This is a genomic window from Shewanella sp. P1-14-1, from assembly GCF_001401775.1.
GTDB classification, from domain to species: domain Bacteria; phylum Pseudomonadota; class Gammaproteobacteria; order Enterobacterales; family Shewanellaceae; genus Shewanella; species Shewanella japonica.
The window spans coordinates 1-57,671 of the sequence record NZ_LKTL01000011.1 but is presented as its reverse complement, the minus strand read 5'-3'; the positions used below and the strand labels follow the sequence as shown (position 1 = coordinate 57,671).

The following is a 57,671-nucleotide window of genomic DNA, read 5'->3' as shown; positions in this document are numbered from 1 at the left end:
CCAGGAATGATTTCTGGTGCAACCGGTGCAATGGCTGTTGTCATGGTATCACTAGTTGTTGAACATGGCGTTCAATACCTATTTGCGGCGGTCGTGCTGGCGGGGATAATTCAAATATCTGCAGGTATATTTAAACTCGGTAAATTTATCCGTATTGTACCGTACCCAGTGATGATCGGATTTGTTAATGGTCTCGCTATTGTGATTTTCTTAGCACAACTTGGTCAATTCCAAGTTAAAGATGCTGCAGGCAACATGGTATGGCTAGGTCAAGAGCCGTTAATGATAATGCTTGGCTTAGTTGCTTTGACCATGGCAATTATTCATTTTTTACCAAAAATAACCACAGCTATCCCCTCTTCATTGGTGGCAATTTTAACAGTAACCGCATTAGTTGTTGGACTAGACTTAGATACACGCAATGTACTCGACTTCTTGAAAACAATGAGTGGTGATGAGCAAGCCACTATTGCTGGCAGCTTACCAAGCTTCTCAATTCCGAGTGTGCCGTTTACCTTAGAAACCCTTTATATCATTTTACCTTATGCCTGTATTTTAGCGGCAGTTGGCTTAATCGAATCGTTACTAACCTTAACGGTAATCGATGAAATGACAAACAGCCGTGGTCGTGGTAACAAAGAATGTGTTGGTCAAGGTGTGGGTAACATTACCAGTGGCTTCTTTGGCGCAATGGGCGGTTGTGCGATGATTGGTCAATCAATGATTAACATCAACTCTGGTGGTCGTGGCCGTTTATCTGGTATCACAGCTGCACTAGCTTTACTTGCGTTTATTCTGTTTGGTGCTGCGTTCATCGAAATCATTCCACTTGCCGCATTGGTCGGTGTAATGTTCATCGTGGTATTAGGCACGTTTGAGTGGGCAAGTTTTAAAGTCATGCGTAAAGTACCTAAGCATGATGCTTTTGTTATTGTGTTAGTGACAACGGTAACCGTATTTACTGACTTAGCCTTTGCTGTGTTTGTTGGTGTTATTGTGTCTGCACTTGTATTTGCATGGGAGCACGCTAAACACATCAACGTTGAAACCAGTACCGATGCTAACGATTGGAAAGTCTATAAACTGAATGGCCCGCTGTTTTTCGGCTCAGTTTCAAACTTCCTAGAGTTATTTGATGCTGCTGGCGATCCTGAAGATGTGATTGTGGATTTCCAAAACTCACGTGTTGCTGACCACTCAGCATTAGATGCTATTGATACCTTGGCAGAACGTTATGTTGCTGCGGGTAAACGACTGCATTTAAGACATCTAAGCCCTGACTGTAAAGAGTTACTACATAAAGCACGTGACTTAGTTGAGATTAATGTTATCGAAGATCCACACTACAAAGTCGCAGATGATGCACTTGACTCATAAAATACGTTAGCCATTTAAAGCTAATTTATACATAAAAAAGGCGAACTATTCAGTTCGCCTTTTTTATGTTAATACGTTATTGATATCTTAAAAACTGGCATCTTTACTCACTTTTTTAATATAGCCTCAAACTGTTTCATCGCTTGTTCGAACTTAGGCTTAATTAAAATTTGGCAATACGGCTGCTCTGCATTATTGGCAAAATAATTTTCATGAAAACTCTCTGCTTGATAAAACGCTTCAAACATTGTTACTTCTGTCACAATAGGTTTAGGCCAAATACCTTGCTGAATCAGTTTACTGATAGCAATAGTCGCAGCATCAACTTGTTTGGCATCATGAGTAAAAATAACCGAACGATATTGAGGGCCTTTATCATTGCCTTGACGGTTTAATGTCGTCGGATCATGAATCGCAAAAAATACCGCAAGTAATGTTTGATAACTTATCACGTTAGGATCATAAGTCACTTGAACAACTTCTGCGTGGCCAGTAGTTCCACTGGTGACCGCTTCGTAATGCGCATCTTCAGTTCCACCGCCGCTATAGCCAGAAATTACAGATTCAACACCGTCTAGACGTTGGAATATCGCTTCGATACACCAAAAACAGCCAGCACCGAAAGTTGCTAGCTCCATCGACTTTGCTTTTGCTGAACGTTCATTTTCAATTTCTTCTTTGCTTTTAAACACCATCGAAGTTGAATTGACACAATGACGTGTATTTTTACCCGTTAACATTTCGCCTTTAAAAACATGGCCAAGATGGCCACCGCATTCGTGGCAGGTAATTTCTGTGCGTTGACCATCAGCATCCAGCGTTCTATCTATAGCACCGTGAATTTCGTCATCAAATGCTGGCCATCCACAGTAAGCATTAAATTTAAATTCGCTTTTATATAATGGGTTTAAGCATTTTTTACATAAGTACAAGCCTTCTGCATCATGATTGACGTACTCTCCACTAAATGGACGTTCAGTTCCTTTTTGCTCAATGACATACTTTTCAAACTCAGTTAATTCGTTCATTTGCATCGTCCTAACTTCAATCTAGACCTTCATACTTTAAAGCAATTTTTCAGATATGGCAGTATGCCGAATAAAGATCACTAATTCGACTTATTAGACCTGTTTTTACTTCAAAAAATTGCGACAAAGTGTGACCAAGGTTAAAATCAGCATGGGTCAAATAAAACAATAAGTAGAAAATATGAAATTAGAAACCATTGATTACCGCTCAGAAGATTGCGCAAAGCAATTTGTTGAGTCATTACGTGAGACCGGATTTGGTGTTTTATCAAATCACCCTATTAGCAAAGAGCTCGTAGAAACCATCTATAAAGAATGGTATGAGTTTTTTCAATCAGAACAAAAACAGGATTTTCTGTTTAAACCTGAAACCCAAGATGGCTTTTTCCCAGCATCAATATCTGAAACGGCAAAAGGACATACAGTAAAAGATATCAAAGAATATTTTCACGTATACCCTTGGGGTCGTATTCCTGAATCATTAAAACAGAATATTCTTGCTTACTATAAACATGCAAATCAACTCGCCGCTGAACTACTCGGCTGGATTGAACAGTATGCACCCGAGGACGTCGCCAAGCACTTCTCTATTCCTTTACCTAAAATGATTGAAGATAGTCAAAAGACATTATTAAGAGTGTTGCACTATCCACCAATGTTAGGTGATGAAGAACTGGGTGCAATCCGAGCAGCTGCCCATGAAGATATTAACCTTATCACTGTCTTACCAGCAGCGAATGAACCAGGGTTGCAGGTTCAAACCAAGGACGATACTTGGATTGATGTCCCAAGTGACTTTGGTAATATCATTATTAATATCGGCGACATGCTACAAGAAGCCTCTGGTGGTTATTACCCTTCGACATCGCATCGTGTGATCAATCCAGAAGGCACAGATAAAACTAAATCAAGGATCTCTTTGCCACTATTTTTACATCCTAACCCTGAAGTTGTGCTTTCTGAACGCTATACTGCAGACAGTTATTTAATGGAAAGATTAAGAGAACTTGGTGTAATTTAAGTTTGTTAACGTTTCCAAGCAGTTTAAAGCGTCTTTTGGCGCTTTTTTTTATCTTTTAGAGGCATAACAAGGTAGAATATGCCCCCCTTGTAAGTAGTGGTTTAAAAAAGGCAAACTCATGGCAATTCAATGGTACCCAGGACACATGCACAAAGCTCGTAAAGAGATTGAAGAGGCAATGCCTCAAGTCGATCTTGTCATCGAGGTTTTAGATGCACGTATTCCATACAGTAGCGAAAACCCTATGGTGTCAACGTTAAGGGGCGATAAGCCATGTATCAAATTACTCAATAAATCTGACTTAGCCGATCCTGAAGTCACTGCACGCTGGATTGAATACCTTGAACAAGAGCAAGGCGTTAAAGCAACAGCCATTACCACGCTTCAACCTGGGCAAGTTAAGAGCATTCCTGATATTTGTCGTAAATTAGTACCAGCTCGAGACAAAGTAGAAAAAGATATACGTACGATGATTATGGGGATCCCAAACGTCGGAAAATCAACCATTATCAACACACTGGCTGGCAGAACTATCGCTAAAACTGGTAATGAGCCAGCTGTGACTAAGCGTCAACAGCGTATTAATCTCAAAAATGGCATTGTTCTATCAGACACGCCAGGCATCTTATGGCCAAAAGTTGACAATGAATCAAGTAGTTACCGCTTGGCAGTAACCGGTGCCATTAAAGATACCGCAATGGAATACGAAGATGTTGCTATGTTTGCGGCAGAATATTTCTTACAAGCTTATCCTAAAGCGATTTGCGAGCGATACAAGCTCGCAGAGCTTCCGGAAACTGATATAGAATTACTCGAAGCGATTGGCCGTAAACGTGGTGCACTTAGACCTGGTGGCCGTATCGATTTACATAAGGCGTCTGAATTATTACTGCATGAATTCCGCTCAGGAAAAACAGGTTTACTAACACTAGAAACGCCTGAAATGGCAGAAGTTGAAAAAGCCGAAGTCGCTAGACTGTTAGCTGAAAAAGAGGCTTTAAAGCAACAAAAACTTGAACAAGAAAAGCTAAAACGCTCAGGCAAGCGACACCAACAAGGTTAACGAACAAAAAAGGCTTACCACTCGGTAAGCCTTTATTTTAAGACAGTTTGTTTACGATATTTTCTTTGCCAACTGACTTAAACTCGCTTCAAGCAAATCAAGAACTAATTCAAAACCTTGCTCGCCACCATAGTAAGGATCAGGCACTTCCCTTGCTTCCCCTTCCGTATCTGTAAAAGATAATATCAACCGCAGTTTATGTTGATATTGAGCAGGACAACGCCTCAGCAAGTCATTAAGATTATTCTTGTCTGCCGCAAGTATTAAATCAAAGTGTTCAAAGTCGCTATCGAGTACTTGCCGCGCCTGCATATTGGTAAAATCTAATCCTCTCTTCTCACCTGCTGCTATAGAGCGAGGATCTGGTGGATTGCCTTGATGATATGCAGCTGTCCCCGCCGAATCAATTTCTACCGCTAATGAAAATGATTTGGCTTGTGAACGAAACACCGCTTCAGCGCTGGGTGAGCGGCAAATATTACCTAAGCAGACAAACAATACCGATTTTATCTTACTGAAATCCACTTTACTGGTAACGTTACGTGTATTAGTCAAGCTCACTAAATTCCTCCTCACCGTGTTAACGGCTCAATTCTATATAAACCTAGACATAAACTCTATTGCTCATACTTATTCATTATTCATTATTCTTGTTATTGTTATTGCGACTCTCTAACACGCAGAAAATGAGCGAACCGTGGAATGCCATTTTTAGTGAGCCCTAAATATTGATAAGTAATAATAGCGCCCAAAGGAGGCGGATTACGTCGTAGCTCATTAGAAAAACCAGAACCTAGATTGAACTGTTTTCCATTTGGCATTTCAACCTTAAGTGACCCCATCAAGCCTTCGAACTTTCCTTTGCCTTCATTAAAACCAATAACTCGCGCTTCAGCATCATATTTAGGTTTTAACTTTACAATATTCTGACTGCGGCCAATTTGATAATACCCAGATTTAAGATGAAGCATTAACCCTTCACCATTGTTTTCAATAACATAATCAAGTTGAGCCATTAATTGCGCTGTAGAGACAAGCTCCTGTTGCTCTATCGCCTCAATATATCTACTTTCTAAGGCTATTTGTTGCATTGCTTTTACGCGCTCAACAAACATCCCCCCATGCTCTGGCAAGTCAAAAATCATATATTTTACCAACTTCCACTCAGCATGATGTGAATGTGAACTGCGAGCTAACGCTGATACCGCATCAAACTCACCTTGCTTAATCCAAAGTTCTCCATCTAATGCTGTTTTGGGGAAATCTGCAGTAAACCAATCGGGTAAAATCATGACTCTTCCCGAACGCGACAGCATTTGATTTCCATCCCAATAGCCTCTTACTCCATCAAGCTTTTCACTGATCAAGTATTGAGTAACATCGGTGTCGGTTTGGTAACGCATAGCGAGTTGGAGCGCGGGCTTATTATTAGCATCTACGGCATCTGAAATCAGCAAAGCCATAAACACAATTAAGACTGACAATATAAATCGAAACATAGTAGCATCCTTGCTAATTTGAGTGATGGTGGTGGCAATATCCTATCGTACTTATTTACGGTTCTTTATTTATTGAACTCATTGATTATACTAACCATTTTAAAAACCAATATTTAAAATGATTAATGATTCAAATACAGTTTAGTCAAATATGGCTGATTTGCTTATTTAGCTTACAATGCTAAAGGTTTAGGACATATCATCAATAATTAGGTCACCTATGAAACCCACTAATAATCACGGTATTAAACGCATCATACGAGCAACAGGTTTTTCATTTAAAGGGTTAACCAGCGCTTGGAGAAATGAAGCTGCTTTTAGACAAGAACTAATATTATGTCTTTGCCTTGTTCCCATCGCTTTAATAGTCGATGTCAGTGTGATTGAAAAAATCCTCATGATCATGACACTATTTATTGTACTGATAACTGAACTACTTAACTCAGCGATAGAAGCCGTGGTCGATCGCATTAGCGATGAAATTCACCCACTAAGCGGCCAAGCAAAAGATGTTGCCTCTGCAGCAGTATTTCTCAGTTTATTATTATGTGGACTGACTTGGATAGGGATTTTAACTCATGCTTACCTGCTTTAACCTATTCACAATTTAGCGGTTCAGCCATAATGTGTTCAGGCTTTCATGCAATACGGTTTAATAAACCAATAACTTTTTCAATTTCATTCATTCGCTCACTTGTTAGCGCATAGGATGCATAAACGTGGCGCCGGATTTCTTTCACATCACAAACTCGATGCAATTTGCCGCAGGCAATATCCTCTGTCACCATAACTTCAGGTAAAAATGCACACCCTTTATTTTGGATAATAAAGTCATGGGCAATTTGCGCTGAACTCGTATGCAAAACGGGTAATGGAAGTGCTGTTAACTCTTGTGCATGAGTAATATTAAAAGCAGTGCCCCAATCCACTTTGACATAGTGCGAAAGAGCCAAATCAGAGATATGCAAATTAGCTTGAGTGGAAACAAGTAATAAATTTACTTGGCTTAAGGTAATTGTATCAATGCCATCAATATGGAAAGGATCGAAGCTTAATGCGATGTCCAGTGTCGTTTCTGCCATCTTTTTTGCCATCACAGCTGAAGTAATCACATCAGTACGAAGCGACAGGCCGTGTTCAGTTTTATATAAAGGTTGTATTGCCCTTTTTAAATAACTTTCCCAAATATTATGGCCCATGCCTATCGACAACTGAACACTGTGCTGCTCTATTAAGGAAACATCTTGCTTGGCGCGTTCCAGAGCAGTTAATACGGCATTAGCATGGGCTAACATTCGCTCACCCGCAGGAGTTGGTTTGATATTATTGCGTTCACGATCAAATAAAATAACACCTAGCAATGATTCAAGCTGTTTTAGCCTAAAACTGACTGCACTGCGGGTGATATATAAGTTATCAGCAGCCTTGCCAAAGTGACGAGTACGATAAACTTCAAGAAACGTTTTTAATAAATCAGTATCCATAATGGATTTTTACTCAATGTCTAACAAAACATAAACAGTCTAATCGCGATTTATAGCAAAATTATGGCAGCGTGTAATCAAATTTAATTTACGCATATGACTTAAGTATAGGACTTAGTTGAAGCAGCTTTTCTTTAACCATTTGGGGTATATTTCTCCACACCTTACTCGTTACATATTTGTTAATGCACAGTCAAAAAGATGACATTTAAAGTTCTTCTGACACATTAAATAATGCTAATTTAAAGATGATTAAAACGTGCTAGCTAAATAAATAGTAATGAAAAAAAGCCGACAAGCAATAACCATAAACCATTGAAATAAAACAATTTAAAATAGACTTATAGTTCTATAGTTTTACCGCCAAATGTTTAATACGAATAAATCGTGATCTTAGTTCTCATTTTTACAATTTTGCAGCAACAAAAGCTTCACATTTAGTTACATAATGTTAGTATGACTACATAATAAGATATAACCCTGATTAACAATAACAATAAAAGCACAGTTTACTGATTTAAGTAATTTTAAAGTGCGGAGAATAAATGTTAAAGCAAGCCTTCGTAGGACTTTTAGCTGCAGCCAGTTTTTCTGGCCATGTTAATGCAGATGAGTATAAATTCACCATAGGTGCTTTTTATGCCAGTTCCGACTCCACCATGCTTGTTAAAAGCGCCAAAGATACTAATAGTTATTATTTATTAGATTTCGAAGATGATCTGCTACTTACTGAAGATCAATTCCTGCCTTTTTTTGAATTCACATATAGTTTTAACGACCGCCACAATATCTATCTTGACTGGAAGTCGCTGCACCGTAACGCTGATACACCTCAATTAGGATTTGATATCGAAATCCCTGAGTTTGGTGATAACGATGATAATTTTTTAATTGATGGTGAAGCCAAAATTTCGACAACCTTAAATATTGATATTCTTCGATTAGGCTATGGCTACGACATTTGGGAAGGTGATAATTATACAGTGGGTGCTTCAATCGGCTTACATACAATGTTTGTTGAAACCGTATTTGAAGGCAATATAGGCTTATGTGAAAGCCGAAGCGATCCAAATGCCTTGTGTGACACAGCAACTTTTACCCCTCGTATTGTTGATAATGCCCTTACCGCTCCGTTACCTGATGTAGGTGTTTACGGAAGTTATGAGTTTTACCCTGGCTGGGTATTTAATGCTCATGCACAATACTTTGCGATAAAATATGACAATGTAAAAGGTTCTTTAGTTGATATTCGAGCTGGGGTTCAAGCTATTATTTGTGAGAACTGGCATTTATCATTAGCCTATAATTATTATGATGTTGATGTTGATATTGAGCAATCTCGTAGTATCTTAGACACTGAATTTAGAACCTTTGATTATAATATTAATTACAGTTTCACTGGCCCAATGTTTGCGGTATCTTATTCTTTTTAATATAAATTGAGCATCCTATCTTATGGTGCTGAGTTTGACGTTATTTTTAAATCATTTAGCAAGTTGAACGCGTTCAAGAAAACTAAGCCCTCATTGGCCAAATTGTATTTAATTCAGCTTGGCCTAAAATTAGTACAACGTTTTAAACTCCTGCCTTAATTCGCTAAGTGATGTATCAGAGATGAGGGATTAAATGTCTAACGAGCTACTGAAAACAGCGGCATTAAATTTAAAAAAAGCTGTCCCATTGATGCTAAAACATAGCATCCCTACCACGCCAACCAATTATGCTCTCTGGTATGCTTACGTTTCAGAGTCTAATCCAAAATTAAACATTGCGCTTGATGCTACGATTGCACAAAACCAACAGTACTCTCCGACTTCGAGCGAGTTACTATATCGACAACATATTGCCGATCCTGTTGAATTAGACGTAAGAAGCATGCGCCAGAACCTAGATGCAATGGTTTGCGAACTGTCTCAATCTCTTAAAGACACCAACCACGATACAACCACTTTTCAAACAAAAATCCAAAAAGAATTCAGCAAATTAGCAGAACTGGAAAATCAAGGCTTTTCGTTGGAACAAGTGATAAAAGTTGTCAAAAATATCGTCAGCGAATCTGCAAACATTCATTCAAGTACAACCAGTTTTACCCAGCAGCTTGATAAAGCACAATCAGAAATCAATGCCTTAAAACAACGTCTAGCGGAAACCGAAAAAGATGTGCTTTATGACGCATTAACAGAAGCATTAAATCGGCGTGCATTTGATGATGACATTTCTGCGTTGGTCAATCAGTCGCCCAATGGAGCTTGTTTAATCCTAATTGATATTGATCACTTCAAGCAGTTTAATGACACTTACGGCCACCAGCTAGGGGATTTAGTACTTAAAGTGGTCGCTAAACGCTTACAAGAATCTTGTCGAGATGGTGTAAAACTCTATCGATTTGGCGGTGAAGAATTTGCAGTAATTATCCCCAATAGCCAACAACGCGTAGCAAGACAACTTGCAGAAGCAATGCGCCGATCAATAGAAAAACTCAGTGTAAAAGACCGCCGTAGTGAAACTCGCATTGATAATATTACTGCGTCTTTTGGGGTTAGCGAGTGGAAGCACCAGCAAACAAGTAGTCAACTGATTGAAAGTGCAGACACTCTACTATATGAAGCTAAAAGGCTAGGTAGAAACAGGGTCATGCCAATCTCAAATTAGGCGATGACTGCCGTTGACTTTTTTAGCCGTCACCACATAACGATAATCACTGTTGGCTGATAAATCTTCAAATGGATAGCATGTAATCAAGGTTAATTGATTATCCGTTGTCATATCTAACACCTCGGTTTGTGTTTCGTGAACAATATCGGTACTTACGATAAGGTATTGCTGTAACACGCCTTGGGATGTTTGTAGCTCAACAATGTCGCCTCTTTTGACATTTTGTAAAGGCAGAAAGTGGGTATCTCTATGCCCCGCAATGATGGTATTACCCTGCTCGCCAATCCCAGCTCCATTAAGCAATAAACTAGGACCAAAAGCGAGGTTTCTGCCAGAAGCACCTGCTAGTACAAACATAGGCTGACCAATTGGGTAAAAATCATGTTCTTTATCAGCAAAGAGTTTAAGCTTCCCAACTGGATGTGTGTCAGCCCAGCGCCAAGGTTTATGAGGACGCTGATCGGCTAAGGTTTTAGTCCACGCTTGTTCAATAAGAAATTGCGCAAAGTTTGCTTTAATTTGCATATACGCTCCATGTGATAAAAAACTCAGCCCAATCAAGGCTACACTGCAAGGAATAATCCATTTCATAGAAATCATAAGCAAGCCTCCTCATTAGGTTTCTTCGGTAATATCAATTTCTGACCTGGTAAATACCCTTTTAACCAACAAGCATTTAATAAGGCTATCAGTAACAGACTAAGCCCAATTAGCACATTCAAACGACTTGAGGTTGCGGTTTGTGGAAGCACTCCTACTGATTGATTTCTTCCTGCTGGCAGATGTCTCTTCACTTGTTTTTGCACGGCCATCTCTGCCATAGGTTTAACCGGTGTAGTATCAATGGCAACCAAACTCGTTTGTGAAGTCACTAAGTGATACTTCATACCAAGCGCTTCAACTTGTTTTTTAATCCGCTGCTGATTCGCTTGTGTGCGAGTTGCTTCAATAGCCTGAATTTGTGCATTAGCCCACAGCAAATCTAGCCCACTAGCATTGTGACTTGCAGAGGTATTGTCCTGACGTTTAATCTGTTTTTGCCAGTACTGACCTTGGGTATAACCCGATACAATAAAGTCTTGTTGATTGTAAGCTGGCGACTTAACACTGACCAATATGGGCTCATTTGTGTACAAATCAGGAATTTGTGCTGGCCAATAATCTGGTATTGTCCCATCGGCATACGTCAAAGAAACATTGGTGGCAACTGGTTTTTCAATTTTTGCCATTAACTTAGTTATTTTTTGGTTCACTTCTGATGTATTACCAATATAAGTAAACGTACCTCGACCAAATAAAGCCGCGCGCTCCATAAAGTAAGAATTTGGAGCAGCGCCAATACCGACTGTAAATAAACGGCTTTGTCCTAACTCCGCTTCAATCTGTTGAAAAATGCCATGTTCATTACTCACTGCGCCATCGGTAATAAAAATAACTTGTCTTAAAAAGTGGCTTATATCAGATACTGCTTGTGCTTGCTCAACCTGTAACGCCGCAGATAAGGCTTTGCCAATTTCAGTTCCGCCATTGGCTTGCAACCCTTTTACAAACTGATGCGCACGGCCAATATTACTACTTGTGCCAGCGAGAGACTGCTGAGATAGCCGATTAACATTATGATTAAACTCATAAATATTAAACTTATCTTGAGCCCTTAACCCAGCTAATGCATAGAGGATAGATTGCTTAGCTTGTGAAAGCGCAGCACCCTGCATCGAACCAGAGGTATCAATCACTAGAATTAACTCTCTGGGTGTATGTGAGGTATCTTCAGTATGCTTTTCACTTATCAGTGGCGGCGATAGCATCACAAGATCATATTGAACATCTTTCAGTCCAGATACATGAGGTGAATTATCATTTTTTGAGTTAGCCGAATCAGTCTTCTTCTGATGGGTTTGGCCCTGCTGAGAAAATACTGCAGCGATTGGTTGATAAGACTCTTGATGCTCTGCCCGCCATTGAAGCACAAAATCTTTATTCGCTTTTTCTGGCTTGGCAAACGAAACAAGCCATTGCTGATGATTCGAAAACGACTGAACTTGAGCTGCTTGTCGCACCTTAGCGATCTTGTGGTAGGGACTTGTTATCGCCTCTGCTTTCACATCAAAACCCGCATCTAAATTTACCGTCATATTCACCATTAATGCGTTATGATTTGACTCTTCCAGCCCCACATTCAAGTCTTGCTGCAAGTATGGGTCGGACAAGATTTCAGACTGAGTTTCGTCAATGAAATATTCAGGTAAGTAACGAGTGACGATATCAGGTAACTTGCTCGAAAGAGGTTGATAAGACAAATAAGAATGCTGTTTAATGTCCGCGTTACTTTTTTCGGCTGATGACGCCAAGCCTTGTTGGCTATCTTGTCGTTGTAAATGCGCCGGTGTATAACGGGGGGTAATCGTCATAGGAAAGCGTAAGCTAAACATGCCTTCTTTATAATTCAGCTTCTCTTGATAAGTGATCTCCACAATTGCAGTTTCGCTAGGGCCCAAATTCGCGATCTCAGTGGTAAAAATATTGGGCCGTTGCTGGCTCACTAAACTTGCTCTTTTACCTTGAGATTTTGCCTTTTCAAAATTAGCTTTTGCTTGCTTTTTAGGCTGAATAACACCTTCAATACTACGATCGCCAATAATTAAGCGCATACTGTCTACGGCACTGTTATGAGATAAAGGAAACACATAACTGCCATTTATCCACTCAGACGAATTATTCATAAAGGTTTGCTTAACACTCACCCTATTTGTCCAGCCAGAAACATTCATTGTTACATCCGTGCTTAACGGCAAGCTTTCATACTGTTGACCACCTTGCTGATAACGTAGTACTCCTTGGGTGACTTCTTGATACCGACTTTCAATCGGAATCACCGTTTCGAGATCAGTTGTAACCGATGTAGCCATGGCATAAACAGGAAACAATACACTTAAAACCATTAGTCCAAGTAACACAGATGCAGATACGCTGTAGCCGAGTATTGATTGACCACAGTTGTTACAACTTCTATCACTAGGAGTTGGCTTATTAGATTCATAACCTGACAGGCATGCCTTATCGGCAATGGCGTAGCAGTGTGCTTTTGAGTTGATACCTTTCATTTGCTCTCTCCATGAATTCAATATCGCCCTAAACCAATACCTAATGGCACCTTGCTCAAGGCGATAATGAAGTAGGTAAATTAGTTGGCAGCTAATGCTTCACCTACAGGCATAACTTTTAATGTCACTCTTCGGTCAAAAAAGTCATTTTCAAAGCTTTGTTGCTCATGTAATGGCGCTGAAGCACCATATGCTTGAGAATGTAATCGCTCTGCTGACACACCTTGACTCACTAAGTAACTTGTCACTTCTATTAATCGCTGCTCTGACAGAGCTTGATTAAATTTACTGTCTCCACGTCTATCGGCATATCCGGTTAAATCCAGTTTTAATTCCGGTGATAACGCCATCAAATACGCCACATCATCAAGTTGTTGCTCAAAATGAGGTTCAATGGTCGAAGAGCCCGTTTTAAACTGAACATTTAAGCCAATCGCTAACTCTTGTAATTGCTGCTGTTGCGCCGCTTTTAAATCAGAGAGCTGAGCTTGAACATGAAGGTATTCATCTGTCACCTCAGCAAGCGACTGCTGCTTTTCATGTAATGCAGTAAGCTCTGAGGTTTGCATTTCGATAGATAATTTCTGTTGAGCTAATAACTCTTTTTGCGACTGAATTTCGGTATCGTCACCGACAGTTTTACCAATTAACGTACCTGCGAATGCTCCAATGATGGCGCCAACGGGTCCACCAACGACAGCACCAAGTACAGCACCTGATGTGAGACCAACCAATTCTTCTGTGTGCTCTCTTTCCTCATCCTGTACTACCAACTCAGTATTAGCGTTATCATTGTCATAGGCGCTTGCATCGAAATGATTAACATCATCTGCTAGTGACACATTTGAAAAAGAAAGACTGCTGATGATAGCGATGGCGATTAGTTGTTTTTTCATGATATTTTCCTTTCAGTGTTTTAATGTGATTAATGAACTCAACAACTTGTTTACTGCATGTCGTTAAGTTGATGTCACTATTAAACACCTCAGAAATGGCAACCTCAGGGCATAAAAGTGGCAATGTGCAGATGAAATGTGGCAACAATATGGCAATGTGTCTGAGGCGATTTTTTTGCAGTTAAAATCATGTATAGTCAGCCTTATAAGCCAAAACCAAGATTAAATAGATGAAAAGAATCGCCATCGTTGAAGATGAAGTCGCTATTAGAGAAAACTACAAAGAGTTATTGCAGCAACAGGGCTACAGCGTACAGGGATATGCCAACCGACCTGCTGCGATGCTGGCATTTAATGCTCGATTACCAGATCTAGCCATCATTGATATTGGTCTAGAGAGTGAAATCGACGGTGGCTTTACTTTATGTCAGTCACTACGTTCAATGTCTAGCAGTTTACCGATCATTTTTTTAACCGCTAGAGACAGCGATTTTGATACTGTCTGTGGTTTACGTTTAGGCGCTGATGATTATTTATCAAAAGATGTTAGCTTCCCGCATTTAATCGCACGTATTGCTGCATTGTTTAGACGTTCAGAACTTATCGGCGCAGCCAACGTAGAAGATAATTTAATTGAACACGGCGCGTTAACCATTGATGGTAATCGTATTCAAGTGTATTGGAATCAACAACCGATTGAGCTCACGGTGACTGAATTTTGGATGGTACACGCCATGGCGAAACACCCTGGTCATGTCAGAAGTCGCCAAGATTTAATGCAAGAAGCTAAGATATTTGTAGATGACAGTACAATTACTTCTCACGTTAAACGGATCCGTAAAAAATTTATTAGTGCCGACAAAGACTTTGATTGTATTGATACGGTTTACGGCATGGGCTATCGCTGGGACAGTGTCAATTAATGTTTAATATTCCCATTGGACTAAGGGCCAAAGTTGTCATTTTATCGCTATTTTTGCTGTGCTTACCTTGGCTTGGGTACGAGTATGTATGGGAAATGGAAAAGTACTTACGTCACGGTCAGGAAAAAACCCTTGAAGGTACAACTCAAGCTTTAGCCACCGCCTTACATGAACGGCCAAAGCTGTTTAATCATCAAGCCAGCTTTTTAAGTCAGGTTGAAAAAGGTCGTGACTTATACGCCTACCCGCTTTCTGGTCCAATCCAATTAGATGGTAAGCTGCACGATTGGCAGCAATACCAACATCGAATGATTAACTACTCTAATGAGCACGTGATCTTTAATCGAAATGAAAACCAACCAGTCGATATTCACTTTACGCACATGGTGGGTAAATATGCTGGGTATTTATATGGCTTTTTTCAAGTCAATGACAAGCACGTGGTATTTCGTAATAAAAATAGTTTACGGGTCGACAAGAACGATCATTTAGTCATCGCCACACAAGCGCCAGATGGACAATTTCGTCGTTATATTATTGCCAACACAGAAGATGGTTGGTTAAGTGCGTTTGAGCTACCGCAAGATCCCACTTTATCCATGCCTGTTACTCCAGAGATCCGTATCCAAGGTCAATGGTTAAGTACTGCTGAAGGTTACAATGTCGAGTTTCGCTTGCCGTTATCTATGGTGGGAAGCAAGCTTGGTTTTGCAATATACAATGTCGATGATATTAAAACTCGCACAGTAAATACGATAATTGGTACCTCAGCCATCGATTCAGTTGCCCATCTTGGTACGGTACTGGTGCCATCACCAGAAATTGAAAATATCATTAAGGGGATGAGCCATAACAGCTCTCGGATTTGGGTCGTCGATAACCATGGCAGAGTGTTAGCAAAATCTGGAGATATCCGTGCCAATAACAATGTTTGGTCATCCAGTTTTGCTGAAACTAAAACCAGTAGTGCTTGGGGTCAGTTTAAAAAAGATTACTTATTACCACTTTATTATAAAATCCTTACCAAGCCGCCACAGGACTTTGTCGACTCGTTGCAAGACTCTACCGAACTAAGCGGTAGTCATATTCAACAGGCATTAAATGGCAAACGAGGCTCAACTTGGCGTTTAACGCCTGACAATAAAGCGGTGGTATTGGCTGCTGCGAGCCCTATTTGGATTGATGATAAAGTGATGGGTGCTGTCATTGCAGAAGAAACCACGCATGGCATTCGTACATTGCGTAACCGTGCATTAGAAAAGCTATTTAATGTCATCTTAACGATTATGAGCATGGGTACACTTGCCTTATTTATTTTCGCATCAAGTATTTCTAGCCGCATACGTAAGTTACGAGATCAGTCAGAGCAAGCCATCGATAGCCAAGGCAGAGTTAGACAGCAAATTGTGCCTTCTAAAACCCGTGATGAGATTGGGGATTTATCACGAAGTTTTGCCAATATTGTCGGACGATTAGGCCAATATACTCACTACCTTGAAAACATGTCATCTCGCTTATCTCATGAGCTTAGAACACCTGTTGCTGTTGTTCGATCTTCACTTGAGCATTTAAGCTTGCAGCCACTTGAACCAGCAAGTGAAAAATACGTTAATCGTGCTCAAGAAGGCGTTAACCGCCTACATTTAATCTTAAATAACTTAAGCGAAGCCACGCGGCTAGAAGCAAGTTTGTCCCACGCCGAGCGCAGTGAATTTCCGCTGCAACAGGTTGTCAGTGGTTGTATGCAAGGCTATCAATATACTTATCCAGACAACGAATTTGCAATCGACATTGCGACTAACCAAATGATGATGAATGGCGTGCCCGAGTACATAGCGCAATTGATGGATAAATTAATTAATAATGCTATTGAGTTTAGCACTCAAGATCCCATACAAGTATCGTTAACCTTATCTGGCAAAATCGCTACCTTAAAAGTAACCAATAAAGGACCGTTACTGCCAGTCAACATGAGTGAGCAAATTTTCGAATCAATGGTATCGATCCGTCCTCAAGGGGTGCAAAGTAAGCCACACTTAGGATTAGGCCTATACATTGGCAGACTAATTACTGAGTTCCATAAAGGGACAATAAAAGCTGAAAACCTTGCAGATGGAACGGGAGTTACTTTCACACTCACCTTCCCTGTAACTGAAGTAAAATAACTTTATTTTAGCCGTATAGATGTTAGGATGGCTAAAATATCAAATACGCCTATCACCTTGTAAAGATTGGGAATGCATTTATGAGTCACCAGCAAGATAAATTAGCCACTCAAATTGTCAGTGTTGGCCGAGACAAAAAGTACACTAAGGGCATTATTAATCCGCCTGTATTTCGAGCATCTACTGTCGTTTTTGACACGATGGATGACATGCGTTTTGCGATAAAAAACAAAACTAATGGTGAAATGTTTTATGGTAGACGTGGAACACCGACTCACTTCTCATTCCAGCAAGCAATAAGTGAGCTTGAAGGTGGTGTCGGCACTGCATTATACCCTTCTGGTTCAGGTGCTATTAGTGGTGCTTTATTATCATTTCTAAAAAGTGGCGATCACTTACTTATGGTCGACAGTGCTTATGAGCCAACACGAGACCTGTGTAATAAGTTACTGGCAGGCTTTGGAATTGAGACCACCTACTACGATCCATTAATTGGCGAAGGCATCAAAGAACTTATTCAGCCTAATACCAAAGTTTTGTTCTTAGAATCTCCAGGATCAATCACTATGGAGATTCAAGATGTACCGACATTAAGTCGTATAGCCCATGAACATGATATTGTGGTAATGCTTGATAATACTTGGGCATCGCCAATCAACTCACGTCCATTTGAGATGGGCGTCGATATTTCAATCCAAGCTGCAACCAAGTACATTGTTGGCCACTCTGATGTCATGATGGGAACAGCGACAGCTAATGAAGCACATTGGGAACAATTGCGTGAAAATAGCTATTTGATGGGACAAACCACCTCGCCAGATGATGTTTATATGGCTGCACGAGGATTACGTACTTTGGGCGTACGTATGGCTCAACATGATAAAAATGCACGCATAGTCGCTAATTGGTTAGCAAGCCGTCCAGAAGTGGATCACCTCCGTCATCCTGCCTTTGATACTTGTCCTGGCCATGAATTTTTTGAACGTGATTTTAGTGGTGGTAACGGTTTATTCTCGTTCGTATTAAAACAAGGTAACTTAGCTTCGGTCACTGCATTTGTAGAAAATATGCGCCACTTTAAAATGGGCTTTTCATGGGGGGGTTATGAAAGCCTCATCCTTGGTGTTTTTGGTATTAATAAACTGAGAACCGCCACTCAATGGGATAGCAGCAAACCACTTATCAGGTTGCATATTGGTTTAGAAGATCCTGAAGATTTAATTGCAGACTTAACCGCCGCTTTTGAGCGTTATGCAGAAGTGGAAGCCAAACGTTAATTCGTCAATTTAGTTTAAAAACGTTAGCGAAAATACAAAAAGGCCAAACATACTTTGTTTGGCCTTTTTATTAAATGAGAGAAGCTTTACCGGTTTCAACCATTATTCCACCGCAATATGGCAGCACTTCAACCAGCAAGTATCTTAGGAAATACTTTTATTAGCATCATAATCTAGTGCTTTCGCCTTTAATTGCTGTATATCTGATGCGCATAAATACCTTTTTAACGTTTCAAATTTTTCAGCAGGCCAATCATAAATGTTGAGTAGTGTCAGCTCTTCGATGATAACAGGCTCAAAACGATATTTAACTAATTTGGCAGGAGAACCACCAACAATACTATAAGGAGCAACATCTTTAGTTACTACGCTATTCGCAGCAACGACAGCACCTTCACCAATGGTGACACCTGGCATTATCATGGCTCGCATGCCGATCCATACACCATCATGAATATAAGTATCGCCTTTACCAATGTAAGCTTCATCGATGTAATCCATAAATGGGTACAAGCAAAACCAATCAGTTCGATGAGTGTGATTTCCTCCCATCAAAATGACGGCCTCAGCGCCAATACAAACGTAATCACCAATATGAAGCTTATCAATTTCCCATCTAGGTTCCCAATGACGACTGATTTCATCACCGTGTAAATACCTGACAACCGACTCTTCAAAACCATTATCCCAACTATCACTATAATAGCTATGTGTTCCCTTTATTGTGATATTGGAGTTAGTCACGACATCATGTAACAACTGAAATCTAGACCAGTGTTTTTCATGCATATATAACCTCAAGCTAATATTAAATAATAAAATGATTTACTTAACATTAAGCTCGTCAATGGATTCGAGGTTGATTTAATAACGGGATAAGTTGCATTGTGACACTCTACGATAGACACAGCTTACATAATACACCTGTATACTAACTTGTAAAATATATTTGTTATTCTAACTTTGACATCGTTTAACTTTGACATCGTTTTGGGTAAGTAACTGCCCGTACTAAACCTGATGAACATTGTGTAAATTAGACAAAGATCAATTTGGCTAATTTGCATTCACAACTGATTGCAGGACTTTACGTAACTCATCACTATTTTGTTTCGATAACCCAAGAATGATACTCGGTTTTTGGCCACGTGTTTCTATTTCAATTTTATCCCAGATGATCCCACTTCGATAATTGAATCCAGCAATCTTATTCCAAGGCACTTCGTCAGTATTATTCCAAAGACGAAATATCCCCGGTGAGTTAATGGTAATTTTATCTTCATCGGTAATGATTTCTTGCGGCAACAAACGGAAACGAAATAATAATGAAGCAAGCACTTCTGCAGTAAAATGCATGGATATTTGTGTCACATCAACACTTATTTGGCTAAAACGATAATGACAATACCCGCATACTTTTGCCCCTTCAGGCAAGGTATGGCTGCAGTCTGGGCACGTATGCCCTGATAAAAAAGATAAACAGGCAGCGCATTTTACTGCGCCGCTAGCAATGCTCGTTTTGCAATAGGGACAGTCCATATACCCTCACTCATGTATTTAACAGAAAACAGATTCATGCCTTAGGTTTGAGTATAGAATCTTCGCCTTAAGCATGTTATTTGATATTTACTCATTAGCGACTATCAGATAATGCTTATATAGCACATTGCTAGTCGTTAATGTTTATATCTAACAATTAGTGTCTAAAAGCCATCATCGATGGTTATTTATCTGAATGTTATTTTCAAATGTCGACACTAAATCGAGTCAATACAAGCAAGTTAATGCTATACAAAGCTAGACTAAATAGCAGGTTGTGCTTGCCTGTACGCTTTGGTTCCCCATAAAGGTACTGTAGATAGGCTGTGCTTATAACTACCTGATGTCTCTTTGGTTGAGTACGACACATACATTAACGTTTGGTTTTCTTTATCAAAGATACGACGTATTTTCATCGTCTTAAAAAAGATACTTTTCGACTTTTTAAATACAATTTCACCCGATGCTGACATATCAATACCGGCAATCATTTCCGGTGTAATTTCACCCGTTTGGCGGCATGAAATAGCTGAATCTGATGGGTCTGAAAAGCTTAAATCAGCTTCAATACTTGCCACATGACAAGTCACCCCTGTCACAATGGGATCAACCATCATATTGAGCTTAATATCTTTAGTGGTAAACACCCCTAAACTGACTTTTCCCACATCATCACTACAGCTCATTGTGAGGAAACTTGTTGCAACAATCAGTAAGGCTGACGATAGTTTTTTGTTTAAAAATAAGCTTGATTGAGAAAACATAAAGCGACTTTTCCTTAAGAGTTAAATTCTTTGCTTGCCCAGCGCACTAATCCACTGGTTACACTGCCAAAGTGATCGCCAACAACAATATCTGCACCAGTAAACTGATCAGCAATGCATTGATGTATCACCGGACTTTTTGCCGTCCCGCCTGTTACATAAACAACATCAGGTAACACACCAGCTTCATCTACCGCTTGCTTCATAATAGTGACTAACTTAGCAATGGGTTGCTCAACAGCGATTTCAAACTCATTTTGATCAACAGTGACGTCAAATTCTGGCTCTATAAATGTTAAGTCTGCAGCATACGTTGATGCTGAGGATAACCCAATTTTTGATTGCTCAGCTTGACGCACAAACTGATAACTCATTTGGTGCAACCTTAAGGATTTTAGTCGAGTCAGTAATTGTGGCTGTTGTGCATCCTTGATTAGTTCATCAATCAACTTAGCAGTAGACAATGCGCTAAATTCACGCTGCGCACTTATGTCATTCACAGCAACCCCATTCCAAAATGGTTGGCGAGGCACTGTTAAGTTATTTTTTAGTTTCGAGCCTAAACCAAGATGCGGCATAAAACAGTTCATGGCAACGGCAATATCTAAATCATTACCGCCAACACGTTGACCACTGTGACCAAGAACATCATCTGAGCGATCGGTTTTATGCTGACGCTCTGGTCCCATTTTCACCATAGAGCAATCAGTAGTACCGCCTCCCACATCCACAACTAACACGGTTTGATTGCTATCCATGGAGGCTTCATAATCCATCGCTGCTGCCATTGGCTCAAACAAAAAACGTACTTCGGTGAATCCAGCTCGTTTTGCGGCCGTTTCTAATATCGTTTGTGCTTGCTGATTACTTTGCTCACCACCAATACCTTGAAAGTTAACAGGTCGGCCAATAACTGCTTGCGTAATCGGTTCATTAATTAATTTGTTTGCACGGGACATAACCTCTAGCATCATCAATGTCACGATATCTTCAAACAAAGCAACTTGTTCTGGACGTAAACCACTGGCGCCAAGAAATGATTTTGGCGACCGGACATAAAAACCTTCATCAGGTAATTCCAAGTATGCGTCAATCGCTTCAGGCCCAACAAAAACCACTTGTTCGTCAGGGTAAATATCTAATTCATGGCGAACTTGGCGTGCACGGCTTAATTGTGATGAACGTAACTGAGCAAATTCTGGCTGAAGTTCTGGTGCAATGCGTTGATATACCGCTTCAGCAATCAACTCTCTATCCATTGCATATAAGGTAGAGGATAAAAAATGACTATCACCATTTATTGGAATTAAACTCACTTCACCATTTTTTTCTACGCCAACAGAACAGTTTGCACTGCCATAATCAAACCCAATAAACATTTCTTACCACTCAAAATTTCAAATCAATGCTAAAAATAACACAAGCTTTATTTCGGATCTTATAAAGTTTAGTGTTCACTGTTATTTAGCTGACAATTTCATCAATTGGTTTAATTTGCTTAATCAATTTGTTGCACTATTGAATTTACTGAAAACAGTGTTCGCCTCAATAACATCACAAAATTGTCATATTACTGCATTAAAATATCTTTTGAACTTTATTCATATTAAACAGTGAATTAGCTATTCCACCCTACCGTATTATTTTCGCACCATTCGATTATGGCTTTTATGAAAGTATTACCGCAATGCTTTGCAGGAGCAAAATGTGACTGAATCCCGTCATCTAAAATTCGTTGATAAAGAACTGTCTTGGTTGTCATTTAATGAACGTGTATTACAGGAAGCTTATGATGCTTCTGTACCACTCATTGAGCGAGTGAGATTCTTAGGGATTTTTTCAAGTAACATGGATGAGTTTTTTCAGGTCAGAGTCGCTGCAGTGAGACGAGCGATACTCGTTTCTGGTATCAGTTCTAAACAACTTAAGTACCAGCAATTAATGAACAAAATTCAGGAAAAAGTATTCGACTTACAAGAGAAATTTGATCAAATTTATCCTGTATTAATGAAAGAGTTAGCCCGCTGTAATATCTTTTTAATTAACGAGACTCAACTGAGTGAGTTTCACAGTGCCTGGCTTATGAAGTACTTTAAAAATCAATTAAAGCGTCATATAGCACCCCATATCGTCACCGATGAAAGTGATTTAGTGCAGCACTTAGTTGATGGGACTACTTACTTAGTCGCTAGCCTGCAATCGGGCGATAATAAAGAGTACGCTTTGGTAGAAGTGCCCAATAAGAATGTACCTCGATTTTTAGAACTACCAACTGAAAAAACATCAAAAATTAAACACTTAATATTGCTAGATAATATTATACGTCACTGTATTGATGATTTATTTAGACCTTTTTTTGAGTTCGATACCATTCAAGTTTTCTCAATGAAAATGACCCGAGATGCGGATTACAACATCAGTAATGAGCTTGAACAAACAACACTTGAACGAATGACAAAAGGGATTAAAAAACGTTTAAATGCCCAACCCGTGAGGCTAGTATATGACCGCAATATGCCTGTAGATATGCTAGAAATGCTAAAGTCACACTTGCATATCAGCTCTACAGAGTGTCTTGTGCCGGGAGGCCGATATCATAGCTTCAAAGACTTTATGGACTTCCCCAATCCAAGTCGAAAAAAACTGGTAAACGAGAAGCTTCACCCCATTGATAGCAGTCAGTTTTTAGCGTTTGACAACAGTTTTGATGCAATTAGGCATAAAGATATTATGCTTAATTACCCGTATCATAAGTTTTCTCATTTTACTGAATTAGTCAGACAAGCCGCTTATGATCCAGCAGTTAAATTTATTAAAATTAACCTTTATCGAGTGGCGAAGAAAAGCCACATTATGCAGTCACTGATTGATGCCGTTAAAAATGGTAAACAAGTGACCGCAATCATTGAGCTTAGAGCCCGTTTTGATGAGGAATCAAACATTAACTGGACTCGGCACTTAGCTGAAGCCGGAGTGACTGTGCATCATGGTATTCCGAGTTTAAAAGTCCATTCAAAACTATGCCTCATTGGCCGTAAAGAGCATGGTCAAACCCAGTATTATTGCCACATAGGTTCAGGTAACTTTAACGAAGGAACAGCCCGTTTTTATACTGACTTTTCGTTGTTTACCGCCAATCAAGATATTGCAGGCGAAGTCAAACAAGTTTTTGATTTAATTGAACGACCTTACCGTAAAGACGAATTTAATCATCTCATCGTCTCGCCTTATAACTCGCGAACACGCTTTTTAAACTTAATCGATGATGAAATTGCACAAGCTAAACAAAACAAGCCTGCCAGTATTCAGCTAAAACTGAATAATCTGGTGGATGAAATCATGATGAATAAGCTATATGAAGCCTCGAATGCTGGTGTCAAAATCACCATGCTTATCCGTGGCATGTGTAGCTTGATCCCGCAAATACCTGGGCAAAGCGACAACATTAAGGTTTATAGTATTATCGATCGTTATTTAGAGCATTCACGGGTGATGTTGTTCCATGCTGGCGGCGAACAAAAACTGTTTATTGGATCCTCTGACTGGATGACGCGTAATATTGACGAACGAATTGAAGTCTCAACCCCAGTATATGATAAGCAGTTAAAACAAATGGTTATTGCTATACTTTCATTGCAATTTAAAGATAATACTAAGTCTAGGGTGATTAATCAGCAGCATGATAATCGCTATAACCCTAGAGGAAATAAACGCAAACTTCGTAGCCAAGTTGCTATTCATCAATACCTTAATAACTATGAAAAGAAAGTAAAAACTGCATTAGCAGTCAAACATAACAATAAGAACCAAGCAGAATTACCACAAGAGGCTTAAATTGGCTGATGTTATTGCACAAGACTCACAACATTTTGTCGCTATCGACATGGGGTCAAATAGTTTTCACTTAGTAATTGCTCGTGAACAAGACGGGCTTTTGCAAGTGTTACACAAAGAAAAACGCCAAGTGCAGCTGGCAAAATACCTTGATAATCACAATGTATTAGCAGAAGTAGCAATTGAAAATGGCGTTCAGTGTCTTAAAGATTTCAGTCAGCGTTTTTCAAACTTAGCGAAAGCCCAAGTCAAAATTGTCGCCACGCACACCTTACGCGTAGCCAAGAATCGGCAATCTTTTTTAACCGCAGCTCGCAAAGTGCTGCCCTATCCAATTAATGTTGTTTCAGGTCATGAAGAAGCGCGGTTAATTTATACCGGTATCGCCCACAGCCAAGTGCTTGAACAAAAAAATATTGTTATCGATATTGGCGGTGGCTCAACAGAAGTAATTGTGGGTAATGAAAAACGCGCTAAACACTTAGCCAGTTTAAAATGTGGCTGCGTCAGCTATAACAAACGCTTTTTTGTGAATGGACACCTTACAAAAGAAGCGTTTAAACAAGCTATTCAAGCTGCAGATAAGCAATTTTCAGGCTTAAGCCAAGTTTACTTTAACCAAGATTGGTCACTCGTGTTAGGGAGTTCAGGCTCAGCAAAAGCTATCACTCTCGCCATCAGTGAAGTGACTGATAATGGCAAAGGTATAACCAGTAAAAACCTTTTAGCGTTAAAGAAGCACCTCATCAATGTCGGTAGTATCGACAAGCTAGAATTCGAGCTACTAGATGAAAGAAGAATCCCTCTTCTTGCTGCAGGTTTGGCAATCTTAATCAGTTTTTTTCGGCAATTGGGGATTGAACATTTGCAAGCTGCAAAAGGTGCCCTTCGAGAAGGTGTCCTCTATGAGCTTGCCAAGATTGAACAGCAAGATGATATTAGGCAACGCACATTATCGAGTTTGGCTCAGCTATATCATGCTGATGTTAACCAAGCATCTAAGGTGACTAAAACTGCGTTAACCTTATTTGAGCAAGTCAGTAATTCATGGCAATTAGCAGATTATCGTTGGTTACTGGAAGGCGCTTGTCAGCTCCACGAAATTGGCATTTCGATTAATTCAAAATCACACCATAAGCACGGAAGTTACATTCTCGAAAATAGTGACTTACCGGGTTTTAACCAGCAACAACAGCAAATGTTATCCTTGCTTGTAGGCAATCATCGAAAAAAACTAAACTATCCTGCAATAACGATAGCTGATGAGATTCAGCGCCAAGCTTTTACTCGCTTATTAACTCTTCTGCGTCTCGCTGTATTGTTTAATTTAGGCCGAACATCCAGCAGCAACCAACAAATAAAAGTTAAAGCGCAACAAGCTGATTTGACCATTAAGTTTTCGCAGCGCAAAGAGCAGGATAAAGAAGCAATTCAACGCAGCGAGTTATTAATACAAGACTTATATGCCGAACAAAAGAAGTTAGCCACTATAGGGATTAATTTGAGCTTTAAGTAAGTTAAACTTTAACTCATAAGAATGCCCAAAAAAAGTACACGCTATTATTCATAACGTGTACTTAAATAGTTCTTGAATCTAGTTAGGCCTAATTAAAGAGCGGTAACTTGTTGATGCTTAGTAAAAGCAAACTGATATAAAGAGCGCTTTAACTAGCTTTCGTTTTGCGCTTGTTTTTGGGTTTCTTTTTGTTTCCGGCGTTGTGCAATGACTTGTTTTACTTCACTACCAATATGCGCCTCACCACGTTGTTTTGCTAGTTGAACTTGGCGTTCACGTTCAATAAAGCGCTGACGTTGCTCATCTGAAATTTTATCTATACAGTGCGGGCAACTTACCCCTTGAACATATGCTTCTGTTTGCATTTCTTCTTGGGTGATTGGCATACGACACGCATTACATTGGTCATAAACCCCTTTTTCAAGCTGATGGTTAACTGCAACGCGGTTATCAAAAACAAAGCACTCACCTTCCCATAAACTTTGTTCAGGCTTTACTTCTTCTAGATATTTTAGGATGCCACCTTCAAGATGATAAACTTCATCAAAGCCTTGCTCTTTTAGATAAGCTGTCGATTTTTCGCAGCGGATACCACCGGTACAAAACATGGCGACTTTTTTGTGTTTATTTGGATCAAGGTTTTCTTTTACGTACTCAGGAAACTCTCTAAACGTCTCGGTAACCGGATTAACAGCATTTTTGAAGGTGCCAATTTGTACTTCATAGTCATTTCGGGTATCGACTAATAGCACTTCAGGATCAGATATAAGTTGATTCCAATCTTTTGGTTTAACGTAAGTGCCAACCACTTCACGGGGGTCAATACCTTCTACACCCATGGTGACAATTTCTTTTTTTAATTTCACTTTGGTGCGATAAAACGGCATGTTGTCATCAAAAGATAACTTGTAAACAATATCAGCTAACCCGTCTTGTGTTGCCAACCATTCAAGAAGCCCATCTATAGCTTGTTGCGAACCAGCTACGGTCCCGTTGATACCTTCTTTTGCCAGCAGTAAAGTACCTCGGATTTCAGAGGATTCCATTTTATCTAATAAAGGAGCACGAATCGCTTCATAATGGGGTAAGGCTACAAATTTATATAAGGCACATACGACAACTTGTGACATGTTTCTCTCCGCTAGCTGAAACTTAATTTCCAGTGCATGTTTAGTGAATAATTAACCGAATTATTGTTTCCAATACCGTCTGGCAACCGCAAGATGGTGATCGTCATCAAATAAAAGCGCAGAATTGTACCTTGCTCACGGCACCAAAGCCAAATAAATAAGACTTAGATCACAAATAAAAAATCGCCATCGCAGATTTTAACTAACAATTATCGCCATAAGGACTTAAAATACTGCCAAATGACTCAATACTATGCCCTATAAAGAAGTCTACCCTCATGATTTTATACAGTTTCAGACGTTGTCCTTATGCAATGAGAGCCAGACTAGGCTTGCATTTATCAGCACTCAACCCAGATGTAAGAGAAATTGAACTGCGTAATAAACCCGAAGCCATGCTGGCTGTTTCGCCTAAAGGAACAGTCCCTGTGTTGGTAATTAATGCCCATCACAATGTTTCAGCTGGGGAAAGTGAAGACAAAAGTTCTAATCGCGCTGAAAATATATTGGAAGAAAGTCTCGATATTGCCCGTTTTTCTTTATCAAACTACCCTGATAAGTGCTCTGAATACTTATGCGGCAATGCTTATATCTCGCTACTTGAATCATTAGATGATGAAAGTACTGAGAAACTGATTAGCAAAAATGACATTGAGTTCAAACCTTGGTTAGATAAATATAAATATGCTGACAGGCATCCAGAGTTTGATGAAATATATTATCGCGATCGGGCTTGCGAATTTATTCAGTGCCTAGAAGAACATTTAACTGATAAAAATCAATTAATGGCAGATACACCGACATTTGCTGATTTCGCTATTTTTCCATTTATTAGACAGTTTGCTCACGTCAATAAACCTTGGTTTGAGCAAAGTCCATATCAACATGTTAGACGTTGGCTGACTGCGCATATGGAAAGTGAGTTGTTTAAAGCTGTAATGGTGAAGTATCCATTATGGCTTGATGACACCAATAAACAGACAAGATTAAAATCAGATAGTTAGCTCCATTATTCCAAAAGCTCGATAGATTGATTATTTAATCAACGATAAATCAACCTTTTGTATATATATGCACAAACATCCTTGAATTATGAACAATGACTGCAGTAGTTTATGTCATCTATAAGACGGATTTTATATTGAAATAGCTGCTAAATAGTAAAATAGGACTAAGCTTAAGTTAGTCTTTTGGCAGCGCTCAAGGATGTAGACATGGAACAAATGGATTTGGTTGTGCTACTGATCATATTACTGATCATGTTGCACATTATGTTTTGCTATCGCGCAATCACTACTGGGGCTCATATTGACGACGTTAAACGTTATGTATGGGGCACCATAAGCCTATTTTTTGGGCCTCTAGGTTATTACCTGTTTCAAAACCTACTGCCGCTAGACTCGTTAGATCCGAGAGAATAACTTAATAAGTGGCTAACCATCTGTTGCGCCACTTATTATTCACAATTTACTTTCACCTATAAATAACGAGTAAATTGACGGCCTGGTTTTAATGGCTTAACCGGTGCTTTAACTGCTGGTGTACCTATATATAAAAAACCGACGATTTGATCATCAGCATTTAAGCCAAGCGCTTTATTCACAATGTCACTAAATGCAAAACTGCCCGTTCGCCACACTGCACCCAACCCCAACGAAAATGCAGCTTGCTGCATAGCCATCGTGGCGCAACCTGCTGCTATATGCTGCTCTAATACCGGAACTTTAGGATGCTCATGCTGTTTGGTGGCAACCGTAATGACCATTGGTGCGCGATGCGGCATCACTTTTGCTTTCGCTATATAAGCTTCATCTTTGTTTTTAGCTATTGCATCTTCTACAAACGCTTCGGCCAGTTTATCCAAACCATCACCGGTAGCAATAATAAACTCCCAAGGCGTCAATGCTGCATGATCGGGAACCCGAGCCGCTGCGTTAAGAATAAAATCAAGCTGAGATTCACTCGGTGCTGGTAGGGTTAATCGTGGTGTAGATTGACGAGTAAGTAATAATTCTGATGCGTCCAATGGAGTGTCCTTTTTACTGAATTCAGGAAGATATTAACAAAAATCCCACATTAACGTGGGATTTTTTAATCGCATTGTTTTTCAGAAAAGGCAGATTAAGATAAAAATCGTTTGCCAATAAAGTGATCAACACTCGTATAGCGACCACCACCAAGCATAAGTAATGCAAGCAACATGAACAAATACGTAATGGCAAACTCAATACCGTTATTAAGTATGACGAAGTTACCTGAGCTCGTCAGCCAGTCATAATTACCATGCTGCTGAAGAATCGACTTGGCTGCCGCCAGTTTTTCTGCGGACGCAGCAACATTATCATTCGCTAACCATGAACTCGCATCCGCTATAGCAAGCCAGCCATTATCAATATGTACAGCAAACGCCGCCACAAACATAGTGAACATCATTGGAATCGCAACTAATCGCGTCGCCAGGCCTATTAACAATAAAAATCCACCAAAAAACTCTGTCCCTGCTGCCAACGCGGTCATCACTTCAGGAAAAGGTAAACCCAAGCCCCAGTCTGGGTTACCGAACCAAGCTGCTGTATCGCTAAAGTGTGATAGTTTGTTATAACCGGCTTGCATTAGCACTGGCGCTAAATAAATTCTAAGTGCTAATGGGGCCAAGCCTTCAATATGCTTCAAAAACCCTAAAAATTGTTGGTATAAATTTACCATGTTCATTCCCTTAAATAGTATCTTCTGTCTCACTAGACCTAATACGTAGAAAAAAACTTTCAATTACCACTACTAAAAATGAATTTCACATAGTGGGGTTTATTTAATTTCTTTAGATAAGTCACTTAAGTCTTCAATTAATTCAGACATCTTACGAGTAAAATGTTTACGCTGTTTAGCACTTAAACTTTGGTTGATTTTAATAATAAGTTGGCCAAATAATTGGGTGTTTTGTTCCACATGTTGTTGATAAGCTGCAGATTTTAATTCATCAGGATTGGTCATTAATAGACGCATTCTTTGTTCAAGTAATGCCGTTTCATCCCGCTGCTCGATTGCAACTTGAAATTGCCTTAACCAATCTAAACGGTACTCTAACCACATATCCAAGGTCGCCACACGTTGTTGATTATATTCAGCAACTAATGCTGCTTGTTCATCAGATACAGAACCTAACCAATCATCCATACGGTCTTGAAGCTTTTCATTTGATTCGTTAACTAATTGTAGTTGAGTTTTACCTGCATACTTTTGGTTAAGTTCTTGGTTATCTTTCTTGAGCTGAGCAATTAGCTCATCTGCTTGTTCATCACTAAAGCTGGATAAAATCGGTAATAAATCTGGTAACACAAAATTAAAAATACGAAACCAATGCGCTTTAGCGTCAACAACTTGTTGCTGCCACATTTCGGGCGTTAAGGTTTGATTTTCGATGGCGACTGATAAGGATGTTAATTGACTACTGTATCGAACTAATTCATCTTTTTGATGCCAAACCAGAAATTTATCCAGTAATACATCAAACTTTTCTTGCTGCTCATCATCGAAGGTAACGTATTCTTCAACTCGCCACTCAATAGCCCAATCAAGAAAAAAATAACTAAATTTGGTGGAACAACCCGCCAGAAACATCACCAGCAACAATGGAATCAATGACTTTTTCAACTTGCATTCTCCCTAATTAGCGATACTAAATTAAGAATAATAGGCTTATGAGATTAAAGATAGGTATTTGTTGAACAAGATAAAATATGATGCAATTTCTTCATCGTGCTCTTTGGCATCTAACAAGCTCCTGCCTGCCATCATTAACGCCCAAGCTGCAGAATACATCCAAAATATGTTCATCATTTGGAGCATGAATTTTGGCGCATCAACCGATAAATTAGGGTGTAATGACAAGTATTGTGATGTTAGTTCATCCGTTTGTTGTGGCGTTAAAGGATGAGAAGCAATCACCGAGGCGAGATCAAACATCGGATGACTGGTCGCGCAATATTCAAAATCGATGCAAACCAGTTTGTCTTGCTTAAGTAAAAGATTAAAAGGCGTTAAATCACGATGGCAAAATTGTGGTGAAATTAAACAAGACTCGGCATCATTAACCCAAACATCCATTTGTGGCTGCATGGCTAATAATTGCTGAAAGTTAGCGCGCCAATCAGCATGATATTGGCTTAATAATCCTGCCTGCTGAGATTGCGCTAGACGAAGTAAATCATCAAGATATATTTGCCACTGCCCTGACAAGCTCACCACTTTTTCGGGTAATGGTAGTGTTATAAGCTGATTGAGTAATTGCAATAGTAATGGGACGGGATCGACGGGGTAAATTGACTGAGTAGGCCTTAGAGGCTGGTTAAAACCAAACTCATCGTAAATGGTTGACCAGTCAAATTGCACCTGCTGAATAAACTCACTGATATAAAAACGTTTGTCGTCACTGATCCATAATAATGTGGGCGCAATGGACATCGCCGCAACATTTTTCCAGCAATCGACTTCATTATTTCTGTCACACCACTGCGCTATACATAGGTTATCTCTAACAACCCAATCTTTGCCATCCATGTGCAAATGATAATTCGTGTTACTGAGTCCAGTAGATAACTTTACAACCCGAGTACATTGTTGGCTAATCAATAATGCTAATGCTGGCGGTAAGGCCTGCTTTAGTGCATTTGGTAGATATTCCCAAGGTTCATCCTTGTTCATAACAATGATTAACAGGCACTTTTATTAAGTGATATGGATGTGACACCATTATCTTGCTGCATTTTTTTACGCCACATGAAGTAACCGCTAATGGCCATAAAGAGATATAAAATTAATAAACCAGACGTTAGCATTAAGCCTTTTTGCAAATATAAATAAATCGACAGCGAGTTAATCGCCATCCAGTAATACCAGTTTTCAATCACTTTTTTAGCCACTAAGTAAGTCGTCATTACTGCAAAGCATGTTGTTAATGCATCAAGGTAAGGAAACGATGCTGAGGTGTTATTTGCCATAAGGTAGCCGACAACCAAAGCTATAACAGTAGTCACACCAATAATTACTAGGTGAGTTTGTAATGACCAACTGACAATAGGTAGCTCGGTATTGTCAGTCTCTTTTTTACCGTATCGCCATAGCCAAAAACCATAAACCGCCATTGCCATATAATAAACGTTTAACACCGACTCCATTAATAATGAGACTTTCCAAAACAACACTGTGTATATTGCCGTGCTGACAAATGCCGCAGCCCAGCACCAGATATTCGTTCTCATGGCCAGGACTAAATAGGCGATCGCCAGTATAACCGCAATAGCCTCCCATCCGGTCATTGCTGACGCTTCAGATATCGCCGTTTGTATTGGTTGTAAAATCTCATCAAGCATAGTGTTAACTTCTTATTATTTGCTAATACAGCAGTTTTTTAGTTATTCAGTGTGACTTAAATCCAGCTCACCACCGATGAACTTACACACAAATACCGCTTTGCCCCACTTTTGGTGAGCAGCTTCCATTTCTACAGCGAGCATAGACATCACATCTGCATATTCACCACATACTTGGGTGGCCATCGCATTGGTTTTTCTTTCAATATTGCTATAACTGTCTACACGGCCTATAAACCATTTAATGGGATCTAAGTAGTTTTCGTTAAACGGGTACATACTGATTTCAGCAGTTAATTTCATTCTACATTCCTCGATATTACACTAAATTAAATACCGCCATAGTTTAGCAAACTATGGCGGTATTTTACTGTTACATAGCGTAAAACTGTTGTAATTATTAAAGAAATTATCTTCAATAATGATCTATCATTTCTACATAAACTTCACATCTAATGTAATGCCTAATTGACGAGGGTCACCGTATCTTACGTATTGCTTGTCGGCCCAATCGAGATCAGGTTCGTTACCGAAGTAAAAACCTCTGACGCCATATTGCTCATCAAATAGGTTTCTGCCCCATAAGTATGCTGACCACATTTGAGATTCATAACCAATTCGTGCATTGAAAATAGTATAGGCATCTGACTTAGATTCATTACTATCTGAGTAATAAAAGTCACTTTTGCCACTCGCATTTAGGTTAGTAAACCAGCCAGAGTCGCTCACATAGCTCATGCCTGCACTGTAAGTAAATTTAGGTGCATGTGCTTGATCTCGGCCCGTTAAATCAATAACGTTGCCATATTTATCATTATATTGATAATCACCATACTCAGTTTCTAACCAACCGACGCTACCATAAAATTGTATATTTTCAGTAGCATAATAATTAAAGTCAGCCTCGGCGCCATAGTTTTTAGCACTGCCAGCATTTTCTGTGTATAGAATGAAGCGCTGCTGATCATCAGGATCTTGTTGAGATGCTGAAACTTGTTGGTTTTGACGATCCATATAGAACACTGCAACATTGGTTGCTACATCACCATCAAACCATGTCGATTTCAAACCTAGTTCGTAGTTATATAAGGTTTCAGCATCGAACTCTTTTTTATCAGACAATTCAGGTGGCAATGTCATGTTAAAGCCACCCGCTTTGTAACCTCGAGCAATTCTAAAGTAAGCGTTATGATCATCAGTTAACACTTTAGAAATGGCTAAATGTCCGCCCCACATGTTCTCACTTGGGCTAAACTCATCGCCGTTACTGTCACTGTATTCGCTTTCTCTGCGTTCTAAACGAAGACCTGCAGAAAATACATAACCGTCACCAAACTGAGTGTCGGTTTGTCCAAAAATGGCATAGTTAGTTGCTTCATACTCTGACACTAACACTTCATCTGGCCAGCCATTGTATTCAGAATATAAGTCATTATCTTCTTGAAGGTTCATGCCATATAAACCCACTAACCAGTCTGTAGAATCATTAAAGATTCGACCTGCATCATTTGAGCTAATGCGGAATTCTTGAGAAATGGTTTTACGATCGCCTTGTTTGTCCCAAGTGTAATCATAAACACATGGTTCAGTACCAATTACAGCCCAATTCTCGTCATAAGCTGGACATTCTTTTGATGCCCAGTAATCAGGGTTAGCCCAGTCACCATCGTAATTATGATGATGGTCTGTTTGTGCGTATGAGGTCAATGAGGTTAATTCAAATGTATCGAATTGAGAGAAAATAGCTTTAAAGCCTACACCTGTGGTTTTTTGGCTGTCTACACCAGGCTTGTCAGTAATGGTTTCAAAACCATTATTGTCTAATGTCCATGCATCATAGCCATTGTCAAAATTTGCATGCAGTAAAGTTAAGTCTAATTGGACATTTTCAGCAGCATACCAGCGTAATTTTGCACGAGCGGTAAACTCATCACGGGCATTGGTATCTTCGCGCTCAAGATATGTATTATCGCGGTAGCCATTTTGTGAGTGCTGCTCAAGCGATACGCGATATAATAACTTGCCTGAATCGCTCAGTGGGCCAGAGCTAAAACCAGAAAATGTTTGTAAGTCGTCATCACCAAGTGACACTTGGGCGCCATGCTCAAACACATCCGTCGGATCGTTACTTTTTAAATATATTAAACCCGCTAATGCATTAGCACCGTATTGGGTACCTTGAGGTCCACGAAGGACTTCAACTTGTTGCATATCGTACATGCTAGAAACCATGCCGATACCCGAGAGGTCGATATCATCAACAATAAAACCAACCGATGAATTAGGGGCACCTTGATATTCTTCTTGCTCACCGACACCACGAATTTGAAAATATTTAGGACGCGAGCTGCCACCAGACCAGTTAAAATTGGCGATTGAATTTAATACGTCTTCGAAATGTTGAGCACCTTCATCTTGTAATTGTTGGCTATCAATGACAGTGACACTCGATGGAACTTTTTCAAGTTCAACACCACTAAAGTCAGCGTTAACAACAATCACTTCCATTTTTTCGGCATTAGGTGCAACACGTTCAATATTTTCAGTTTGAGCGACAGCTGAAGTAGATAAAGCGGCGAGAATGGCAACCGCCAAAGGCGATTTTGATTTAAATAAAGACATAGGACCTCAAATATTCATTTTGAGATCCGGCAAGCATAGTGAATTAGTTTGTGCATCCATGACAAAAATAGCAAGTAAAGCATGCAGCCCATTCCTACGCCGGTATTAGCCGGATCAGGTTCTAAGGGTTTGTCATAAGACATCTCAGTTTACTAAAAAAAACGCAAACACCCCTTGGCGAGGCGGATTATAAACGATTCAACTAAAGTGCGACACTATTAGTGAACACTTTTCATTAACTAAATCAATACAAGCTGGCTTCAGAATCAATTGAATGATTAATAAGAGCACAAAATGCATGGTACTAGCACAAAGGCTTGTAATAAATTGTGGTATTTAAGCCATAAAAAAACACCCGATTATTGGGTGTTTTATAATGAGTTTATTTAGCGGCCAAATTGGACTCAGTGAGAAGAAAACCAACGGCTAATGAATCACTAAATCATCACCAACTATGCACGGTATGATGCACGTAACGCTCTAAAAAAGTGACGTTAGGATTAATTTGAAAACGCTTTTCTCACATACACTTCAAACCGGGTAGCATTGGCATTTGGCGCTAACGCACTCACCTGCATTTGCTGCTTACCGTGTAGTTTTAATGATTTCCAACTCACGCCTTCATCTTCAATAGTAAAGTCGTTTGCATCGTACCAAGTAAATTTATACTGCAGTCTTAAATCAGTAGAAACTTTACTTAAAATCAATGCGGAGCCTTGCAGTAAATCAGCTTGAGTGCGGACTCTGACTTGCTCAATACCAACTTCTCGGGAAAATGAATTATTGTCGACTCGAACAACACCATTAGATCCTGCAGATAATCCAGCGGTGTGATTTGCACAACCAGTCATCAACAAAAATAAGGTTACTATTACGATTGAAATCTTCATCATTTATCCTTTTAACATTGTGAATGTGAATCCCATAGGTATTAAAGCGCTTCAGTCATCTTATTATTGATCTAACAAAAAGTGCGCTCTTGCTGTCGCAATAAGTTGTTTTCTGTTTGTTTGCCAACAATTAATACTCACATTTGCAACTCTGCGACCTTGGCGAGTAATTTTACACTCTGCAAACGTATCTTGATGCAAACCTGCTCGTAAATAATCAATTGAAAAATCGATTATTTTTGGCACTTTTTTAGCTTGCATAAACACCATTAGTTGCACGATGGCAGACATTTCCATAAAGCCAGCAATCACGCCACCATGAATGGCAGGTAAAATAGGATTACCGATATTGTCGTCTTTAGCGGGTAATTTAAACACCATTTCATCACCAAAGCGATTAACACTCATGCCAATGAATTGTGTATAAGGCACTTTCGCCAGTAAATAACTGTAATCGTTTAAGTCTATTGCTCGTTTTACAATATCATGGACATTAATTTCTGCCGCCACAATATCAGTAAGACTTGCCTGAGTAGTTGCTTCTTTAGTAAGTGTAGTCCCATTCTCAGTCGCTAACTCATTGACCGTGATATCTGATTCACCCATTAATGCCTGACGAAACTCTTCTCCCACCATTTCAGGGCTAATACGCATAAAGGAACCAACAGCATGAGCAATGGGATCATCAATACTGTCTTGATAAGCAATTGCACGAGTAAAAGCAACATTAGAGGATAAACGATAGCACTCTGCAAAAGCGAAAATAGGCTTATCTGGCTCTGCAGGTTTCATATAATCAACCCGTAAATCTAACGTGGGTGATATTTCTAATGATTGATATTTTTCTAAAATCGCACTGACCACTGCCGTACCAGACGCAGTATCAATTAACGTAGTGACGACACCACCATGAATAACACCAGTATCAGGATCGCCAATAATGTCCTGACTATATGGCAACTCTAACAGTACATGGTGCTCACTGGCCTCAAGTACCGAGATTTGTAGACGGCGACAATGTGCTAACTGGCCAACAAAACGCGTGGCCACTTCAGTTAACGGGAAAAACTCACTGTTTATTTTCATTAATGGCTACTTAGTCTTTACGGCTTAACATTGGGCCAAGGGGCTTACCGCCCACCAAATGCATATGAATATGGTAGACCTCTTGGCCACCATGCTTATTACAATTCATAATTAACCGATACCCGTCTTCGGCGATACCAGCTTCAGCAGCTAGTTTGGCAGCAACAGTCATCATACGCCCGAGTGCAAGCTCATCTGACGCTTTAATGTCATTAGCTGTCGGAATTAAGTGGTTTGGAATGATTAAAATATGCGTTGGCGCTTGAGGGGAAATATCACGAAATGCAGTGACCAACTCGTCTTGGAATAAAATATCCGCTGGGATTTCACGACGAATAATCTTACTAAAAATGGTTTCTTCGGCCATGTGTCATCATCCTTTTATTATGCGTTAGTTAACGTGGGTAATCGCAATGCTTGGCTAGATTATCTTATAGTAACAACTGCAGTGTTTGTCACTCCAGTCAAAACCATAAACAGTTGTTACTATTCATGTACAGATGGATTTGCACATTAGTAATGAATTTGGCAGCATTGGGTTTCTTCTCGTTCTTATTTCTTTTCAGCAACACCTACTTACTTGGAAATTGCTCATGCATTATCACATCATTGCTATCGATCCTAAAGCACATTTGTTTGAAGTCACTCAAACTATTCAAGATGCAAAACCACAACAGATATTGTCTTTACCTTCTTGGCTTCCAGGCAGTTATATGATCCGTGATTTTGCCAGAAATCTAATTGAAATAACCGCAGTGGATGAGCAAAACACGCCAATTGAAATCGAACAACTCGATAAGCAAACTTGGCAATGCAAAAACAGTCAGTCATTTATTAAAATTTCATATCAGGTTTATGCTTGGGATTTATCTGTGCGCTCTGCCCATTTAGACACAACCCATGGTTTTTTTAATGGCAGTAGCGTGTTCTTAAGTGCCAAAGGCTTAGAGCATACCAAGCACACACTAACGATAGCCAAACCGGCCCTGGATGAACTTAAAGACTGGAAACTTGCCACCAGCATGAAAAGAACCGCTGGTGAACAATACGGTTTCGGTGAGTTTTACGCAGATAATTATGATGATTTTATCGACCATCCAGTAGAAATGGGCCCACTTGCAATAGCCAGTTTCGAAGCCTGCGGTGTGCCCCATGATGTTGTGTTAAGTGGTAAACATGATGCTTCATTACCGCGTTTATGCCAGGATTTAAAAGCCATATGCGAATATCAAATCAACTTATTTGGTGGTCAAGCTCCTTTTGATCGCTACGTATTTTTAACGACTGTTTTAGGTAATGGCTTTGGTGGATTAGAACATCGTGCAAGCACCGCATTAATGTGCTCAAGGAAAGATTTGCCAACAAACATGACCCATGAGGTCAACAAAGATTATCGCGTTTATCTATCGTTATGCAGTCATGAGTATTTTCATAGCTGGAACGTAAAACGTATAAAGCCTGCTGAGTTTACCCCATTTGATTTATCTAAAGAGGCTTATACTAAGCAATTATGGGCTTATGAGGGCATTACCTCATATTTCGATGATCTATTAACTTATCGCAGTGGTTGTGTCAGCCAGAACCAATATCTAACTATGTTAAGTGAAATTATGACACGGGTTTACCGTTCGCAAGGTCGCTTTAAACAAACACTGTCATCCTCAAGCTTTAATGCATGGACCAAGTTTTATAAACAAGATGAAAATGCCAACAATGCCATTGTTAGTTACTACACAAAAGGAGCTTTATTCGCTTTATACCTTGATTTAACTATTCGCATTGAAACCAAGGGAAAACACAGTTTAAACGATGTCATGTTTGCGCTTTGGCACGACTATGGAGCTAAAGGCATTGGCACGCAGGGTGATACGCATCAGCGTATTATTGAGAATCTACTAAACCGTAACTGTGATGATTTATTTGTTTATTTAAATAATACCCAAGATATTCCACTTGAACCTTTATTGAATAAAGTTGGTATCACCATGACCTTGCGTACCAGTGCCGGGGCTACTGATTTAGGTGGCGGTGAAACTAAAGGGCTTAATATTGCATTTGGTGCTAAAACCAAAGCAGAGGCATTCGGTCTCAAAGTACTGACCGTTACCAACGACAGCCCAGCGCATCAAGCAGGCTTAAGTGCTGGTGACTTACTCATTGCAGCCAATGACTTACAGGTTGATAGCCAATTTGAACAGCAATTACAATCTAAAGAATTGGACACAGAGTTAGCACTACATTGGTTTAGACGAGATGAGTTAATGCAAGGCAAAATGCCAATTAAACTTGCTATAAAAGATACGATTAGTTTATCTATCAATGATGAGAAAAAACTCAAAATATGGCTATAAACCTTCGCTAGTTCAATAAAAAAGGTGCCGTATGGCACCTTTTTAGTGTTAGCTTAACGATTAAAAAGTACGGGGTTTAACCACGTTTAATTCTTTCGCTTACTCGGGCTTCACTATGCGCTTCTAACCAATATTTTTGTAAGGTTTCATTTTGCATACCTGTTGCAGAATCACCTAAACTCCATGCGCCTTTCCAGATACCATCTGCAATTAAATGTACTACTGCACTTTCGATTGCTGATGCTACACATAAACTGACAGGTTCGTTAGACGTGTAACCCGCTTCTGCTTCCAGCAATTCTTGCGCATCGATAAATTTAAAAACCCCTGCGGTGATTTCTTTTGAAATAACCGATTTAGTTGTAGTCACACTACTTAATAATCTACCCGTTCGAATATCAACAGCTCTTAGGTTAACGGTAATGCTATCAACACGATATTGGCCTGATGCTCCGATACCCAAGTAGCGCGCACCTGCACCACCTGTTTTAATATTGGTATCATAAGCCACAATACCGCCTTCCATTAAAACTTGTGCACTATTCAGTTGAGGTAACTTGCTTGCATCGCCTTTGAGTCCTGCTCTAACAATTTTTCGCTCTGTTAACAGGTTTTGTAGCCCTTCACGTTCAACTGGAATAAACCACGAAGAATCATTAAGAGATTGAGCTAGAAAAGCGGTCCCCGATTGCGGTACTGCAGTCGAAAAGTTACTGGACGGAATCGGCTTATATTGCCCAGTTTGATCACGAAAATCATAAACTGCCGCAACCATCGCACCTTGTGGAAAAGGTAAGCTAATTAAATCGTAATAAGTTTCACTTTTCGGCATTAAACTGGTTGTTGCATCAATATTCTCGAACTCTTCATCCACTGATGAACAAGCTGATAGCATAACCACAAGAGCCGATATAATAATCTTGTTCATATTAGCCTCCGGTACCAGTATCAACGATACCGCCGACTTCAATGATGGTTGTTTCGCCTGTTAAAATATCCGTGATGTGAACAATCAATGCGCCATCTTCATTCACAACGTTTATTTCAAAGTCATCTGTTAACAAGTAGCCTTCGCCACCATTTGCGGCGTCATTAAATAACTGTGACATTAACCGAGACTCTAAAGAACTGGCTAAACGCTCTAATGCCGTGGGCGGCGTATATCCTGAACCAGAGCTACTTTGATGGTCATTTTGCGCTGCTGCATTTGCTAATAAGTATGAGCCATTTAAATAACTACCACCAAAAGCGGGGTTAACAGGCTGATATATCAATTGAGTTGCTAAACACTCAACTGAAAATAATAATAAAATTGAGCTAAATAATATTTTTTTCATTTTGGCGTTCCCTGCTTAGAATTCGTCAGGAGCAAGGTCAGGATCTAAAAGAGCCCCTAACACTGCTTGTTCATTTTGTTTTATTACCGCGGTATTCACTCTTTTAGCGGCATAATTAACTTGTTGTTCCAAATTTCGACTAATAGGCGAAACAAAAGTGACAAAGATTGTTTTTCGATTTTGTTGGATTAAAATTTTACTACCACTACGCGCGGTAGCTTGCTCTATAACCGTAATTCCCGAATGCTTAGTCGCACCGCCAATATCCCGATAAGCACTCACAAATTCACGATAAAACTGATGCCCTATTCGTGTCATCGCTCTATTAAGGATCAAGCCCTCAATCAAGTCCGATTCACGTTTGGGTTTGGCATCACTGACAACGACTGTTTCGGTGTTTGATTTTTTTAAAGAGTTTTCTTGCGCAACAGACGCTTTAGATTCAGGGACAACTTCATCAGAAGCGGGTTTAATCTCAGGGTTAGTTAACCCTGAGGTTTCAGATATCGCTTCCAATTTCTTATCTTCAGCCGCACTTACCTGGTTTGCAGTAAACACAAACACACAAGCTAAACACAATAGAATCGGAAGCGTTATCTTCACACTCTCACCTCATGCATATGAGTTTGGGCCCACGCAATGGCTTGGCCACGGCTAGATACCCCAATTTTGCGAAATGCGCGGTATAAATGAGTTTTAATCGTTGATTCACTCACAAATAATTGGTTTGCGATATCAAGATTAGTGCTACCGGTCAATAAAGCTTGTAATACTTCTCTTTCTCGAATGGTAAGGTGTTCGCTTTCATCTTCATTCTCAAAGCCCATTAATGATTTATGTAAATCATTTGGAATAACACTTCTTCCTTTAAGGATCTCATTAAAGCCGCTACTAATTTCAGCTAAATCTGCATCGGTATAAAATGCGCCAGAAGTGGTTGCTGGATGAATTAAAAATTTAGCGTCAACCTGTTTAGGAAAATTGATAAAGACAGTTTTGACAACATAGTGCTCTCTCTCAATGAGCCTTTGTAATTGATAAGCTTGTTGTAAATCGATGGTGGCTAAATCAAAAACCACAAGAGAGATTTGCTGTTCAGACAGCTGCGAGCTCATCGTCGCAGGGGTTGCTTTCGCTAGTTTGACCAAGAACTCTTGTGGCCAACGACAATCAAGTAAATCAACAAGTAACCGCGAACGTGAAACTATCATCCAATTGATAACTTTAAACATCACTTACACTCCATGTGATTAAACAAAGTAACTTACATCTGATACTGTACCTGTATCATTAAAGCCAGATTAGCAAGCTAATCTGGCTTTAACAATTAGCCTAAAGGGTGTTTAAAATCCCTTTTGTATACTTTAGTACTACATACCTTGAGTAACGGTTGCCATGTTGTTTGAACCCACTTGAGTCACAACTGCACTGTTGCCCATGTCAGTTTGAGTAACTAGGGTAGTATTCATGCTTCCATTGGCATAAACGTCAGCAAAATGATCTGAACCTGTTTGCACGATATCGATATCATTGCCAGAACCAAGCCATGACTCACCAATCGCTTCGTTCATATCACCTGTTTGTACGATATCGACCATTGAACCATTACTTGAACCGTCAGCATATGCACTGTTATCGTTACCAGTTTGAGTAATATTAACGGTATTATTGCTACCCCATGTTCCAGCACCATATCCTGTGCCATAGAAACTTGAAGAATTAGCGTTATCCGTTACAGAATTCCCATTACCAGTTTGAGTGATAGTAATAGTGTTATCTGCGTTATAACCAGTTTTTGCACCAGCATAGTTGTCTGCGCCAGTTTGGTAAACATTAATATCATTTGAAACACTAGAACCAGTTTGGCTAACTAAAGCCGTGTTAGAGTCACCACTTTGCATAACGATTGCAGTATCATCAGTACCCGCTTGATCAACTGTGGCAGAGTTACCCATACCAGCTGCTGAACCACTTTGAGTAACTGTTGCAGAGTTACCAGAGTTACTTTGAGTTACATTTGCCATTTGATCATAATCAGATTGCGTTACAGTGGCAGTTTGACTAAATCCTGATTGAGCGACCATTGCTTGGCCATTCTCACCGTCCTGAGTTACAGTCGCTAAGCCACTATCACCCGTTTGATCAACATCTGCCATATTATTTAAATTAGATTGAGTAACATATGCTTGGTTATCGTTACCCATTTGCATTACATTTGCATCGTTAGATAAACCAGTTTGAGTCGTATTTGCTATATTGTTGTCACCTTCTTGACTAACAGCAGCAACAGTATCATCAGAACTAGCTATATAACCAAAGTTCAATGTCGTTTGACTAACAACTGATTGGTTACCAGTACCATTTTGATCAATCGAAGCAACTGCACCATCTGAAGATTCTTGAATAATTGAAGCATTATTCAAAGGTCCACCTGCTTGAGTAATTGTGGCATCTGCATAATCAGACCAATGGTTATAAATGTCCGCAATATCACCTGAACCATTTTGATTAATTGTAGAGTTAGCTGCATCCCCATTATCCTGTAAAATATTAGCGTTATTGTTATCGCCATTTTGATTTACAAGTGAGGCCGCATTTGCACCATTGTTGAAGCGCTGTTCGATAGCAGCTACGTTTTCATTACCAGTTGTGCTGATAATACCTGTCGCAGACTGTGTATCATCATGCTGAAAAATACTACCTTGGTTTAGATTACCAGTTTGAGTAATAGAGCCCATTGTTTCAGAAGTATCTTCTTGTGTTACTGACGCGGTATTGGTATCACCTGATTGAGTAATAAATGCATCATTATTTTCGCTGTTCAAAACTTGAGTAACAGTGGCACCATTGCCATTACCGGTTTGAGCAACGGTTGCTTCATTATCAGAACTTGCATATGCACTGCTTGACGCTAAAATCGCAGCTGACACTAATATTGCTAATTTAGAATGTTTCATTATCGTATTTCCCTTTACTGTGTATTATTAATTAATTTAATCAAGGTTAATTACTGCAACATTGCTGAGTTACCTCAACGTGTTGCGAATTACCCCACTGGAGTACACCTACTGCATTCCCAGATCCGTACTGCTGGATCTCGATTGAATTCTCGTAACCACTTTGTTGTATTAAAGCTACGTTTCCTGTTCCTGTTTGCATCACATCTAAAAGTAGATTTTCACCCTGCTGAGCAGATAAAACGACATTTCCAACACCGACTTGCAATATTTCAGCTTCTACATTGGCACCAAATTGCGATGCCAAGACATAATGTTGTGAACCTTGCTGGTCAATATTTATCGTATTCGTGAAACCGTTTTGAAATGTTCTAGATTGATTATCTACACCAGATTGATTTAAATTTAATGAATTATCGCTACCATCCTGAACAGCTCGAGCAATATTGGTCCCACTTGCGAGTTCATCAAAATCACTTAAATCTGACTGACTGAAACTAGGAAAAGAAGCTAGACATACAGCAACAGATAACATCCCTGCTATTGTTTTAACGCGATGTAATTGTTCACGCTTGAATAAGTCCATGCTTCCTGCCCTTCACTTTGTAAAAGAGTTATTCCCTTTACATTTCCAGTGAATTTAGTATTACTCGATATAATGTGTTCTGAATCCACCCCGAGTATTAAAGGAACTTAGACCAATAGACTAAAATGTATCCTAACCCCCACTTTTGTACTATAAAGAATTATCAAACTAAACAAGATAAAGTATTGATGTATAATTAAAATATTGAAAAGCGCCATTAAAATGACATATAACGAAAGGTTGAGCTGAAAAGCAGGAATGGAAAACAAGATTAAGTATTGGACAAACAAGATTGACTAAAATGGATTACGTATTTGAGCAGAATAAACTTGATTTATACTCATCACACAAGTGATAAATACAGTGACCAAATAAGCAAAATTACACTGACTGTTTGCCAAAACTTTACAGGGTTTCGCTCAATAAAAGGAATGGTTGTTTTAGGCTTAGCCTTTGCTGGCGTGGTTAAAGCGTGAATAAATTCATTCGTATCAACAAAACGAAATGAAGGCTCAATAGACAAGGCTTTTTCTAATGCCGTATCCATCCACTCCGGAACCATAGGGTTTGTTTTGAAAACAGGTACATAATTTAGTTTTAAGAAGTCGCTGCGCTGATGGCATTTTGCCAACTGACCTTTAAAAGGTTGCTCACCTGCTAACATTTCATACGCTATCACAGCAAATGAAAACAAGTCAGCACGCCCGTCAGCTTGATACCCTAAAATCACTTCAGGTGATGTGTAATCAGCAGTACCAAGAATTTGATCGCGTTTTAACGGCGTTGTAATTTCCGCAATACCTTTAATATGGCAAGCGCCGAAATCAATTATTTTCACCACCCCTTCACGAGTAATAAAAATATTATCTGGCTTTAAATCTTGATGTAATGTTTCTTTACGATGAAACGCGCGAATGCCTGTTTCAATTTGTTTGAGTAATTGCAATACATCTTCAACTGGACCTCGTTGATGTTGTGCCATCCAGTCAGCCAAACTTAAGCCTTCTAGATATTCTGTTAAATAATAGAGCGCCGACTTATTAAGGTGGTGATCAACGACTTTAACTACATGTTGACTATTGATTCGGTGGCCAATCCAGCTCTCAAGCATAAATCTCTCTATATATGCACCATCATCAATATAATTAACTGATGGGGTTTTCATACAACGTACTTCGCCTTGGCTATTTTTGACAACATACACCTGGCTGCGCTGACTTTGGTGAATCACTTTTATAATTTCGTAATCATCTAAACGCATTCCTACTTCCATTGGAGGCGGAAAAGGACGGCTAGCGAGCTTGTGATAAACATCGTCTATTGCTTGAGTGGGTAATTGTGAAACTGAAATTAATTGAGCACTAAGGTTGTCTTTACTATCAAACTTGAAAGCTTTGTCGGTGAGTTGCTGACAGAAGTGCTCGCAAGCTTGATCTGAGATCGTGATATTATTTTCTTGAAATACAGCTAACATCTTTTTTAATTCATGATCAGTCAACACATCATGAACACCATCAGTTGTTAGTAAATATAAGTCACCAACCTCAAGATTCAGCTGCTTATAATCAACCTCAAGGTTTACATCCATACCTAAAGCTCGGGTTAAATAACTTGTATATTCATTTACTGATGTGCTGTGGTCTCGGGTTATTTTAACTAATTCGCCTTGCCTGAATCGGTATATTCTAGAGTCTCCAGCATGCAACATGTGCGCAGAACAAGACTTAAATACCAAAGCACTAAAAGTGCAGACATAGCCTTTACGAGCATCTCTATAGTCTTGACCAAGACCATACAACCAACGATTAAGTGCAGTTAATACTCGTGTACTTGACGTTAAAACACTCCAAGACTCGGGGGTTGAGTAGTAATCAGCGATGAAGTTAGATACGCTAATAGCTGATGCTTTCGCACCACCTTCAGCCGCACTCACCCCATCGCTGATAACACTCACAATACCTTTAGTGGTTAACATTAATCCGGTTGGAATTTTTATACCAATTGCGTCTTCATTTTCTGATTTTCGGCCTTTATCTGAATATTGCCCCGCATGCACTTCAAGAGCACCCGATATTGGTAATTGATCTTGCTTATTGTTCGACAAAGTTAAACCAGTGTCTGATGATGACAATATAATGTCTTGTTCAACGTCGGTTTCTTTATCATGTCCTTTGTTAGTGACATGACTCAATGCTTGGTTTTTTAGATGTGATTGCATAAAACCCTTTAAACACCAACACCGTATCGTTCTAGTGATACGGTGTTAGTGATTGAGATAGATAAAAATCTAATTAACACTAATTAGTGTGACTTCACCTTTTTCATTCACCTCAGCCATATGACCTTTGGGCTCTGTCATAAAGAATAATGTGATGAAACCAATCACAGCGCTAATAGCAATAACGTAAAAGAATACAGAGGTTGAAACCATTGAGTAAACCGTTAAGAAAAACACAGCCCCAACATTACCATAAGCTCCTGTCATACCAGCAATTTGTCCAGTTAAACGACGCTTAATTAATGGCACGGCAGCAAATACTGCCCCTTCACCACCTTGAACAAAGAATGAACATGCCATAACCACAACAACGGCAAGCGGTAATGCCCAACTACCGTCTATTTGGCCTACCGCAAAGTATCCAACAGCCAAACCAGCGGTTAAAATGAGTAAGGTATTCTTACGGCCGAATTTATCACTTAACCAGCCACCACCAGGTCGAGACATTAGATTCATAAAGGCATAACTTGAAGCGACCATACCAGCTTGCGCCATGCCTAGGCCGAATGTTTCAGCAAAAAATAACGGCAGCATTGATACAACGGCTAACTCAGAACCAAAAGTGGTGAAATACAGCACATTTAATACGGCCACTTGTTTAAAAGGATACCGCTCAAACTCTGGCACCTCGTTAACAAAAATATCTTTGTTAACTTGATAAGTTTGATAAATGTCCACCAGTAATATAAGTACTAAACCAGCATAAATTAACTGGGTTGTTTGCTCTGCTAACATACTCACGCCAGCAGGCGACAATTTCCATGCTAACAAGGCTAACGTGGCGTACATAGGAAGCTTCATAAATATCAATAAAGCAAAATCCCCTTTACTGGTGACTTCTAATCCACCTGCTTTTTTGGGTTTAAAATAAGTCGACCCCTTTGGTGTATCGGTGACATTAAAATAGTAAACAAATGCAAAAATTAAGCTAATTAACCCTGTTAAGCCAATCGCGTATCGCCATCCGTCTTCGCCCCCAAAAAAGATGGCTAATCCAGGTAAAGTAAATGCAGCTGCAGCTGAGCCAAAATTACCCCAGCCGCCATAAATGCCTTCTGCTGTACCTAACTCTTTCGCAGGAAACCACTCACTGACGATGCGAATACCAATCACAAAACCAGCACCAATAAAGCCAATTAAAAAGCGCGCTAATGCCAATTGTTCAAATGAATTAGCCACTGCAAACATAAAACAAGGTATAGAACAAACACCTAAAAGCACAGAGTAAGTTAACCTTGGGCCATACTTATCTGTCACCATTCCGATAATAATCCGTGCAGGAATGGTTAATGCAACGTTCAAAATCAACAAGGTTTTAATCTGTGATTTAGTTAATCCCAAACTATCAGCAATAACACTTAACAAGGGTGCCGCATTAAACCAAACCACAAAGGTAATAAAAAATGCAATCCAGCTTAAATGCAGCGTTTTCATCTTCCCCGAAAACGACAATAAATTAAATTTCTCAGAACTCATACGACATGTCCCTATGACTTAGCCAAAACCAATACTTGGCCAGCTTCCTTTTTAATTTCGTAAGGTGAAGCAACGAGTGCTTCATCTTCTAAACACACGCCTGTCTCTAGGCTGTAATGTTGCTTATATAATGGCGATGCAACACAAAGCACTCCTTCCATATCGCAAATTAACCCACGGGCGAGTAGACTTACCCCTGTTGCAGGATCAACATTATCAATAGCATATAAACCATGCTTACCTAAATCAAAAATGGCAACTGCTTTGCCAGCAACCCAAGCTGCTACACCTGTTCCTTGAGGCAAAGTTGACTCATTACATACCGTTACCCAACTCATACTAGTTCCTCCACAGCTTCTTGCTCATTTTGTTCTGCAGTAATATCTTTAATCGCAATATTGCCAGCGCCAGATGATGCTGTATCGACTGGGAATCGTTGTTCGCGCACACGATGGTATAGATGAGTTTCTCCCTCAGGTTTAGCTTCTGGGTTAACAAACTCATTGAAGCGAGCCAAAAACTCCGGTTTTTCAAGACTTGTTTTCCATTCACATTGATAGGCATCAACAACTCGACTCATTTGAGCATCTAATTCACTAGCAATCCCTAAGCTGTCTTCAATTACTACAGATTGTAGATACTCAAGACCACCTTCTAGTGACTCCATCCACACTGAAGTACGCTGTAACTTGTCTGCCGTTTTAATATAGAACATCAATACTCTATCGATATATTGTATTAGTGTAGGCGTATCTAAATCAGTGGCAAATAAGTCACCATGACGAGGTCGCATGCCGCCGTTACCAGCCACATATAAGTTCCAGCCTTTATCAGTGGCTATCACACCTATATCTTTACTTTGCGCCTCTGCACACTCGCGAGTACACCCCGACACAGCAAACTTAATTTTGTGCGGACTACGTAACCCTTTGTAGCGATTTTCTAAATCAATGGCTGTTCCAACAGAATCTTGTACGCCATATCGACACCAAGTGCTACCCACACAAGATTTAACCGTACGAAGTGACTTACCATAGGCATGACCAGTTTCAAAACCTGCTTCAATCAACTTCTGCCAAATAACTGGTAACTCTGATAATTTAGCACCGAACAAATCGATACGTTGTCCGCCAGTAATTTTGGTATATAAATCGTGCTCTTTGGCCACCGCGCCAATCGCAATTAAGCCATCTGGAGTAATTTCACCACCTGCAATACGAGGCACCACTGAATAGGTGCCATCTTTTTGCAAGTTACCTAAATAAGCATCATTAGTATCTTGTAATTGCACATGACTGCTGTCTTGATTAAGCACATATTTGTTTTGTAGCGATGCAAAAATGGAAGCTGCAGCGGGTTTACAAAGATCACAACCAAATGTTGATGTTTCACCTGTTGCTGAGCGTTTACCGTGCTTAGAAATTAACGTATCAAAATCTTCAATACCTTCTACCTGGCACAAGTGATATAGAGATTGTCTATCATGCTCAAAATGGTCGCAAATGCCAGTATTACACTCAACACCTTCTGCAATAAGCGCTTCATCCATGACTTGCTTCACAAGTGCAGAACAACCTCCACAACCTGAAGCAGCTCGGGTACAAGACTTGATTTCTGCAATTGTGTGATTGCCTTCTTTTACAGAACTCACAATGTCCGCTTTTGTGACTTGGTGACATGAACAGATAATTGATGTGTCTTTCAAATCTGCAGCTGACTCTTCACCTGTCATTAATAAATCAACGGCATTACCTTCAATTTCATCCTGAGATAAATAACAATCAAGCAAACGGTTATAGTCACTATTGTCACCAACTAACACAGCTCCTTTTAAGAATTTACCCGTTTCATCTAACCAAAGCTTTTTATAAATGCCCGATTGGTTGTCCGATAATTCCACAAACTGGGCATTTTCAAAGCCACGGCTTTCACCGATTGCAGCAACGTCGACACCAAGTAATTTGAGCTTGGTACTCATGTCTGCACCAGTAAAGGCTGATGATGTTGCCGTTTTAGTTAAGCTAGCCACCAGACTTGCAACCGCTACACGTGCCATTTGATATCCAGGTGCCACTAAACCAAAAATGCGGTTTTGCCATAATGCACATTCACCAATAGCGTAAACATCTGCTGCTGAAGTCAAACAATTATCGTCGATTGTGATACCGCCACGTTCTCCCATTTGCAATCCACTTGAACGAGCAAGCGCATCTTGAGGACGGATACCCGCAGAGAAAACAATCATGTCAGTTTCAAGAAAACTGTCATCATTAAAAGTCATACGATGCATCGCTGACTCGCCATCAATAATAGCGGTAGTGGCTTTTGAGGTATGAACGGTAACCCCTAGATCATTGATTTTACTCTTTAATAAATCACCCGCTTTATCATTTAACTGAACAGGCATTAATTGTGGGGCAAATTCAACAACATGAGTCTGCACACCAAGTGCCATCAAAGCATTAGCAGCTTCAAGGCCTAGCAGGCCACCACCGACGACGACACCCACTTTAGATTGACTAGCCGCAGCTTCAATATCTTGCAAATCTTCAATGGTACGGTAAACAACACAACGTTCTCTGTCATTACCATTAATGGGTGGTACAAAAGGATAAGAGCCTGTGGCTAACACTAAGCTGTCATAATGACTCGTGACACCATCTTCGGTGGTAATGCTTTTAGATTGTGTATCTAATTCAGTTATTCGGGTATCAAGGTGCAGCTTGATACCCCAATCTAGATAATCTTGCGCACTTGTTAACATCAGCTCATCAGCGCTGCCTGTTTCAAAGTATTTAGATAGTTGCACCCTGTCATAAGCTGGGCGTGGTTCTTCACCAAAAACCTCAATATCAAACTGCTTTTGAAGCCCTTGACTGCATAATTGCTCGATAAAATGGTGCCCGACCATACCGTTACCGATCACAACCAATTTAGGTTTTTTGTTGACCGTTGTCGGTGAATTCGACGTTCCTGTAGAATTAGCCATCGTTGGCTCCTTTTTTATTTTTGAAATCAAAAAACAAAAAGGCGCCGATCTCCGCAAGCAGAGATGGCGCCATTGCCTTTATTCCAATTTTTAAATTAAAACTTTATATACTTTGTTATTCTCATTGACTCTAAAACGGATGATAGTAAAGACGCCATTGCCTGCTATATCGTTTATCACGTTTTAAATCATTCGAGCGTTAACGAATGCGTTTGAGTTAATTTCGGTTATATTCTTTTATGATTATGTATTGCATTGACTATGCCAATTACAATGTAAATATAAGTGCATAAAAATAAAGGATTATATTTACAAAAGACTTACCAACACTAGGCTTTACTGTTCGCACCATGGGCACACGCACCAATTTGATGCACACGCTTTGCTTCAAGTTGTTGCGCCGCTAGAATGATTTCATTGGCCATTTCAGCAAAACTGATCGACTTGTCCATGGCTTGTTTCTGAATCATTTTATGTGCTTGAGCCTCTGTCACTCCCTGACGTTGTAATAATGATTTAGCCCTTGATACACGTTTTAAGTCAGTGCACTTTTCATCTAACTCTTTGACTTTCTCAAGCATAGTTGAAGCACTATTAAAGCGAATTTTAGCCAAGCCAACTAATGACTTTAATCGTTTAGGCGTCAGTTTTTCTGGTACAAATGTCACTCGCCCACACTGTAATAAACTCTTTAATAATTCTTCATCCCATGCGTACGCATTAACAATAATTGGCAGTGCCGTTACCATTAATAAACGCTCAATGAATACCTGTTGCAGTGGCGTCAAAGACTCAGTAAAAAACACCAAACAAAGAGCATTGCCTTTTATAATTTGGCGCTCTAACTGACTCAAAGAACTTGCTTCCATACACGGGTCGATACTACTCAACTCCGACATACAATCGATAAACACGTTTTCATTGGTAAATGAAGGATCTCGATATACTAAGTTAACCACGACTAAGTCCTCACTTCACGCTGCTTACTTTGATACTCTCTTGATGAAGAGTGATCGTATGCAGTTTCACAAATAGGATTAAAATCAGAATTACCAGAGATAAATTCTTGTTGAATATCATTTTGTTGTTCGTCAGCCCAGCCAACGTGTTCACTACACTTTAACTGTTGATTATTAATGCCATTTTCAGACGTATCAAATTGGTGAGCATTATGAATAGATAGCTTATTTAATTGAGCAACGTTATTTCTACATAACCAACTTTTACTTGCATATGTTAGGGCTGTGTCAATTGCTAAACTCGGTGTTGATAGCATTTTCACTAATGCGACAGTCGCAGTAATACTGGCCATAGCTTGTTGTAATTGCCCATCTGTAAGTTCACTTTCAGCAATATCTTCACCGTGCCAAAGTTGTGCAAGCAAATAAGCTGGCAAGTCCGACTGCCCTACTTTAGCACCAACAAATGCTTCAAGCTGAGTAGGAAGATCAACATGGTTCAATTCAAGTGTTTGCTTATCGCCACTTGCACCAAATCTAAGCAATCTTATGTTTGTACTCACTCTTGGGTTGATTTCTGTTTCGCCTTGTAACCCCTTAAAAATCGCAATGTCGGCGTGTTGCTTTGCTAAAGTATCGCCAGCTTGCTGCTCTGCTAGTAACATTGCGACTTGTTGGTGCTGCTCATCTAAACCTGGGTGAAAATAACTACGTAAACTGAATGGTGCATTGGTAGGGTTGATACAGCGAACTGACATTTGAATTAAACTACGAAGGCCTAACTCCTGGTGCAAGCGGCGACAATCATTGAGTACAGGAACGATATCGGCAGAATTGACATAAATAATCCCTGTTTTTGCTAAATTAACTTTAGCTTGCTCTGCGGTAAAACAGCGTGGAATGTCTAACGCCGAAATAAAAGACTCTACATGTCTTCGGTGAGGAAGAGACTGGCTGTCACCATGTAAAATAATCGTTTGGCCTTTGCGCGCGATGGTTTTAGCGGCTAATAATAACCATGGTAATTGCTCTCGCTTTCCAGCATACACAGGCCAGTCTATGTCCGCATTAAGGTCTTGCCATTCTTTGCCAACAAGCTGCTTTAGCCCAGAAGCAACGCCTGCAAGCTCCTCAACTGACTCACCTCTGACTCGCATTAGCATCATTGCAGCCGCCATTTGAGTAGATGATAGCTCCCCATTAGCGAAAGCCCTAATGAGATGAGATGCCTCAGCAAAATTTAAACTTCGGCTACCTTTCACGCCTTTACCTAATGCTTTAACCAGCTTGCGGTTATCAAAGTCATCAGCATCAAGCTGTGTTTTTGAATGTTGTTCAACCATTGACGACCTCGGCCATTGATGTCGCACTGACATCAGCAAGTAAAGCAGCTAGCTCTTGCCCAACAGCAACCACTTCACCAATAATAATCAGTGTCGGGCCAGAGTCTTTAATTGTTTCAGCTTGTTCTGCCATCGTTGAGACATTGGCGTAAGTCACTAATTGATTGGGTCTGCCGCCATTTGTGATAAAAGCAACGGGTAAATCAGCTGGCGAATCAACAGCGAGTAGCCCAGCTGAAATAGCCTTGGCCTGCTCTTTACCCATATAAAATACCAGTGTCGACTCAGCTGCGAGTAATGCTTTCCAATGTGTTGGGGCTTGGTCAAACTTAGTTCCCGTCACTAAAGTGACTGAACGTGCGGTTCCTCGAAAAGTAAGCGGGATACCTGTATTCGATGCGCAACCTAATGCCGCTGTTACTCCCGGTGTAAATCGGCTTATCAGGCCATTTTTTGCTAAAAATAGCGACTCTTCAGCACCGCGACCAAAGATATGCGGATCGCCTCCTTTTAGACGAACAACTTTTTTTCCTTGAAAGGCTAATTTCGCCAACAAGGAGTTAATATCATCTTGCTTATAACTAGGTTGGCCACAACGTTTTCCGACAAAGTGTCGTTCACAATCAACTGAAACGAGAGATAAAATATCACTGCTTACTAGGCTGTCGTAAACTAATGCGTCAGCTTGAGAAATAATTCTAGCGGCTTTAATGGTCAACAAATCAAGTTGGCCACAACCTGCGCCAACAATCTCAACCTCACCAGCAACTAACTCGCTGCTAGTAACATTAGAAGGATTACTCCCAGCAACACTATGGTTCACTAATTGACTAATTGAAAGACTCATCACGCCACCTCCTCTTGAGTTGATTTGGATTGTTTTTTATTTTTTACTGCCACAGTCTCTATTGCCATATCTTCAAGACCAAGTAGCCAAACATCACTTGCACATTGCACCACTTCACTATGGCAACTGCCGCATTGCTTGCCACAACCCAATTCTGACTGTGTTTGTTCAAGCGCTTGTTCAAAATCAACTTGGCTCAATATCGCTTCATTACCACTTGTCCGTTGAGCAAACACCAAATTATCTAACGCTTGCAGCATTGAATCCTGAATTTTGGCCTCTGTGACACCAGTACACGCACAAATAAGCGGACTGTTGCCAGCTTTAATCAGTTGATGTAATCGGTTCATTAGCCCTGTATCTACTGTTTCACCGATAAGAAGATGCATCGGCTCCAAGGCGACTTCAACTTGCTGCTTACTTAGCAATTTAAGCGACACTAGTTGCCCCTGATTCATATTGCATTGCACATGAATTACTTGCTTATTCAGTAAGCTCACCGTCCACTTTAAAGAGTAACTAGTAGACTGAAAATTAAAGCCTTTTTCCGCATCATCAAAAGCGATGTGATAACACTCACCCGCTGACAAACTTTGCTGAACATTCCAACATGTGCCGGTAAATAACGGGTCATGCTCGCCAAAGATAACCCCTTGTAATGCCAGCTCTACTTTAGTAACGGTTGTTGCTTGGCATTTAAAGCCAGGTTGCTTCGATATTGGGTCTAACTGACTATTTAGTGCTTGATTCACTCCTTTACCAAGGGAGAATTGCGAAGACCAATGCATTGACATGAAAGCCATATCGGGAGATTGATTGTCGTCGGCAACAACCCTTGCCGTAGCTTGAACACTCGATGTGCTTTGATCGCAACTTGCTAAATCACACTCAGCATCAGGCGTTGCAAAACACACTAAATCGCCTTCATTTAAATCAAGCTGTTGAATTTTGATTGGATGTAACGCGACAAATGGCTCAGGAATACTCGCCCTAAGGCTGGCAATGTGGCCAGTGCGAGTCATGGTATGCCACTGATCTCGACTGCGGCCACTATTGAGCAATACTTGATCTTGACCGACACTCAGCTCTGACTTGAGCGGCTGTGTTGCAATAAACTGCGCTTTATTAGAAGGCGTTGAAAATAGCCCATCTTGGTATAATCGACGTTCAGTTTGTCCAAGCATAGCGGCACTTGTTACTGGCCATTGAGTTGGCGCTAACCCGTCGTACTCAGCATCAGTTAATTCACTCATGCCAGAGATATCAAATTGTTTTTCAGGAAATTGTGCTTTTACTGCTTTTGAAAGCTGAGCAAACTCTTTAAACACAGCCGCACTGTTTGAGAATGTAAATGCTGCGCTAAACCCCATTCTTTTTGCGACTTCAGCGAGTGCCCACCAATCAGGTTTTGCATTGCCTTTAACGGGTATAAAGCCACGTTGACGAGTGATAACACGTTCGCTGTTAGTGACAGTGCCACACTTTTCTGACCAACCTAAAGCAGGTAATAATATGTCGGCTTGTTTTGCTGTTGCGGCATCTTGGGTGATATCTGATACCACCACAAATGGGCAAGCATCAAGTGCCTGCTGTACTTTTGCAGTGTTCGGTAATGAAACTAACGGGTTTGTTCCCATGATCCATACGGCTTTAATTTTGCCATCAGCCATCGCATCAAATAATTCAACTGCAGTTAACCCTTTATCTTGAGCAATGGATTCGCTTTGCCATACATCTGCTAATAACTGTCGTTCAGGAGCAGAGAATCCCATATGACAAGCAAGTTGTGTGGCAAGTCCACCTACTTCTCGCCCGCCCATCGCATTAGGCTGACCAGTTAAAGAAAAGAAACCGCAGCCAACTTTACCAATATGACCAAGCGCGAGATGGCAATTGATGATTGCATTCGTCGTATCGGTACCTGAAGTAGACTGATTCACTCCCTGACAACTGGCAGTAATGACTTTTTCATTGGCAATAAACAACTGATAAAATTGGGTTAATTCGCTTGTCGTCAAGCCTAAAGACGATGCAAGCTGATCAGTTTTAACAAGATCAGTTTGCGAAGATAGGGTGTGAAGTACATCATCAAAACCTTCTGTGTGCTCATCAATGTACGCCTTATCTTGAGCCTCATTTTCAGAAATAAACTGCAATAAACCATTAAACAACAGACTGTCAGTGCCAGGCGTAATTTGTAAATGTAAATCTGCTTGAGCCGAAGTAGCCGTTTTAGCTGGGTCAACCACAATGATTTTTGTACCAGATTGCTCGCGCGCTTTAATCATTCGTTGAAATAAAACCGGGTGAGTCCAAGCGCTATTCGCCCCAACTAACACAATAACATCCGCTTGCTCAAAATCGTCATAACAGCCCGGCACGACATCTTCACCAAAGGCACGCATATGCCCACTCACAGCCGATGACATGCATAAACGTGAATTGGTATCTACATTGGCTGTACCAATAAAGCCTTTAGCAAGCTTGTTTGCTACGTAATAGTCTTCAGTTAGCAACTGACCTGATAAATAAAAAGCCACAGAGTCTGGCCCGAACTCAGCAATTGTCTTTGTAAAAGTGTCTGCAATTGTTGTTAACGCCACATCCCAGTCAATTGGCTTACCTGACTTACGTTTGGGATAACGCAGTGTATTAGGCTGAACCAAGCTTTCTAGTAAACGTTCGCCTTTAGCACATAACTGTCCTCTATTAGCTGGATGTTGCAGATCACCCTCAAGGTTATACATGGGGGCACTTGCTTTTGAGTTTTTCTGCTCATCGTTAACATGCGGCGTTACCTCTGCAAGAGGCGAAACACTAACACCACAGCCTACTCCACAATAAGCACAACTTGTTTGGATACTAGACCGGATATGAGACATGCAACTTCCTTTTACTGACAAAATTCTATGTCAATAACATCGCAAAAGTTGTGCCAATAGCCAAAGTGATGATTTTAAAGATGTTTTAAATTTGAGGGTAAGGTTTCAATCAAAAACTGTTCTAGATAAGTGCATTATTTTGCACCAATTAAGCGCAAACCATTGAAAACAAAGTAATTTAAATACCTCTTTAGGGGTAGTTTAATTATAAGTCACTGAACATGCAATGTGTTTTTGATATACAAATATCAGTCAATTTAAGGCGCTTGAATCAAAGCAAAAAAAAAGCACCGTCATTAACGGTGCTTTATTCATCAGTTGTTTGTCCCGTCCTAAGATAAGTTGACACTTTGGAGACTTATCTATGAAACCTTCAAGCGCAATCAGCGTTAAACGAACACAGCGTGATTACACATTAGGCTTT

Annotated in this window: 50 protein-coding genes and 1 riboswitch (1 of these 51 running past the window's edge); of the genes, 14 read left to right on the top strand and 36 right to left on the bottom strand. The window is 39.9% G+C overall.

Annotated features, from left to right (window positions below; translation table 11 throughout):
• Positions 1-1,377, top strand: partial view of a SulP family inorganic anion transporter gene (locus tag AN944_RS09725; RefSeq protein WP_055024415.1) — the 3' portion only. It extends 183 nt beyond the left edge of the window; 1,377 of the gene's 1,560 nt are visible here — the last part of the coding sequence; its start codon lies beyond the left edge, outside the window; its stop codon occupies positions 1,375-1,377.
• Between the two features lie 107 nt (positions 1,378-1,484).
• On the opposite strand, the gene AN944_RS09720 is transcribed toward AN944_RS09725, so the two are convergent.
• Positions 1,485-2,405 (bottom strand): bifunctional methionine sulfoxide reductase B/A protein, encoded by a 921-nt coding sequence (locus tag AN944_RS09720; protein ID WP_055024414.1) that lies wholly within the window; start codon positions 2,403-2,405, stop codon positions 1,485-1,487.
• Between the two features lie 181 nt (positions 2,406-2,586).
• Between AN944_RS09720 and AN944_RS09715 the strand changes: the two genes are divergently transcribed.
• Positions 2,587-3,426, top strand: a complete 840-nt coding sequence (locus tag AN944_RS09715; protein ID WP_055024413.1) for an isopenicillin N synthase family oxygenase — start codon at positions 2,587-2,589, stop codon at positions 3,424-3,426.
• Positions 3,427-3,544: 118 nt separating this feature from the next.
• Complete coding sequence (ylqF, locus tag AN944_RS09710) at positions 3,545-4,489, top strand: ribosome biogenesis GTPase YlqF (RefSeq protein WP_055024412.1); 945 nt, start codon at positions 3,545-3,547, stop codon at positions 4,487-4,489.
• A 51-nt stretch (positions 4,490-4,540) separates the two neighbouring features.
• Here the strand turns inward: ylqF and AN944_RS09705 are convergent, their stop codons facing one another.
• Together AN944_RS09705 and AN944_RS09700 are read right to left on the bottom strand one after the other, a co-directional pair.
• A complete protein-coding gene (locus tag AN944_RS09705) occupies positions 4,541-5,014 on the bottom strand; it encodes a low molecular weight protein-tyrosine-phosphatase (RefSeq protein ID WP_055024498.1) in 474 nt (157 codons plus the stop codon).
• Positions 5,015-5,148: 134 nt separating this feature from the next.
• Positions 5,149-5,988, bottom strand: a complete 840-nt coding sequence (locus AN944_RS09700; protein ID WP_082419979.1) for a DNA ligase — start codon at positions 5,986-5,988, stop codon at positions 5,149-5,151.
• Between the two features lie 220 nt (positions 5,989-6,208).
• On the opposite strand from AN944_RS09700, the gene AN944_RS09695 reads away from it, so the two are divergent.
• On the top strand, positions 6,209-6,583 hold the full coding sequence (locus AN944_RS09695) for a diacylglycerol kinase (protein ID WP_055024411.1): 375 nt from the start codon (positions 6,209-6,211) through the stop codon (positions 6,581-6,583).
• Positions 6,584-6,626: 43 nt separating this feature from the next.
• Here the strand turns inward: AN944_RS09695 and AN944_RS09690 are convergent, their stop codons facing one another.
• Positions 6,627-7,472 carry a LysR family transcriptional regulator gene (locus AN944_RS09690; RefSeq protein WP_055024410.1) on the bottom strand — a complete coding sequence of 282 codons (846 nt, stop codon included), beginning with the start codon at positions 7,470-7,472 and terminating at the stop codon, positions 6,627-6,629.
• A gap of 545 nt (positions 7,473-8,017) precedes the next feature.
• On the opposite strand from AN944_RS09690, the gene AN944_RS09685 reads away from it, so the two are divergent.
• Both AN944_RS09685 and AN944_RS09680 read left to right on the top strand, forming a co-directional pair.
• Entirely contained in the window at positions 8,018-8,905 is an 888-nt protein-coding gene (locus AN944_RS09685) for a hypothetical protein (protein WP_055024409.1), read from the top strand.
• 193 nt (positions 8,906-9,098) lie between these two features.
• Complete coding sequence (locus AN944_RS09680; RefSeq protein WP_055024408.1) at positions 9,099-10,124, top strand: GGDEF domain-containing protein; 1,026 nt, start codon at positions 9,099-9,101, stop codon at positions 10,122-10,124.
• Here the strand turns inward: AN944_RS09680 and AN944_RS09675 are convergent.
• The 3 genes from AN944_RS09675 to pdsO all read right to left on the bottom strand — a co-directional run bounded on the left by AN944_RS09675 (position 10,116) and on the right by pdsO (position 14,127).
• Positions 10,116-10,718 (bottom strand): class GN sortase, encoded by a 603-nt coding sequence (locus AN944_RS09675; RefSeq protein WP_225442265.1) that lies wholly within the window; start codon positions 10,716-10,718, stop codon positions 10,116-10,118. The two genes, AN944_RS09680 and AN944_RS09675, sit on opposite strands and share 9 nt — an antisense overlap.
• A gap of 5 nt (positions 10,719-10,723) precedes the next feature.
• Entirely contained in the window at positions 10,724-13,231 is a 2,508-nt protein-coding gene (locus tag AN944_RS09670) for a marine proteobacterial sortase target protein (RefSeq protein ID WP_055024406.1), read from the bottom strand.
• Between the two features lie 80 nt (positions 13,232-13,311).
• On the bottom strand, positions 13,312-14,127 hold the full coding sequence (gene pdsO / locus AN944_RS09665; RefSeq protein WP_174567607.1) for a sortase-associated OmpA-like protein PdsO: 816 nt from the start codon (positions 14,125-14,127) through the stop codon (positions 13,312-13,314).
• A 230-nt stretch (positions 14,128-14,357) separates the two neighbouring features.
• On the opposite strand from pdsO, the gene pdsR reads away from it, so the two are divergent.
• The 3 genes from pdsR (at position 14,358) to AN944_RS09650 (ending at position 18,492) form a co-directional block, all read left to right on the top strand.
• Positions 14,358-15,050: a proteobacterial dedicated sortase system response regulator gene (pdsR, locus tag AN944_RS09660; protein WP_055024404.1), complete on the top strand. Its 693-nt coding sequence runs from the start codon at positions 14,358-14,360 to the stop codon at positions 15,048-15,050.
• On the top strand, positions 15,050-17,215 hold the full coding sequence (gene pdsS, locus AN944_RS09655) for a proteobacterial dedicated sortase system histidine kinase (RefSeq protein WP_055024403.1): 2,166 nt from the start codon (positions 15,050-15,052) through the stop codon (positions 17,213-17,215). The genes pdsR and pdsS overlap by 1 nt, the downstream gene beginning before the upstream one ends.
• An 80-nt stretch (positions 17,216-17,295) precedes the next feature.
• The gene (locus AN944_RS09650) at positions 17,296-18,492 is read left to right on the top strand and encodes a cystathionine beta-lyase (RefSeq protein WP_055024402.1); all 1,197 of its coding nucleotides are present in this window, start codon (positions 17,296-17,298) and stop codon (positions 18,490-18,492) included.
• 144 nt (positions 18,493-18,636) lie between these two features.
• Here AN944_RS09650 and AN944_RS09645 read toward each other — a convergent pair whose 3' ends face one another.
• The 4 genes from AN944_RS09645 to yegD all read right to left on the bottom strand — a co-directional run bounded on the left by AN944_RS09645 (position 18,637) and on the right by yegD (position 22,174).
• Positions 18,637-19,281, bottom strand: a complete 645-nt coding sequence (locus AN944_RS09645; protein WP_055024401.1) for a CatB-related O-acetyltransferase — start codon at positions 19,279-19,281, stop codon at positions 18,637-18,639.
• Between the two features lie 267 nt (positions 19,282-19,548).
• On the bottom strand, positions 19,549-20,031 hold the full coding sequence (locus tag AN944_RS09640) for a zinc ribbon domain-containing protein (protein WP_055024400.1): 483 nt from the start codon (positions 20,029-20,031) through the stop codon (positions 19,549-19,551).
• 263 nt (positions 20,032-20,294) lie between these two features.
• Positions 20,295-20,717, bottom strand: coding sequence for a CreA family protein (locus AN944_RS09635; protein WP_055024496.1), 423 nt, complete (start codon positions 20,715-20,717; stop codon positions 20,295-20,297).
• A gap of 92 nt (positions 20,718-20,809) precedes the next feature.
• On the bottom strand, positions 20,810-22,174 hold the full coding sequence (gene yegD / locus AN944_RS09630) for a molecular chaperone (RefSeq protein ID WP_055024399.1): 1,365 nt from the start codon (positions 22,172-22,174) through the stop codon (positions 20,810-20,812).
• A 328-nt stretch (positions 22,175-22,502) separates the two neighbouring features.
• Between yegD and ppk1 the strand changes: the two genes are divergently transcribed.
• Entirely contained in the window at positions 22,503-24,629 is a 2,127-nt protein-coding gene (gene ppk1, locus AN944_RS09625) for a polyphosphate kinase 1 (RefSeq protein ID WP_055024398.1), read from the top strand.
• 1 nt (position 24,630) lies between these two features.
• The gene (locus AN944_RS09620) at positions 24,631-26,145 is read left to right on the top strand and encodes a Ppx/GppA phosphatase family protein (RefSeq protein ID WP_235530883.1); all 1,515 of its coding nucleotides are present in this window, start codon (positions 24,631-24,633) and stop codon (positions 26,143-26,145) included.
• Positions 26,146-26,297: 152 nt separating this feature from the next.
• Here AN944_RS09620 and AN944_RS09615 read toward each other — a convergent pair whose 3' ends face one another.
• Entirely contained in the window at positions 26,298-27,275 is a 978-nt protein-coding gene (locus AN944_RS09615; RefSeq protein ID WP_055024397.1) for a rhodanese-related sulfurtransferase, read from the bottom strand.
• Between the two features lie 278 nt (positions 27,276-27,553).
• Here AN944_RS09615 and AN944_RS09610 point away from each other — a divergent pair, with 278 nt between their 5' ends.
• Entirely contained in the window at positions 27,554-28,279 is a 726-nt protein-coding gene (locus AN944_RS09610) for a glutathione S-transferase (protein WP_055024396.1), read from the top strand.
• 210 nt (positions 28,280-28,489) lie between these two features.
• Positions 28,490-28,696 carry a hypothetical protein gene (locus AN944_RS09605; protein WP_055024395.1) on the top strand — a complete coding sequence of 69 codons (207 nt, stop codon included), beginning with the start codon at positions 28,490-28,492 and terminating at the stop codon, positions 28,694-28,696.
• Between the two features lie 56 nt (positions 28,697-28,752).
• Here the strand turns inward: AN944_RS09605 and AN944_RS09600 are convergent, their stop codons facing one another.
• The 10 genes from AN944_RS09600 to hinT all read right to left on the bottom strand — a co-directional run bounded on the left by AN944_RS09600 (position 28,753) and on the right by hinT (position 37,609).
• On the bottom strand, positions 28,753-29,301 hold the full coding sequence (locus AN944_RS09600; RefSeq protein ID WP_055024394.1) for an NAD(P)H nitroreductase: 549 nt from the start codon (positions 29,299-29,301) through the stop codon (positions 28,753-28,755).
• A gap of 95 nt (positions 29,302-29,396) precedes the next feature.
• Positions 29,397-29,987, bottom strand: a complete 591-nt coding sequence (locus tag AN944_RS09595; RefSeq protein WP_055024393.1) for a DoxX family protein — start codon at positions 29,985-29,987, stop codon at positions 29,397-29,399.
• A 93-nt stretch (positions 29,988-30,080) separates the two neighbouring features.
• On the bottom strand, positions 30,081-30,926 hold the full coding sequence (locus tag AN944_RS09590) for a DUF6279 family lipoprotein (RefSeq protein WP_055024392.1): 846 nt from the start codon (positions 30,924-30,926) through the stop codon (positions 30,081-30,083).
• 45 nt (positions 30,927-30,971) lie between these two features.
• The gene (locus tag AN944_RS09585) at positions 30,972-31,976 is read right to left on the bottom strand and encodes a phosphotransferase (protein WP_055024391.1); all 1,005 of its coding nucleotides are present in this window, start codon (positions 31,974-31,976) and stop codon (positions 30,972-30,974) included.
• 8 nt (positions 31,977-31,984) lie between these two features.
• A complete protein-coding gene (gene pnuC, locus AN944_RS09580; RefSeq protein ID WP_055024390.1) occupies positions 31,985-32,644 on the bottom strand; it encodes a nicotinamide riboside transporter PnuC in 660 nt (219 codons plus the stop codon).
• A 42-nt stretch (positions 32,645-32,686) separates the two neighbouring features.
• Positions 32,687-32,947, bottom strand: a complete 261-nt coding sequence (locus AN944_RS09575) for a YkoF family thiamine/hydroxymethylpyrimidine-binding protein (RefSeq protein WP_055024389.1) — start codon at positions 32,945-32,947, stop codon at positions 32,687-32,689.
• A 132-nt stretch (positions 32,948-33,079) separates the two neighbouring features.
• Positions 33,080-35,266 carry a TonB-dependent receptor gene (locus tag AN944_RS09570; RefSeq protein WP_055024388.1) on the bottom strand — a complete coding sequence of 729 codons (2,187 nt, stop codon included), beginning with the start codon at positions 35,264-35,266 and terminating at the stop codon, positions 33,080-33,082.
• A gap of 74 nt (positions 35,267-35,340) precedes the next feature.
• Positions 35,341-35,451, bottom strand: a riboswitch (TPP riboswitch).
• A gap of 315 nt (positions 35,452-35,766) precedes the next feature.
• Positions 35,767-36,159, bottom strand: coding sequence for a YcfL family protein (locus AN944_RS09565; protein WP_080915507.1), 393 nt, complete (start codon positions 36,157-36,159; stop codon positions 35,767-35,769).
• 60 nt (positions 36,160-36,219) lie between these two features.
• Positions 36,220-37,242 (bottom strand): PaaI family thioesterase, encoded by a 1,023-nt coding sequence (locus AN944_RS22045; RefSeq protein ID WP_082419978.1) that lies wholly within the window; start codon positions 37,240-37,242, stop codon positions 36,220-36,222.
• Between the two features lie 10 nt (positions 37,243-37,252).
• Positions 37,253-37,609 (bottom strand): purine nucleoside phosphoramidase, encoded by a 357-nt coding sequence (gene hinT / locus AN944_RS09550; RefSeq protein WP_055024386.1) that lies wholly within the window; start codon positions 37,607-37,609, stop codon positions 37,253-37,255.
• 226 nt (positions 37,610-37,835) lie between these two features.
• On the opposite strand from hinT, the gene AN944_RS09545 reads away from it, so the two are divergent.
• Positions 37,836-39,593 carry a M61 family metallopeptidase gene (locus AN944_RS09545; RefSeq protein WP_055024385.1) on the top strand — a complete coding sequence of 586 codons (1,758 nt, stop codon included), beginning with the start codon at positions 37,836-37,838 and terminating at the stop codon, positions 39,591-39,593.
• 76 nt (positions 39,594-39,669) lie between these two features.
• On the opposite strand, the gene AN944_RS09540 is transcribed toward AN944_RS09545, so the two are convergent.
• The 14 genes from AN944_RS09540 to AN944_RS09475 all read right to left on the bottom strand — a co-directional run bounded on the left by AN944_RS09540 (position 39,670) and on the right by AN944_RS09475 (position 57,247).
• Positions 39,670-40,521, bottom strand: a complete 852-nt coding sequence (locus tag AN944_RS09540; protein WP_055024384.1) for a CsgG/HfaB family protein — start codon at positions 40,519-40,521, stop codon at positions 39,670-39,672.
• Between the two features lies 1 nt (position 40,522).
• Positions 40,523-40,930: a curli assembly protein CsgF gene (locus tag AN944_RS09535; RefSeq protein ID WP_055024383.1), complete on the bottom strand. Its 408-nt coding sequence runs from the start codon at positions 40,928-40,930 to the stop codon at positions 40,523-40,525.
• A gap of 15 nt (positions 40,931-40,945) precedes the next feature.
• Positions 40,946-41,533, bottom strand: coding sequence for a curli production assembly/transport protein CsgE (locus AN944_RS09530; RefSeq protein ID WP_225442214.1), 588 nt, complete (start codon positions 41,531-41,533; stop codon positions 40,946-40,948).
• Positions 41,530-42,162, bottom strand: coding sequence for a LuxR C-terminal-related transcriptional regulator (locus AN944_RS09525; protein WP_055024382.1), 633 nt, complete (start codon positions 42,160-42,162; stop codon positions 41,530-41,532). Before AN944_RS09525 ends, AN944_RS09530 begins: the two co-directional genes overlap by 4 nt.
• A gap of 138 nt (positions 42,163-42,300) precedes the next feature.
• On the bottom strand, positions 42,301-43,887 hold the full coding sequence (locus AN944_RS09520) for a hypothetical protein (protein WP_055024381.1): 1,587 nt from the start codon (positions 43,885-43,887) through the stop codon (positions 42,301-42,303).
• A 46-nt stretch (positions 43,888-43,933) separates the two neighbouring features.
• Complete coding sequence (locus tag AN944_RS09515; protein ID WP_055024380.1) at positions 43,934-44,473, bottom strand: hypothetical protein; 540 nt, start codon at positions 44,471-44,473, stop codon at positions 43,934-43,936.
• Between the two features lie 343 nt (positions 44,474-44,816).
• A complete protein-coding gene (locus AN944_RS09510) occupies positions 44,817-46,691 on the bottom strand; it encodes a bifunctional protein-serine/threonine kinase/phosphatase (protein WP_082419977.1) in 1,875 nt (624 codons plus the stop codon).
• 69 nt (positions 46,692-46,760) lie between these two features.
• Positions 46,761-48,227, bottom strand: coding sequence for a NarK family nitrate/nitrite MFS transporter (locus AN944_RS09505; protein WP_055024379.1), 1,467 nt, complete (start codon positions 48,225-48,227; stop codon positions 46,761-46,763).
• An 11-nt stretch (positions 48,228-48,238) separates the two neighbouring features.
• A complete protein-coding gene (gene nirD / locus AN944_RS09500; protein ID WP_055024378.1) occupies positions 48,239-48,565 on the bottom strand; it encodes a nitrite reductase small subunit NirD in 327 nt (108 codons plus the stop codon).
• The gene (gene nirB, locus AN944_RS09495; RefSeq protein WP_055024377.1) at positions 48,562-51,216 is read right to left on the bottom strand and encodes a nitrite reductase large subunit NirB; all 2,655 of its coding nucleotides are present in this window, start codon (positions 51,214-51,216) and stop codon (positions 48,562-48,564) included. Before nirB ends, nirD begins: the two co-directional genes overlap by 4 nt.
• A gap of 329 nt (positions 51,217-51,545) precedes the next feature.
• A complete protein-coding gene (locus tag AN944_RS09490) occupies positions 51,546-52,175 on the bottom strand; it encodes an ANTAR domain-containing response regulator (RefSeq protein WP_055024376.1) in 630 nt (209 codons plus the stop codon).
• Positions 52,176-52,177: 2 nt separating this feature from the next.
• On the bottom strand, positions 52,178-53,518 hold the full coding sequence (locus AN944_RS09485; RefSeq protein WP_055024375.1) for a hypothetical protein: 1,341 nt from the start codon (positions 53,516-53,518) through the stop codon (positions 52,178-52,180).
• The gene (gene cobA / locus AN944_RS09480; RefSeq protein ID WP_082419975.1) at positions 53,511-54,365 is read right to left on the bottom strand and encodes a uroporphyrinogen-III C-methyltransferase; all 855 of its coding nucleotides are present in this window, start codon (positions 54,363-54,365) and stop codon (positions 53,511-53,513) included. Before cobA ends, AN944_RS09485 begins: the two co-directional genes overlap by 8 nt.
• Entirely contained in the window at positions 54,365-57,247 is a 2,883-nt protein-coding gene (locus AN944_RS09475) for a nitrate reductase (RefSeq protein WP_055024374.1), read from the bottom strand. Before AN944_RS09475 ends, cobA begins: the two co-directional genes overlap by 1 nt.
• Positions 57,248-57,671 lie beyond the last annotated feature (424 nt).

What these genes read in the sequence shown, in the direction of transcription:
- nirB (WP_055024377.1), bottom strand. Translation starts at nt 51,216, where the DNA reads ATGGCTAATTCTACAGGAACGTCGAATTCACCGACAACGGTCAACAAA.
- AN944_RS09605 (WP_055024395.1), top strand. Translation starts at nt 28,490, where the DNA reads ATGGAACAAATGGATTTGGTTGTGCTACTGATCATATTACTGATCATG.
- pdsR (WP_055024404.1), top strand. Translation starts at nt 14,358, where the DNA reads ATGAAAAGAATCGCCATCGTTGAAGATGAAGTCGCTATTAGAGAAAAC.
- AN944_RS09640 (WP_055024400.1), bottom strand. Translation starts at nt 20,031, where the DNA reads ATGGACTGTCCCTATTGCAAAACGAGCATTGCTAGCGGCGCAGTAAAA.
- AN944_RS22045 (WP_082419978.1), bottom strand. Translation starts at nt 37,242, where the DNA reads ATGAAAATAAACAGTGAGTTTTTCCCGTTAACTGAAGTGGCCACGCGT.
- AN944_RS09515 (WP_055024380.1), bottom strand. Translation starts at nt 44,473, where the DNA reads ATGGACTTATTCAAGCGTGAACAATTACATCGCGTTAAAACAATAGCA.
- AN944_RS09570 (WP_055024388.1), bottom strand. Translation starts at nt 35,266, where the DNA reads ATGTCTTTATTTAAATCAAAATCGCCTTTGGCGGTTGCCATTCTCGCC.
- pnuC (WP_055024390.1), bottom strand. Translation starts at nt 32,644, where the DNA reads ATGCTTGATGAGATTTTACAACCAATACAAACGGCGATATCTGAAGCG.
- AN944_RS09695 (WP_055024411.1), top strand. Translation starts at nt 6,209, where the DNA reads ATGAAACCCACTAATAATCACGGTATTAAACGCATCATACGAGCAACA.
- AN944_RS09650 (WP_055024402.1), top strand. Translation starts at nt 17,296, where the DNA reads ATGAGTCACCAGCAAGATAAATTAGCCACTCAAATTGTCAGTGTTGGC.
- AN944_RS09575 (WP_055024389.1), bottom strand. Translation starts at nt 32,947, where the DNA reads ATGAAATTAACTGCTGAAATCAGTATGTACCCGTTTAACGAAAACTAC.
- AN944_RS09510 (WP_082419977.1), bottom strand. Translation starts at nt 46,691, where the DNA reads ATGCAATCACATCTAAAAAACCAAGCATTGAGTCATGTCACTAACAAA.
- AN944_RS09645 (WP_055024401.1), bottom strand. Translation starts at nt 19,281, where the DNA reads ATGCATGAAAAACACTGGTCTAGATTTCAGTTGTTACATGATGTCGTG.
- AN944_RS09475 (WP_055024374.1), bottom strand. Translation starts at nt 57,247, where the DNA reads ATGTCTCATATCCGGTCTAGTATCCAAACAAGTTGTGCTTATTGTGGA.
- AN944_RS09615 (WP_055024397.1), bottom strand. Translation starts at nt 27,275, where the DNA reads ATGTCACAAGTTGTCGTATGTGCCTTATATAAATTTGTAGCCTTACCC.
- AN944_RS09540 (WP_055024384.1), bottom strand. Translation starts at nt 40,521, where the DNA reads ATGAACAAGATTATTATATCGGCTCTTGTGGTTATGCTATCAGCTTGT.
- AN944_RS09670 (WP_055024406.1), bottom strand. Translation starts at nt 13,231, where the DNA reads ATGAAAGGTATCAACTCAAAAGCACACTGCTACGCCATTGCCGATAAG.
- AN944_RS09685 (WP_055024409.1), top strand. Translation starts at nt 8,018, where the DNA reads ATGTTAAAGCAAGCCTTCGTAGGACTTTTAGCTGCAGCCAGTTTTTCT.
- nirD (WP_055024378.1), bottom strand. Translation starts at nt 48,565, where the DNA reads ATGAGTTGGGTAACGGTATGTAATGAGTCAACTTTGCCTCAAGGAACA.
- AN944_RS09690 (WP_055024410.1), bottom strand. Translation starts at nt 7,472, where the DNA reads ATGGATACTGATTTATTAAAAACGTTTCTTGAAGTTTATCGTACTCGT.
- AN944_RS09520 (WP_055024381.1), bottom strand. Translation starts at nt 43,887, where the DNA reads ATGAAACATTCTAAATTAGCAATATTAGTGTCAGCTGCGATTTTAGCG.
- hinT (WP_055024386.1), bottom strand. Translation starts at nt 37,609, where the DNA reads ATGGCCGAAGAAACCATTTTTAGTAAGATTATTCGTCGTGAAATCCCA.
- AN944_RS09485 (WP_055024375.1), bottom strand. Translation starts at nt 53,518, where the DNA reads ATGGTTGAACAACATTCAAAAACACAGCTTGATGCTGATGACTTTGAT.
- AN944_RS09545 (WP_055024385.1), top strand. Translation starts at nt 37,836, where the DNA reads ATGCATTATCACATCATTGCTATCGATCCTAAAGCACATTTGTTTGAA.
- AN944_RS09595 (WP_055024393.1), bottom strand. Translation starts at nt 29,987, where the DNA reads ATGAACATGGTAAATTTATACCAACAATTTTTAGGGTTTTTGAAGCAT.
- cobA (WP_082419975.1), bottom strand. Translation starts at nt 54,365, where the DNA reads ATGAGTCTTTCAATTAGTCAATTAGTGAACCATAGTGTTGCTGGGAGT.
- AN944_RS09700 (WP_082419979.1), bottom strand. Translation starts at nt 5,988, where the DNA reads ATGTTTCGATTTATATTGTCAGTCTTAATTGTGTTTATGGCTTTGCTG.
- AN944_RS09720 (WP_055024414.1), bottom strand. Translation starts at nt 2,405, where the DNA reads ATGAACGAATTAACTGAGTTTGAAAAGTATGTCATTGAGCAAAAAGGA.
- AN944_RS09610 (WP_055024396.1), top strand. Translation starts at nt 27,554, where the DNA reads ATGATTTTATACAGTTTCAGACGTTGTCCTTATGCAATGAGAGCCAGA.
- yegD (WP_055024399.1), bottom strand. Translation starts at nt 22,174, where the DNA reads ATGTTTATTGGGTTTGATTATGGCAGTGCAAACTGTTCTGTTGGCGTA.
- pdsS (WP_055024403.1), top strand. Translation starts at nt 15,050, where the DNA reads ATGTTTAATATTCCCATTGGACTAAGGGCCAAAGTTGTCATTTTATCG.
- AN944_RS09505 (WP_055024379.1), bottom strand. Translation starts at nt 48,227, where the DNA reads ATGAGTTCTGAGAAATTTAATTTATTGTCGTTTTCGGGGAAGATGAAA.
- AN944_RS09680 (WP_055024408.1), top strand. Translation starts at nt 9,099, where the DNA reads ATGTCTAACGAGCTACTGAAAACAGCGGCATTAAATTTAAAAAAAGCT.
- pdsO (WP_174567607.1), bottom strand. Translation starts at nt 14,127, where the DNA reads ATGAAAAAACAACTAATCGCCATCGCTATCATCAGCAGTCTTTCTTTT.
- AN944_RS09635 (WP_055024496.1), bottom strand. Translation starts at nt 20,717, where the DNA reads ATGAGCTGTAGTGATGATGTGGGAAAAGTCAGTTTAGGGGTGTTTACC.
- AN944_RS09675 (WP_225442265.1), bottom strand. Translation starts at nt 10,718, where the DNA reads ATGAAATGGATTATTCCTTGCAGTGTAGCCTTGATTGGGCTGAGTTTT.
- AN944_RS09585 (WP_055024391.1), bottom strand. Translation starts at nt 31,976, where the DNA reads ATGAACAAGGATGAACCTTGGGAATATCTACCAAATGCACTAAAGCAG.
- AN944_RS09565 (WP_080915507.1), bottom strand. Translation starts at nt 36,159, where the DNA reads ATGATGAAGATTTCAATCGTAATAGTAACCTTATTTTTGTTGATGACT.
- AN944_RS09525 (WP_055024382.1), bottom strand. Translation starts at nt 42,162, where the DNA reads ATGTTTAAAGTTATCAATTGGATGATAGTTTCACGTTCGCGGTTACTT.
- ylqF (WP_055024412.1), top strand. Translation starts at nt 3,545, where the DNA reads ATGGCAATTCAATGGTACCCAGGACACATGCACAAAGCTCGTAAAGAG.
- AN944_RS09715 (WP_055024413.1), top strand. Translation starts at nt 2,587, where the DNA reads ATGAAATTAGAAACCATTGATTACCGCTCAGAAGATTGCGCAAAGCAA.
- AN944_RS09535 (WP_055024383.1), bottom strand. Translation starts at nt 40,930, where the DNA reads ATGAAAAAAATATTATTTAGCTCAATTTTATTATTATTTTCAGTTGAG.